This window comes from Roseibium sp. AWQ4_254 (genome assembly GCF_056161025.1).
The window spans coordinates 1-57,127 of record NZ_JBSWYH010000011.1 but is presented as its reverse complement, the minus strand read 5'-3'; the positions used below and the strand labels follow the sequence as shown (position 1 = coordinate 57,127).

Annotated in this window: 49 protein-coding genes and 1 riboswitch (1 of these 50 cut by a window edge); of the genes, 27 read left to right on the top strand and 22 right to left on the bottom strand. The window is 60.8% G+C overall.

The features are described from left to right. A protein-coding gene (locus ACXAIC_RS10350; protein WP_475177343.1) for a bifunctional aminoglycoside phosphotransferase/ATP-binding protein crosses the window boundary here: on the bottom strand, window positions 1-538 show its 5' end (the start). It extends 1,010 nt beyond the left edge of the window; only the first 538 of its 1,548 coding nucleotides appear in the window; its start codon is at window positions 536-538; the stop codon falls past the left edge of the window. 250 nt (window positions 539-788) lie between these two features. Here ACXAIC_RS10350 and ACXAIC_RS10345 point away from each other — a divergent pair, with 250 nt between their 5' ends. After that, complete coding sequence (locus ACXAIC_RS10345; protein WP_475177337.1) at window positions 789-1,172, top strand: hypothetical protein; 384 nt, start codon at window positions 789-791, stop codon at window positions 1,170-1,172. A gap of 245 nt (window positions 1,173-1,417) precedes the next feature. Continuing rightward, a complete protein-coding gene (locus tag ACXAIC_RS10340) occupies window positions 1,418-3,082 on the top strand; it encodes a thiamine pyrophosphate-binding protein (RefSeq protein ID WP_475177332.1) in 1,665 nt (554 codons plus the stop codon). Window positions 3,083-3,124: 42 nt separating this feature from the next. On the opposite strand, the gene ACXAIC_RS10335 is transcribed toward ACXAIC_RS10340, so the two are convergent. Continuing rightward, a complete protein-coding gene (locus ACXAIC_RS10335) occupies window positions 3,125-5,854 on the bottom strand; it encodes a bifunctional acetate--CoA ligase family protein/GNAT family N-acetyltransferase (RefSeq protein ID WP_475177327.1) in 2,730 nt (909 codons plus the stop codon). A gap of 297 nt (window positions 5,855-6,151) precedes the next feature. Next, window positions 6,152-6,985, bottom strand: coding sequence for a universal stress protein (locus ACXAIC_RS10330; protein ID WP_475177322.1), 834 nt, complete (start codon window positions 6,983-6,985; stop codon window positions 6,152-6,154). Window positions 6,986-7,164: 179 nt separating this feature from the next. Between ACXAIC_RS10330 and ACXAIC_RS10325 the strand changes: the two genes are divergently transcribed. The 5 genes from ACXAIC_RS10325 to ACXAIC_RS10305 all read left to right on the top strand — a co-directional run bounded on the left by ACXAIC_RS10325 (window position 7,165) and on the right by ACXAIC_RS10305 (window position 13,691). Beyond that, the gene (locus ACXAIC_RS10325; protein ID WP_475177317.1) at window positions 7,165-8,952 is read left to right on the top strand and encodes a sensor histidine kinase; all 1,788 of its coding nucleotides are present in this window, start codon (window positions 7,165-7,167) and stop codon (window positions 8,950-8,952) included. Next, window positions 8,949-10,337: a sigma-54-dependent transcriptional regulator gene (locus ACXAIC_RS10320; protein ID WP_475177313.1), complete on the top strand. Its 1,389-nt coding sequence runs from the start codon at window positions 8,949-8,951 to the stop codon at window positions 10,335-10,337. Before ACXAIC_RS10325 ends, ACXAIC_RS10320 begins: the two co-directional genes overlap by 4 nt. Before the next feature lie 180 nt (window positions 10,338-10,517). Then, window positions 10,518-11,576: a C4-dicarboxylate TRAP transporter substrate-binding protein gene (locus tag ACXAIC_RS10315; RefSeq protein ID WP_475177309.1), complete on the top strand. Its 1,059-nt coding sequence runs from the start codon at window positions 10,518-10,520 to the stop codon at window positions 11,574-11,576. An 82-nt stretch (window positions 11,577-11,658) separates the two neighbouring features. Further along, complete coding sequence (locus ACXAIC_RS10310) at window positions 11,659-12,303, top strand: TRAP transporter small permease subunit (RefSeq protein WP_475177308.1); 645 nt, start codon at window positions 11,659-11,661, stop codon at window positions 12,301-12,303. Next, entirely contained in the window at window positions 12,300-13,691 is a 1,392-nt protein-coding gene (locus ACXAIC_RS10305) for a TRAP transporter large permease (RefSeq protein WP_475177305.1), read from the top strand. The genes ACXAIC_RS10310 and ACXAIC_RS10305 overlap by 4 nt, the downstream gene beginning before the upstream one ends. A 125-nt stretch (window positions 13,692-13,816) precedes the next feature. Here the strand turns inward: ACXAIC_RS10305 and ACXAIC_RS10300 are convergent, their stop codons facing one another. The 3 genes from ACXAIC_RS10300 to ACXAIC_RS10290 all read right to left on the bottom strand — a co-directional run bounded on the left by ACXAIC_RS10300 (window position 13,817) and on the right by ACXAIC_RS10290 (window position 17,932). Then, the gene (locus ACXAIC_RS10300; RefSeq protein ID WP_475177300.1) at window positions 13,817-14,422 is read right to left on the bottom strand and encodes a DUF805 domain-containing protein; all 606 of its coding nucleotides are present in this window, start codon (window positions 14,420-14,422) and stop codon (window positions 13,817-13,819) included. A 177-nt stretch (window positions 14,423-14,599) separates the two neighbouring features. Beyond that, window positions 14,600-16,168: an exodeoxyribonuclease VII large subunit gene (xseA, locus tag ACXAIC_RS10295; RefSeq protein WP_475177298.1), complete on the bottom strand. Its 1,569-nt coding sequence runs from the start codon at window positions 16,166-16,168 to the stop codon at window positions 14,600-14,602. A gap of 51 nt (window positions 16,169-16,219) precedes the next feature. Beyond that, window positions 16,220-17,932, bottom strand: a complete 1,713-nt coding sequence (locus ACXAIC_RS10290; protein ID WP_475177294.1) for a SulP family inorganic anion transporter — start codon at window positions 17,930-17,932, stop codon at window positions 16,220-16,222. 212 nt (window positions 17,933-18,144) lie between these two features. Here ACXAIC_RS10290 and ACXAIC_RS10285 point away from each other — a divergent pair, with 212 nt between their 5' ends. The 4 genes from ACXAIC_RS10285 to ACXAIC_RS10270 all read left to right on the top strand — a co-directional run bounded on the left by ACXAIC_RS10285 (window position 18,145) and on the right by ACXAIC_RS10270 (window position 23,204). After that, window positions 18,145-18,903 carry a 16S rRNA (uracil(1498)-N(3))-methyltransferase gene (locus tag ACXAIC_RS10285; protein WP_475177729.1) on the top strand — a complete coding sequence of 253 codons (759 nt, stop codon included), beginning with the start codon at window positions 18,145-18,147 and terminating at the stop codon, window positions 18,901-18,903. A 216-nt stretch (window positions 18,904-19,119) separates the two neighbouring features. Further along, a complete protein-coding gene (locus ACXAIC_RS10280; protein ID WP_475177725.1) occupies window positions 19,120-20,757 on the top strand; it encodes an adenylate/guanylate cyclase domain-containing protein in 1,638 nt (545 codons plus the stop codon). Window positions 20,758-20,908: 151 nt separating this feature from the next. Next, the gene (locus ACXAIC_RS10275) at window positions 20,909-22,282 is read left to right on the top strand and encodes a glutamate--cysteine ligase (RefSeq protein ID WP_475177288.1); all 1,374 of its coding nucleotides are present in this window, start codon (window positions 20,909-20,911) and stop codon (window positions 22,280-22,282) included. A 139-nt stretch (window positions 22,283-22,421) separates the two neighbouring features. Further along, on the top strand, window positions 22,422-23,204 hold the full coding sequence (locus ACXAIC_RS10270; RefSeq protein WP_475177283.1) for a DUF937 domain-containing protein: 783 nt from the start codon (window positions 22,422-22,424) through the stop codon (window positions 23,202-23,204). 188 nt (window positions 23,205-23,392) lie between these two features. Here ACXAIC_RS10270 and ACXAIC_RS10265 read toward each other — a convergent pair whose 3' ends face one another. After that, window positions 23,393-23,713: a DUF1127 domain-containing protein gene (locus tag ACXAIC_RS10265; protein WP_475177279.1), complete on the bottom strand. Its 321-nt coding sequence runs from the start codon at window positions 23,711-23,713 to the stop codon at window positions 23,393-23,395. A 267-nt stretch (window positions 23,714-23,980) separates the two neighbouring features. Here ACXAIC_RS10265 and ACXAIC_RS10260 point away from each other — a divergent pair, with 267 nt between their 5' ends. Beyond that, window positions 23,981-24,856: a LysR substrate-binding domain-containing protein gene (locus ACXAIC_RS10260; RefSeq protein ID WP_475177275.1), complete on the top strand. Its 876-nt coding sequence runs from the start codon at window positions 23,981-23,983 to the stop codon at window positions 24,854-24,856. Window positions 24,857-25,023: 167 nt separating this feature from the next. Beyond that, window positions 25,024-25,914 carry a LysR substrate-binding domain-containing protein gene (locus ACXAIC_RS10255; RefSeq protein WP_475177269.1) on the top strand — a complete coding sequence of 297 codons (891 nt, stop codon included), beginning with the start codon at window positions 25,024-25,026 and terminating at the stop codon, window positions 25,912-25,914. A gap of 66 nt (window positions 25,915-25,980) precedes the next feature. On the opposite strand, the gene ACXAIC_RS10250 is transcribed toward ACXAIC_RS10255, so the two are convergent. After that, the gene (locus ACXAIC_RS10250) at window positions 25,981-26,898 is read right to left on the bottom strand and encodes a DMT family transporter (protein WP_475177263.1); all 918 of its coding nucleotides are present in this window, start codon (window positions 26,896-26,898) and stop codon (window positions 25,981-25,983) included. A gap of 243 nt (window positions 26,899-27,141) precedes the next feature. On the opposite strand from ACXAIC_RS10250, the gene ACXAIC_RS10245 reads away from it, so the two are divergent. Beyond that, on the top strand, window positions 27,142-27,876 hold the full coding sequence (locus tag ACXAIC_RS10245) for a type 1 glutamine amidotransferase (RefSeq protein ID WP_475177258.1): 735 nt from the start codon (window positions 27,142-27,144) through the stop codon (window positions 27,874-27,876). A 10-nt stretch (window positions 27,877-27,886) separates the two neighbouring features. Here ACXAIC_RS10245 and ACXAIC_RS10240 read toward each other — a convergent pair whose 3' ends face one another. Further along, complete coding sequence (locus ACXAIC_RS10240; RefSeq protein ID WP_475177253.1) at window positions 27,887-29,023, bottom strand: alpha-hydroxy acid oxidase; 1,137 nt, start codon at window positions 29,021-29,023, stop codon at window positions 27,887-27,889. Between the two features lie 20 nt (window positions 29,024-29,043). Continuing rightward, window positions 29,044-29,820 (bottom strand): FadR/GntR family transcriptional regulator, encoded by a 777-nt coding sequence (locus ACXAIC_RS10235; RefSeq protein ID WP_475177246.1) that lies wholly within the window; start codon window positions 29,818-29,820, stop codon window positions 29,044-29,046. A gap of 231 nt (window positions 29,821-30,051) precedes the next feature. Between ACXAIC_RS10235 and ACXAIC_RS10230 the strand changes: the two genes are divergently transcribed. Beyond that, complete coding sequence (locus ACXAIC_RS10230; protein WP_475177241.1) at window positions 30,052-31,305, top strand: DUF3422 family protein; 1,254 nt, start codon at window positions 30,052-30,054, stop codon at window positions 31,303-31,305. A 222-nt stretch (window positions 31,306-31,527) separates the two neighbouring features. Here the strand turns inward: ACXAIC_RS10230 and ACXAIC_RS10225 are convergent, their stop codons facing one another. Further along, on the bottom strand, window positions 31,528-31,923 hold the full coding sequence (locus ACXAIC_RS10225) for a c-type cytochrome (protein ID WP_475177238.1): 396 nt from the start codon (window positions 31,921-31,923) through the stop codon (window positions 31,528-31,530). A gap of 133 nt (window positions 31,924-32,056) precedes the next feature. Continuing rightward, on the bottom strand, window positions 32,057-33,016 hold the full coding sequence (locus tag ACXAIC_RS10220) for a LysR family transcriptional regulator (protein WP_475177234.1): 960 nt from the start codon (window positions 33,014-33,016) through the stop codon (window positions 32,057-32,059). A gap of 166 nt (window positions 33,017-33,182) precedes the next feature. Here ACXAIC_RS10220 and ACXAIC_RS10215 point away from each other — a divergent pair, with 166 nt between their 5' ends. The 3 genes from ACXAIC_RS10215 to glcF all read left to right on the top strand — a co-directional run bounded on the left by ACXAIC_RS10215 (window position 33,183) and on the right by glcF (window position 37,600). Next, entirely contained in the window at window positions 33,183-34,664 is a 1,482-nt protein-coding gene (locus tag ACXAIC_RS10215) for an FAD-linked oxidase C-terminal domain-containing protein (RefSeq protein ID WP_475177721.1), read from the top strand. Window positions 34,665-34,674: 10 nt separating this feature from the next. Then, entirely contained in the window at window positions 34,675-35,865 is a 1,191-nt protein-coding gene (gene glcE / locus ACXAIC_RS10210; protein ID WP_475177228.1) for a glycolate oxidase subunit GlcE, read from the top strand. Between the two features lie 400 nt (window positions 35,866-36,265). Then, window positions 36,266-37,600: a glycolate oxidase subunit GlcF gene (gene glcF, locus ACXAIC_RS10205; RefSeq protein WP_475177222.1), complete on the top strand. Its 1,335-nt coding sequence runs from the start codon at window positions 36,266-36,268 to the stop codon at window positions 37,598-37,600. A gap of 36 nt (window positions 37,601-37,636) precedes the next feature. Here glcF and clcA read toward each other — a convergent pair whose 3' ends face one another. The 3 genes from clcA to ACXAIC_RS10190 all read right to left on the bottom strand — a co-directional run bounded on the left by clcA (window position 37,637) and on the right by ACXAIC_RS10190 (window position 40,973). Next, window positions 37,637-38,995, bottom strand: a complete 1,359-nt coding sequence (gene clcA, locus ACXAIC_RS10200) for a H(+)/Cl(-) exchange transporter ClcA (RefSeq protein ID WP_475177216.1) — start codon at window positions 38,993-38,995, stop codon at window positions 37,637-37,639. Window positions 38,996-39,263: 268 nt separating this feature from the next. Further along, window positions 39,264-40,034, bottom strand: a complete 771-nt coding sequence (locus tag ACXAIC_RS10195) for a L,D-transpeptidase (protein ID WP_475177210.1) — start codon at window positions 40,032-40,034, stop codon at window positions 39,264-39,266. A 219-nt stretch (window positions 40,035-40,253) separates the two neighbouring features. Beyond that, window positions 40,254-40,973, bottom strand: coding sequence for a DUF2927 domain-containing protein (locus ACXAIC_RS10190; RefSeq protein WP_475177206.1), 720 nt, complete (start codon window positions 40,971-40,973; stop codon window positions 40,254-40,256). A 299-nt stretch (window positions 40,974-41,272) separates the two neighbouring features. On the opposite strand from ACXAIC_RS10190, the gene ACXAIC_RS10185 reads away from it, so the two are divergent. From ACXAIC_RS10185 to ACXAIC_RS10175, 3 genes are all read left to right on the top strand, one after another. Further along, window positions 41,273-41,989: a protein phosphatase CheZ gene (locus ACXAIC_RS10185; protein ID WP_475177202.1), complete on the top strand. Its 717-nt coding sequence runs from the start codon at window positions 41,273-41,275 to the stop codon at window positions 41,987-41,989. 136 nt (window positions 41,990-42,125) lie between these two features. Further along, window positions 42,126-42,806, top strand: coding sequence for a DNA-3-methyladenine glycosylase I (locus tag ACXAIC_RS10180; protein ID WP_475177197.1), 681 nt, complete (start codon window positions 42,126-42,128; stop codon window positions 42,804-42,806). Window positions 42,807-43,021: 215 nt separating this feature from the next. Then, window positions 43,022-43,546: a flavodoxin domain-containing protein gene (locus ACXAIC_RS10175; RefSeq protein WP_475177192.1), complete on the top strand. Its 525-nt coding sequence runs from the start codon at window positions 43,022-43,024 to the stop codon at window positions 43,544-43,546. Window positions 43,547-43,683: 137 nt separating this feature from the next. Here ACXAIC_RS10175 and hisG read toward each other — a convergent pair whose 3' ends face one another. Genes hisG through hisS form a run of 3 tightly spaced genes read right to left on the bottom strand, consistent with a single transcriptional unit; the run spans window position 43,684 to window position 47,298 of the window. Beyond that, window positions 43,684-44,652 (bottom strand): ATP phosphoribosyltransferase, encoded by a 969-nt coding sequence (hisG, locus tag ACXAIC_RS10170; protein WP_475177187.1) that lies wholly within the window; start codon window positions 44,650-44,652, stop codon window positions 43,684-43,686. A gap of 3 nt (window positions 44,653-44,655) precedes the next feature. Next, window positions 44,656-45,828 (bottom strand): ATP phosphoribosyltransferase regulatory subunit, encoded by a 1,173-nt coding sequence (locus tag ACXAIC_RS10165; protein WP_475177180.1) that lies wholly within the window; start codon window positions 45,826-45,828, stop codon window positions 44,656-44,658. A 3-nt stretch (window positions 45,829-45,831) separates the two neighbouring features. Then, a complete protein-coding gene (hisS, locus tag ACXAIC_RS10160) occupies window positions 45,832-47,298 on the bottom strand; it encodes a histidine--tRNA ligase (RefSeq protein WP_475177175.1) in 1,467 nt (488 codons plus the stop codon). Window positions 47,299-47,675: 377 nt separating this feature from the next. Here hisS and ACXAIC_RS10155 point away from each other — a divergent pair, with 377 nt between their 5' ends. The 5 genes from ACXAIC_RS10155 (at window position 47,676) to ACXAIC_RS10135 (ending at window position 52,777) form a co-directional block, all read left to right on the top strand. Then, window positions 47,676-48,836, top strand: a complete 1,161-nt coding sequence (locus ACXAIC_RS10155; protein WP_475177171.1) for a glycosyltransferase family 2 protein — start codon at window positions 47,676-47,678, stop codon at window positions 48,834-48,836. 45 nt (window positions 48,837-48,881) lie between these two features. Beyond that, on the top strand, window positions 48,882-50,375 hold the full coding sequence (locus tag ACXAIC_RS10150) for an ArnT family glycosyltransferase (protein WP_475177166.1): 1,494 nt from the start codon (window positions 48,882-48,884) through the stop codon (window positions 50,373-50,375). Window positions 50,376-50,486: 111 nt separating this feature from the next. Continuing rightward, window positions 50,487-51,284, top strand: a complete 798-nt coding sequence (locus ACXAIC_RS10145) for a ChbG/HpnK family deacetylase (RefSeq protein ID WP_475177160.1) — start codon at window positions 50,487-50,489, stop codon at window positions 51,282-51,284. 230 nt (window positions 51,285-51,514) lie between these two features. Next, window positions 51,515-52,204, top strand: coding sequence for a Crp/Fnr family transcriptional regulator (locus tag ACXAIC_RS10140; protein ID WP_475177155.1), 690 nt, complete (start codon window positions 51,515-51,517; stop codon window positions 52,202-52,204). A gap of 234 nt (window positions 52,205-52,438) precedes the next feature. Further along, entirely contained in the window at window positions 52,439-52,777 is a 339-nt protein-coding gene (locus ACXAIC_RS10135; protein WP_475177715.1) for an acyl-CoA thioesterase, read from the top strand. A gap of 56 nt (window positions 52,778-52,833) precedes the next feature. Here ACXAIC_RS10135 and ACXAIC_RS10130 read toward each other — a convergent pair whose 3' ends face one another. The 4 genes from ACXAIC_RS10130 to ACXAIC_RS10115 all read right to left on the bottom strand — a co-directional run bounded on the left by ACXAIC_RS10130 (window position 52,834) and on the right by ACXAIC_RS10115 (window position 55,596). Next, complete coding sequence (locus ACXAIC_RS10130) at window positions 52,834-53,124, bottom strand: hypothetical protein (RefSeq protein WP_475177149.1); 291 nt, start codon at window positions 53,122-53,124, stop codon at window positions 52,834-52,836. Window positions 53,125-53,164: 40 nt separating this feature from the next. Continuing rightward, window positions 53,165-53,285: riboswitch (SAM-I-IV-variant riboswitch) on the bottom strand. Window positions 53,286-53,362: 77 nt separating this feature from the next. Beyond that, complete coding sequence (locus ACXAIC_RS10125; RefSeq protein ID WP_475177142.1) at window positions 53,363-54,364, bottom strand: NADP-dependent oxidoreductase; 1,002 nt, start codon at window positions 54,362-54,364, stop codon at window positions 53,363-53,365. Window positions 54,365-54,395: 31 nt separating this feature from the next. Next, entirely contained in the window at window positions 54,396-54,608 is a 213-nt protein-coding gene (locus ACXAIC_RS10120; protein ID WP_475177136.1) for a SlyX family protein, read from the bottom strand. Between the two features lie 115 nt (window positions 54,609-54,723). Continuing rightward, on the bottom strand, window positions 54,724-55,596 hold the full coding sequence (locus tag ACXAIC_RS10115; protein WP_475177129.1) for an NUDIX hydrolase: 873 nt from the start codon (window positions 55,594-55,596) through the stop codon (window positions 54,724-54,726). Window positions 55,597-56,600: 1,004 nt separating this feature from the next. Here ACXAIC_RS10115 and ACXAIC_RS10110 point away from each other — a divergent pair. Further along, complete coding sequence (locus ACXAIC_RS10110) at window positions 56,601-57,011, top strand: hypothetical protein (protein WP_475177122.1); 411 nt, start codon at window positions 56,601-56,603, stop codon at window positions 57,009-57,011. Window positions 57,012-57,127: the final 116 nt, after the last annotated feature.

The following is a 57,127-nucleotide window of genomic DNA, read 5'->3' as shown; positions in this document are numbered from 1 at the left end:
CCTTGACTTCAGCGGCGGGAAACAGGTCCGGATGCGCATGAAACGCGGCGTCGTTCTGGTCCAGATAGCGGGCCAGCTCCGCATGAAAGGCGGCGCCGTCCCGCACCGGGGCCACCTCATGGGCGGCTGCCATCATGCGGGCCAGGGCATCCGACAGGCTGTCCGCCAGCGGGCCCTGATGCGCCAGCGCGTCCAGCTCGTTTTCCTGGTCAAACCGGGTCATCTCCACCACCCACTCGACCGGGTCTCCCGGACCGTTAAGCGCCAGCTGGCCATCGCCGCTGCGGGTGACAGGCAGAGCCTGACGGTAAATCTGTGGCGCGTTTGCCTTGTTGCAGCTGATCTCCGCCTTGCAGGCCGCTTCCCGAAGCGTCAGCGTCGAATAGTCCAGAAAAGGGAAGCTGACCGCACGTTTGACCTTGTAGGCACGGCTGTCCGTTAAAAAGATCACATTGGCGTGGGTGTCGATCCGCTGAACCGGAGAGCGGCTGTCCAGATGCTGAAGAAATGCAAACACCTCGTTCTGGGACTGGACCATCTCATTTCCCTGTCGTTGCGTGACACTCTGACTGACGTTTGGGCAGATACTCAACACCCTTTGGGACAAAAGGGATTTGACCCTGCTCAATGCTGATGGGCCGGGATGTGACACAAATAAGGGACTGTGTCATTAGAGCGCTTCGCGCTCCAATGGATTCAAACCGGTTTGTCGTTTGCGTTGGCATCTTTGATGTCAGGCAGCGGCAGGCAAACCCGAAGAATGGCGGCTTGCGTCAGAGGAGGACCCCATGAGCATCCACCCGGCCCTGAAGAAGGTCAGGTTGAACCTGGCCCGGACAAAAGACTTTCCCAACGGCTCGGCGCAGCATGGCTATGAATTTACTGCGCCGCTGGATGAGACCGGTCATATCGATGCCGGGCTTTGGAAAAAGGAACGGGACCATTGCCGCGTGCGCCGTTTTTGGGGCAGCGAAGAAGAGGAAGTCGGCCATCTGATTCACCGGCCGGGCGGTTCCTGGGCGTTCCACTATGATATTGACGGCGATGATGATGATGAGGCGGGCTACCGGTTCGGCGCCCATGCTTTCAATCCGGGGGAATATGTCTCCATCAAGGACGAAGACGGCGACATGCACACCTTTCAGGTGGTGACGGTTCAGCCGTTGCAATAGGCCGGGCTGCGGCCCCACCGCTCAAAGACGCTGCCACTGGCCGGTGGTGCCGCGATCTGTGCCTGGTCACGGGTGTTTGGGTATGGTCGCTTGCCTATGGGGATCTTCCGATAGGCATTGGGTGCAGGTTCAATCCATATCAGAATGATCTCATTGCGAATAAATCTGATTTTTGGCTCTGACGGGCGGGTCTTTCATACGCTATAGAATGACCTATCAGAGTGTTGGCAATCGGGAATGAGCATATGGACCAGAAAACCGGCGGCGAATTGTTGGTGGACGCGCTGGAGCGCCATGGGGCGGAACGGGTGTTCTGTGTGCCGGGCGAAAGCTATCTGGCCGTTCTCGATGCGCTCTATGATGCGTCCATTCCCGTGACCGTCTGCCGCCAGGAAGGCGGCGCAGCGATGATGGCCGACGCCTATGGCAAGCTTACCGGCAAGCCGGGCATCTGCATGGTCACTCGTGGTCCTGGCGCCACCAATGCCTCGGCCGGTGTGCATGTGGCAGCGCAGGATTCCACGCCGATGATCCTCTTCATCGGCCAGATCGAGCGCGGCATGCGCGAGCGTGAAGCGTTTCAGGAGGTCGATTACCGGCAGATGTTCGGTGGCATTGCCAAATGGGTCGCTGAAATCGACCATGCGGACCGGGTCCCCGAGTTTTTGTCTCGCGCCTATCATGTGGCCACCTCCGGCCGTCCGGGCCCGGTGGTGCTGGCTCTGCCGGAAGACATGCTGGTCGAAACGGCGGCCGTTTCCCAGCCGCCGGCCTGGAAGCAGGTGGAAACCCATCCGGGCCTGAGCCAGATGGCAGATCTGCAAAAGCGGCTCTGGGCGGCCGAGCGGCCCGTGGCGATCCTTGGCGGCAGCAGCTGGTCGGAAGAGGCGGTTGCCGCCTTCACCCGCTTTGCCGAGCGCTTCGATTTGCCCGTAGCCTGTTCTTTCCGCCGTCAGATGCTGTTCGACAATCTGCATCAAAATTATGCCGGGGACGTGGGCATTGGCATCAATCCCAAACTGGCCACGCGGATCAAGGCGTCCGATCTTGTCCTGCTTGTGGGCGGGCGCCTGTCGGAAATGCCCAGCCAGTCCTACACGCTGCTGGACATCCCGTCCTCCGGCCAGCAGCTGGTGCATGTCCATCCGGACCCGGAAGAACTCGGCCGGGTCTATCATGCGGATCTGGCCATCAATGCCAGCCCGACCGGGTTCTGCAAGGCGGTTGAAGGCCTGCAGCCGCCTGCGGAGCTGAAGGGGGCGGGAGAGGCGGCCGCTGCCCATCAGGACTATCTGGATTGGTCCGGAGCGCGGCCCGAAACGGCTGGCGCGCTGCAGATGGCAGGCGTCATGGACTGGCTTGAGGACAACCTGCCGGACGATGCGGTCTGCACCAACGGAGCAGGCAATTATGCCACCTGGCTGCACCGGTTCCACCGGTTCCGCCGCTTCGGCACCCAGGCCGCGCCCACATCCGGCTCCATGGGCTACGGTCTTCCGGGGGCCGTGGCCGCCAAGCTGGCCTTTCCGCAGCGCGAAGTGGTCTGTTTTGCCGGGGATGGCTGCCTGCAGATGACCTTGCAGGAATTTGGCACCGCCTGTCAGGAAGGTGCCAACATCATCGTGCTGGCCATCGACAACGGCATGTATGGCACGATCCGGATGCATCAGGAGCGCACCTATCCGGGCCGCCCGTCGGCCACCAAACTGGTCAACCCGGATTTTGCGGCGCTGGCGCGCACCTATGGGGCTTTTGGTGCCACGGTGGTGACGACGGAAGAGTTCGGCCCGGCCTTTGACCAGGCACGGGCTTCCGGCAAACCTGCCATCCTGCATCTGAAGCTGGATCCGGAAGCCATTACGCCCGCTGCGTCCCTGAGCCAGATCCGCGCGGCGGCCGAAGCAAAGTAACGCTGCCGATGGGCTGCTTTCCGACACCCGAACGGCCGGTGCTCAAGCCTCTTCCGGCACATCTGCAACGGGCAGGGTGACAAGGGCGATGCCGGGATCATCCGGCGACGTGCCGATGGCAAAGCCAAGGGCCTGGCACATGGAGATCATGGAGGTGTTTTCCTTCAGGACCTCCCCCTTGATCGTCTCGATGCCGTCGCTCTTGGCATAGCGGATCAACAGGCGCATCAGCGCCCAGCCGAGCCCGTGGCCTTTCAGGTCCGAGCGCACCATAACCGCATATTCCCCGGTCTGGTGATCGGGGTCCGCATGCAGCCGCACCACGCCGAGCAGGGTGCCGGTTTCCGGATCAAGCGCCGCAAAGGCTATGGCGCGAGCATAATCAAGCTGGGTCAGGCGGACCAGAAACCGGTGGCTGAAATCGCGCACCGGCGCAAAGAAGCGCAGGCGCAGATCTTCCGGCGTAACCGCCTCGAAAAAGGCCTTGAACAGATCTTCGTCCTCCGGCCGCACCGGGCGCACAAAGACCGATCGCCCGTCTTTGAGCGACAGCGTCTGTTCCCATTCTTCTGGATAGGGGGTGATGGCAAGGCGGGAGGCGCCGGTGCGCCCCGGCCGTGTTTCCGGATGGCACAGGGTCATGCGCGCATCCAGCCCGATCAGCCCGTCGGGCAGGGCCACCAGCGGATTGATGTCCAGTTCCAGGATTTCCGGCAGATCAATGGTGATCTGGGACAGTTTGACCAAAGCTTCGGCCAGCGCGGCCCGGTCCAGCGCGGGCCGGGCCGGGCCGCCGCCAAGCAGCCGTGCAATCCGCGTCCGGCCGATCTGTGCCTCTGCGAGGTTGAGATCCAGGGGGGGAAGCTCCAGCGCGATGTCCTCGCTTTCTTCAATGGAGGTGCCCCCTTGGCCGAACACCAGAACCGGGCCGAAATCCGGGGTCTCGGCAAGGCCTATATAAAGCTCCATCCCGTGCCGGTCTTCCTGCATCGGGTGAATGGACAGACCCGCAATGCGGGCCTCTGGATAGTCCCGTTTGGTATTGGCAATCAGCTCGGCCGCAGCCGCCGCAACCGCTTCGGGGCTCTCCAGCCCAAGACGCACGCCGTCTATGCGGGATTTGAAGGGAAGATCGGGCGAGACCAGTTTGGCAACACAGTGCCTTGAGGTTTGGAAAAACGGCTCCGACAGGGCGGCGGCCTCTTCGGGCGTGGTTGCCATGACGGTCGCGATCACCGGCAGGTCATAGGCGGCCAGAACCGCGCAGACCTCACTTGGGTCCAGCCAGCGGCGCCCCTGTTTCAAGGCGGCTTCCACGATGGCGCGCGCCTTTGCGGCCTCGGGGGTGAAGGTTGAGGGCAGGCTGGGCGGGGCCGCCATCAGGAACTCGCGTGACTGGGCGTCCCGCGCCAGATGCATCAGGCTGCGGGCGGCTTCCGCCGGGCTGGCATAGTTGGGGATCTTGGCGGCAGAGAGTTCCGCACGCACAGCGCCGTCGCTGCCGATAAGCCCGGCGACCAGCGCCTTTTTGCGGCCTGTCCGCCGCTTGTCGGCCGCCGCCGCATTGATGACTGCCTTGCCAATGGCAGGAAGCTTGTGAAACATGCTGGCGGCCTGCAGCACCACGGCCCCGTCCACGGCCGGATCTTTCAGGACCCTGGTGATCGCGGTGGTCAGGTCCTCCGGCGACACGCTTTCGCGCAAAATGACGGAGGCATCGGCCGCCGCCGTTTCATCCAGCAGGGACGGGGCGCGGCTGAGACCGGCCAGGTCACCGCGTGTTTCAGGGCTCAGGCTGGCAAAGGCGCCCCCCAGATCCTTCAGCCGGTCAACCGCAAGGCTGGCAAGGCTGCGGCCATTGGCAATCACCGCCAGCTTGTCCAGACGCGGCACCCGGATATGAGAGAGGGTTTCCAGCGCCTCGAACATTTCGTCCAGATCAAACACCCGCAAGAGCCCGGTCCGGCGGAAAACCGTTTCATAGACCTGATCCGTCCGCGCCAGGCGCCCGGCGTGGGTCCGGCCGGTGCCGCCCGTGTCCCGGCTCTTGCCGGAGCGGATCACGATTACCGGCTTGCTGCGGGCCGCCGCGCGGGCGGCGGAAATGAACTTCCGGGGAAAGGCGATCCCCTCCATATGCAACACAATCGAGCGGGTCCGGTAGTCCTGGGCGAAATAGTCGATCAGGTCGCTGAGATCCACATCGATGCGCGCTCCAAGGGAGACCACTGCCGAAAAGCCGGTATTGTGGGATTTGGCCCAGGACAGGGTCGCATTGAGCACTGCTCCGGAGCGGGAGAAAAAGGCGATATCACCAGGGGCCGGCGTCTCGGCACTCAACAGTGCGTTCAGGGTCTGAGCCGGCACGGCCAGCCCCAGGCTGCCGGGGCCGATCAGGCGCAGGTTGGTTTTGCGCGCCACATTCCGGCAACGCTGCATCAGCTCTTCCGGCCAGACTTCAAAGCCCGGGGAGGGAATCAGAACCGCACGGGTGCCGCCCGCACCGAGTTTTTCCAACGAGGCGGGCAAAGCCTCAGCTTCGGCCAGATACAGCACAAGATCGGGCATGGTTTGCAGATCGTCCAGACCCGCTGCGCGGGCCCCTTCAAAAGGAACCTCCCCATCAAAGCCGATCAGGGTCAACGGACGGTCTGCGGCCAAACCTTCCAGGCGCTCGATCAGCGCAGCCGTCAGAAGGCCGGCATGGCGGCAGGGTCCCACAAGACCGACCGAGGTGGGGTGAAAGAAGCCTTCAAGATTGCGAATGGTCACGGACCTGCATTCCTTCCTTGACGTCTACCGTCTGCCCGCTGCGGCGCTGCTGACGCAGACCGGGGTCCGGCCGCACCAGGTTGATCAGCGTCAGACTAGCTGAACCGGATTACAAAAGAAAAAATCCCGCAGACCGGACGAGCGGCGCTGCGGGATGGACGCTTGAAGGCTCTTGAACGGGATTGCGCACCCGGTAAAGAGTGTGCCGCGTTCAGTTGAGGTCGAACCGCTTGGTCTTTGCGTTGACATCTCTGAAAGTCAGACCATCAAAGGCAAATCCAATGAAACGCGATGTCTCTAGTGGGCCATGAGCACGGGAACGGTCATGGCTTTCAGAATTTCCCGCGTGGCACCGCCGAACAGGAATTCACGCATGCGGCTGTGGCCATAGCCCCCCATCACCACAAGATCGTTGCCCTTGTCGGACACCTGATTCAGCACCGTGTCGGCCACACCGGTTTGCGGATTGGTGATCACCTCGACCGTGACATCCATGTTGTGACGGGCCAGATAACTGGCGACCTCAGCGCCGGGCTGGCCCTTGGCCGGATTGGCCTTCTTCTCGATCACCAGAACCGTGATCTTGTCCGCCCGTTCCAGAACCGGAAGCGCTGCATGGATCGCACGTGTGGCCGTTGAACTGCCATCCCAGCCGATCAGCACGTTTTTCGGCTCAAAGGACTGGCTGCCGATATAGGGCACCAGCATGACCGGAACGCCGCTTTCGAACAGGATTGTCTCGATCAAGAGTTCGCGCATGGGCTCAGGCCGGTCCGGATTGGCCTGGCCAATCACGACAAGATCGGTTGGGCGGCAATGGACCAGAACGTTTTCAAGCGGCCCGCCGGTGAGAAGTTCCGCCAGACGGCTTTCATGTTTGGCCCCGGACAGGCGGGCCAGTTCCTCATAGTCCTTTTTGGCTTCATTGGCGGCAGCCATCGCCTGCTCATGGGCCGCCTGCATATAGTCGACGGGCATGGGCGCTGCGGCAAAGGCAGGTACAACCGGCTCAAACGACACCGCGAGGCCCGTGACGTGGGCATCGTGCGCCCGGCCGAATTCCAGGGCGTATTTTGCGGCTGGCTGGTCGCCCGCAAGATCCAGAACGGTCAGAACATCTTTGATAGGCATGAAATCCCTCCTTGGTCAGGGCCTTTCCCGGCCGCGCAAGCAATGCCGCACGACCAGCGGTCCTGCCACCCTAGCCACGGCGTCAGGCAGGCGTCCTTGACGCGCATCAATTCCCGGTGGCAGCGCGCGGCTGCAAGGCGGTTTCTGGCGCGGGCGGAAAAAATACGCCATAACGGGGCATGTCGAAACACTGGCTCATACTGGCCATTCCCCCTGTGCTGCTGCTGGCGGCTGCCTTTGTCCTGACCCGCCTGTTCGTGAGCATGGATCAGGACGGCATTGACCGCAAAGCGGCAGAACGCCTGACGCTCTACCGCCAGACCATTTTGGGCGAATACCAGAAGTTCCGCTATCTGCCCTATATGATCGCGCGCGATCCGCGCGCAACGGCAGCGCTCGGGCTGGGCTCTCCACAGGAAAGCGCCAACCGGTTTCTGGAGGAAATGGCGGAGAATTCCGGCGCTGATCTGCTTTACGTGATGAACGCGGCCGGCACAGCACTGGCGGCCAGCAACTGGCGCGAGGAGCTCTCCCTGGTCGGCCGGAATTATGGGTTCCGGCCCTATTTCAAGACGGCGATGGCGGGCCAGGAAGCGCATTTCTTTGCAATTGGAGCAACCTTGGGAGAACCGGGACTGTTTCTCGCCCGGCCGACGCCGGTCTCCGAGGCTCCAACCGGGGTGGCCGTGGTCAAGGTCGATCTGCGCCCGCTGGAGGAGGCCTGGGCGGAGGGCGGCGAGACCGTGTTTGCGTCTGACGAAAATGGCGTGATCTTTCTGTCCAGCCGGCCGGAATGGCGTTACCGGACCTTGCGCGAGCTGCCGCCCGGGGTTCGGCGCGACATCAATGCCACCCGGCAATATGCCGCCCACGCGCTGGAGCCGGTCAGCAAGCGGCCGGTCGCAGGCAAAGAGCTTGTCACTCTGGCGGGCGAGACCTTCCGCCACAATTCGGCTGATGTGGGGCTTCTGGGCTGGACCCTGCATTTTCTGGTGCCGGTGGAAGAGGCCCGCACAAGCGCCTTTCCCATCTGGGCGGGGGCGATCACCTTGAGCCTGCTTTATGTGGTGGTCGTGCTGGTTCTGCGCGGGCGCCGCCTGCGCGCAGCGTCGGTTGAGCTGCGCCGGGAATCGGCGGATCTGAAACGGCTCAACACGCGGCTGGTGGAGGAAATCAAAGAGCGCCGCCGCATCGAACGCGAACTTTTGGAGACTCAGCGCGGGCTGGCCCGCTCCAACCGGTTGGCCGCCGTTGGGGAAATGTCGGCTGCCGTAGTGCATGAATTGAGCCAGCCATTGGCGGCACTGCGCATGTTTGTCGCCGGAACGCGGAAATTTCTGGACAAGGGGGACACGGGAACGGCGGTTGAGAACCTCAAGGAAATTGATGCCATCCAGCTGCGCATGGCCCATCTGACCCAGGAACTCAAGCGCTTCGCCCGCCCGGGCCAAAGCCGGATCGAGAAGATCGATCTGCGCGAAAGCATCCAGACGGCGGAAAAGATTGTCCGCTCCCGGTTTGAGGAGACAGGTGTGCGTTTGGATCTGAACATGCCGGAAACCGCCTTGCAGCTTGAAACAGCGCCGCTGCGGGTGGAGCAGATTCTGGTCAATTTGCTGCGCAATGGCGCCGATGCAGCTGCCGGAGAGGCGGAGGGGCGTGTTTGTCTGACCACCCGCCAGAGGGAGGGAGAGGTTGTGGTTGAGGTCTGCGACAACGGTCCCGGCATTCCGGAAGATCAGCGCGAGCGGATTTTCGATCCCTTTTATTCCACCAAAACCGGTTCGGACGGAATGGGGCTGGGGCTCGCTATCTCGATCCGCCTGGCGGAGGATCTGGGCGGGCGCTTGTGCGTTCAGGAAAACGTCCCTAATGGTGCGCTGTTCGAGTTGGTACTGCCCGCATTCCAGCAAGGGGCAGGCAGCAGCAATCCGGATTCAGACCAGGAACATGAAGCGGCAGAATGAGCGAAACCGACATCTCCCAAAAGGTTCTGATCGTTGATGATGACCCGTCCATGCGGGCGGCTTTGCGGCAATGGATCCGTCTGGCCGGGTTTGAAACGCTGGAAGTGGTCTCCGCTCGCGCCGCCATGGCCGAGTTGTCACGGGCCTTTGGCGGATGCGTTGTCTCAGATGTCAAGCTTGGGGAGGAGGACGGGCTGTCCCTGCTGCGCCGGATCGGTGCGCTGGACAGTGATCTACCCGTCGTTCTCATCACCGGTCACGGCGATGTGCCCATGGCGGTCGAAGCCATGCGCGCGGGGGCGTATGACTTCATCGAAAAACCGTTTGACCCGGAACACATTGCTGAAGTGGTGCGCCGGGCAGCCGACAAGCGGGCGCTGGTTCTGGAAAACCGGGCCCTGAAACGGCAGATCGCAGAAGGAGCGGGGCTGGAGAGCCGGTTGATCGGCACCAGCCCGGCCATGGAGGCGGTGCGCAAGCAGGTTCTGCATTTTGCCCGTACGGACGCTGCGGTTCTGATCACCGGCGAAACCGGCACCGGCAAGGAGGTGATTGCCCAGGCGCTGCATGATTTCAGCCAGCGCAAGGACGGCCCGTTGGTGGCTGTCAACGCGGCAGCCTTGCCGGATACCATGGTGGAAGCCGAACTGTTCGGCCACGAGGCGGGGGCGTTTACCGGCGCGGACCGGCGCCATATCGGCCGGATCGAGGCGGCGGACAAAGGGGTTCTGTTCCTGGATGAAATTGTTTCCATGCCGCTGGCGCTGCAATCGAAACTGCTCAGAGTGCTGCAGGAAAACAAGGTGGACCGGGTGGGAGGTACCAAGCCGGTGGAGGTGGATATCCGGCTGGTCAGCGCCTCGAATCTGGACCCGGCTGAGGCGGTCGGGAGCGGGCGGCTGCGTGAGGATCTTCTGTTCCGGCTGAACACGATCGAGATCCATGTGCCGCCGCTGCGCGAGCGGGGCCGCGATGCGCTGCTTCTTTTTGAGACCTTCGTGAACCGTCTGGCGGTGCGCTATGGTGTAGCCGCGCCGGACCTGTCGGCCCGGGACGAGGCTTTCTTGCAGACCTATGCATGGCCGGGAAATGTGCGCGAATTGCGCAATGCCGCCGAGCGCTTCGTGCTCAATGCAGATGTGGCGCCGCAACCGCTGGAGGATCTGGTCACCCGGCAGAAGGGACATGCGGCGCGTGAGGCCGCAGGTGGGTTGAAGGAGCATATGGACCGCTATGAACGCGTGCTTATTGCCAGCGCCCTGCGCCGCCACAAAGGCCGGATTGCAGATGTCATGCAAGAGCTCAATCTGCCGCGCCGGACCTTGAACGAAAAGATGCAGCGCCACGAGCTCACACGGGTGCGGGCCGACGCAGTAGACGGTTAGGCGGAATCTTGCCGATCTGAAAAAGTTGTCGGCAAAAATTTGCCGATTTGTGGGGGACTAGCGCCACCGCTTGTCAAAAAAGACAAGCCAATCCGCAGATTTTTACCTTTACCGGGAGACTGGCACGCCCCATGCTTTGGGTCTTGCGGCTTGGACCGTCCCGTGGGGAAAACTTCAGGGATGAGTGTCCAGGAACATGAGCGCCTGATCTGGGAGGATTACATGCTCTCTTCTATGAAGTTTGCGACCGCATTGTCGGCGGCCGCGCTAACTGTTGTTTTTGCCACCGAAACCTTTGCTGCGGATGTGACCTGGAATGTGTCCTTGTGGGGCAAGCGCCGGGCGTTCACGGAACATATTGAAAAGCTCGCCGAAGAAGTGTCTGCAAGGACCGATGGCAAGTTTGAAATCAAGCTGCATTATGGCGGTGCACTGTCCAAATCCCGTGAAAACCTCGATGGAATTTCCTTCGGAGCCTTCGAGATGGCGCAGTTCTGTGCCTCCTACCATGCGGACAAGAACCCGACCCTGACCGTTCTGGAATTGCCGTTCCTGGGTGTGAGCGATCTGGAAACCGAAGTGAAGGTCTCCAAGGCGCTGTATGCCCACCCGGCTGTGCAGAAGGATCTGGCGCGCTGGAACGCAAAGCTGCTGATGCCGTCGCCGATGCCGCAGTATAATTTTGCCGGCAAGGGCGATGCACCGTCCTCCATCGCCGACTTCAACGGCATGCGCGTGCGCGCCCTTGGTGGTCTGGGCAAGCTCATGGACGCGGTTGGCGCGGTGCCGACCTCCGTAACAGCCTCTGAAACCTACCAGGCGATTGATTCCGGCACGGTTCAGGCCGCCGGGTTTGCCCCACACGCGCATCTGGCTTTCAAGGTGGTGGAAGTGGCCAACTGGTGGACCAAGAACCTCAACCCAGGCACGGTCCATTGCCCGGTGGTCGTCAATATCGACGCCTACAACGGACTGCCGGATGACTTTAAGGCAGCTCTTGAGAGTTCTGTTGATCCGGCGCTCGATCATTATCTGGCCACCTATGCCAAAGTGTATGACAAGTGGTGGCCGGAGCTGGAAAAGCGCGGCATCGTTCAGATCGAATTCTCTGACGAAGAACTGGCCGCCTTTGCCGAAAAGGCCGGTCCGATCCATGAAGCCTGGGTCGCCGAGCAGACACAAAACGGCCTTCCGGCACAGGAACTGCTCGACATGGTCCAAAAGACCATTGCCGAATAGCCCTTTCAAATTGGCTTGACCTTCAGCTTTCCGGCGCAAGGGGTGCCCATGCGCCGGAGAGCCCTTCCTGGGGCTGACACTCATGATGACAACCAATCCCGCCGGAGGCTCCGCTTCGGACCGTCCGGCCACCTATATCCGTTTTTCGGGCCTGCTGGGCCTCGTTGAAAACGGGTTCAATCTTATCGCTGCTTTCGCCATTCTGGCGCTCATTTTGCTGGCTGTGGCGCAGGTTCTTGGACGCATTGTCTTCAATTTGCCTGTCCCTGGCTTTATCGACATCACCGAGCAGGCGATGGCGATTTTTGCATTCGCGGGCGTTGCCTATTGCCAGCGTGTCGGCGGACATATCCGTATGGAGATCGTGCTGGGAAAACTTCAAGGCCGCACGCTCTACATTTGCGAGCTTTTGGGAGTGATTCTGATTGCTTTCACTGTCGCGCTGCTGATCTGGGGCTCCTGGTATCATTTTGACCGGTCCTATGTGATCGGGGACAGCACAATGGATATCCGCCTGCCGACCTGGCCTTCAAAGCTGGTCGTGCCTGTCGCACTTAGTCTTTTGTTCCTTCGGCTCCTGCTTCAGATCTATGGCTATGCCCGGCTCGTGGCTGATCCGCAGCGCGAGCCCGTTGAGGTGCCCATGATCGAGAATGTCGAGGACGTGGCCAAGCATGAAATCGAGGAAGCCTTTGGTGAAGAAGCAGAAGGGGAGACCTCGAAATGACACCGTTTGAAGTTGGTCTCCTGATGACCGGCGTCCTGCTGGTTCTCGTCTTTTTCGGCGTTCGTGTCGCCTTTGCTGCAGCATTCACCGGGCTTGTCGGTCTCATCATTCACTTCTCTCTTAAAATGGGCTTTGAGCGCGGCTTTTTCGTTGCTTTGAAAATGGCGGGAACAATCCCCCATTCCAAATCGGTGACCTATTCCCTTTCAGTGCTGCCGACTTTCATCCTGATCGGGTTTCTGGCCTTTTATGCCGGCTTTACCAAGCAGCTGTTTGAGGCGGCAAAGCGCTGGCTCGGCTGGTTGCCAGGCGGCATGGCGGTCGGCACGGTGTTCTCCACCGCCGGGTTCGCAGCCGTCTCCGGTGCGTCGGTCGCCACAGCAGCCGTCTTTGCCCGTGTTGCCATTCCCGAGATGCTGGCGGCAGGCTATTCCAAACGCCTGTCATCGGCTGTGGTGGCAGCCGGTGGAACCCTGGCATCCCTGATCCCCCCCTCTGCCATTCTGGTGATCTATGCGATCCTGGTGGAACAGTCGGTTGGTAAGTTGCTGATTGCAGGTTTTCTGCCCGGGATCTTCTCGGCATTCATCTATGTGGCCATCATCGTGGGCATTTCCGCCTGGCGGGGAGATGCGCCGCCGATCAAGGGGTTCTCGTGGGGGGAGCGGTTTTCGTCTCTGCCCGGAACTCTGCCGGTCGTCGGGGTCATTGTGATTGTCTTTGCCAGCCTCTACGGGGTGAGCATCGGGTCTTTTGAATTTTCCGCAACACCCACGGAAGCTGGCGCCATGGGGGCGTTTCTGGTGCTGATTGTCGCTTTCGCCAAGGGTATGAAAGTCAAGCAGCTTGGGCAGGCCCTGCATGAGACCGCGAAACTGACGGTGATGATCTTTACCCTGATCTGGGGGGTTCTGGTCTATGTGCGCTTCCTGGGCTTTGCCGGCCTGCCGGATGCGTTCAAGGAGTTCATTGTCGCGCTGGAATTCTCGCCCTGGATCGTGATGATCTGCATTCTTCTGGCCTATGCGGTGCTGGGCATGTTCATGGATGCCATTGGCATGCTGATTCTGACCTTGCCGGTTGTCTATCCGGCGGTGATTGCGCTGAATGGCGGGGAGGGGGTGTCGGCTGCGGACAGCGCGTTTGGCATGTCCGGTGAGGCCTGCGCGATCTGGTTCGGCATTCTTGTGGTCAAAATGGCGGAGCTCTGTCTGATTACGCCGCCGATCGGCCTGAACTGTTTTGTCGTCTCCGGGGTCCGTCCGGATATTCCGGTTCAGGAAGTCTTCCGGGGCTGCGTCCCGTTCTTCATTGCCGATGTTCTGACCATCGCCGGGCTGCTGGCCTTCCCCTCCATCATTACGCTGTTGCCATCGATGATGGGGTGACGAGCCGGGCGGCCAGGATCAGCCACCGTTCTGCAGAGATGAAAACAAACTGAGAAAGCGCTGCTGGTGTCCCCCCAGCGGCGCTTTTTTGTTTTGAAGAAGAGCGGCAGACTGGCTGACCGGGGTCAGTCGAAAACCTGCGCCTGGGACTGGGCTGTGTCGAAGCGGTTCGGGCCGGGTGTTCCGGCGAAGAAGCCGTTAGCGATAAAGATGTATATCCCATAGAGGCTGCCGATAATCGGAATGAGCAGGAGCAGCAGCAGAAGGCCTGACGCATCGCGGTCATGGCTGCGCCGGACTTCCAGCGACCATAGGCAAACCAAAGTGGCCAGAAGCAGCAAGACCATGAACAGGCCTTGCACCGTGCCGAAGGCAAAGGACAATATGGCGCGACCGGCCTCTTCTTCCGGCAATCCTTCGATCCGGGGCGACAGCGTCACGACAAACGCGGTCAAAATAGCGGCGAAAACAAAGAAGCGGATCGCTCCGATCATCCAGTAATGCAGTCTGCCTATGCGCCCTTGGAAGCTGAACAGCACACCTAGGCACATGGCGAGCGCCCTGCCAACGGAAAAGCTGTCATTGTCTTCAAAGGCGGCGAGGCCGGGGCCATCCTTGACAGCGCCGTAGGCCGGCAGAGGGGCAGCTGCGGCGTAGGCCGTCTGTCTGCCGCCAATTTGCGGAACAGCGCTTGCTGCTGCCCCGCGTTTCCCGAACTGTTTGCGTTGCATGTACCCACTTGCCCCGTTTGCGATCTGGATATTGTCAATCACGCTAGGGGAAGCGTTTTTAAGATAGCGAAAAGAAATCTGGTTAAATCATGTCTAAGTAAAAGTCGAAAAGCCAAGATGAAATGGCTCTTGTCTTTGTTTTTATTCTGTTTTTTGAGGGGAGGGGGGCAGGTTTCTCTAGAAAAGACTTCCCTGGTCACGGGCAGGTGCTTTGGATGGAGCTGTTTTCCGGGGCTTTGTTTTGCGCGAGGTCGGGGCGGCAGCGTCGGTCATCGCGACCACATCAACAGTGCCATCCACCAGTTCAACCGCAAGCGAGTCTCCGGATGTAACGGCTGAAGCGGAGCGCAGCGGCAGGCCGTTGTGATCGCGCACAACAGCATAGCCGCGCGCAAGCACATCCTTGTAGGAGAGCGACTTGAGCAGTTTCTGCAGTCCGTCGAGCTTGCTCTTGTCCTGTGTAAGGCGGGCCAGGAAAGCCCGGTCCAGCCGCTCGGCAAGGCCGGTCACCCGTTCCTGGCCAAGCTGTTGCTGCTGGGACAGGCGGCCAGGCGTCAGACGGGCGGCGACGGCTGCAAAAGCCTGCCGCTTCTGGGAAACGGCAACGGAGAGCGCGCGCTGCTGGCGCTCGCTCATCTGCCCCAGATCCTGCCGCGCCTTGGAACTGATCCGGTTCAGCAGATGGGGGCTGAGCCGTCCGGCCAGGTTCTGGAAACCCGTCCGGTGGCTGCGGGTGCTCACGAACAGAGACCGTTCGAGTCCATTGGCAAGCGTGTCGAATTTCTGGCGCGGCAAGGCCAGAAGGTCCTGGGGCGCGGGCAGGGCAGCACTTGCTGCCCTCAGCTCCGTGCGGCGCCCGGTGACGAACCGGACCAGGCCGGAATTCAGCCGCCGGGAGCGGTCATCGACCATGGCCATCAGTTCGGCTTTCACCGGCACCGCGATTTCAGCAGCGCCTGTCGGGGTCGGAGCGCGCAGGTCCGCAGCCAGATCAATCAGCGTCCAGTCGGTCTCATGGCCGACCGCTGAAATCAGCGGGATGTCGCTGCCGGCAGCCGCCCGAACTACAGCTTCTTCGTTGAACCCCCAAAGATCTTCGATACTGCCGCCGCCCCTGGCGACGATCAAAAGGTCAGGTCTGGGAATGGCTCCGCCGGGGGAAAGGGCGTTGAACCCGCGAATGCCGTTGGCAACCTCTGCACCGGATGTCTCGCCTTGTACCCGTACCGGCCAGACCAGCACATGAATCGGGAAGCGGTCCGCAACCCGGTGCAGAATGTCGCGGATGACGGCGCCGGTCGGAGACGTGACCACACCAATGACTTTGGGCAGGGGCGGCAGGGTCTTCTTGCGCTCTTCGGCAAAGAGGCCTTCGGCGGCAAGCTTTTTCTTGCGCTCTTCCAGAAGCGCCATCAGCGCTCCGGCTCCAGCGGGCTCCAACGCATCGATCACCATCTGGTATTTCGACTGGCCGGGGAAGGTGGTGATCTTGCCGGTGGCGATCACTTCCAGCCCCTGTTCCGGCTGGATCTTCAGTTTAGAGGCGACGCCCCGCCAGATGACACCGGACAGAACTGCCCGGTCGTCTTTCAGGTCCAGATAGATATGGCCTGATCCGGGCCGGGAGATCCGGCCGAGTTCTCCGCGTACCCGCACATAGCCAAAGGCGTCTTCCATCGTGCGTTTGATGGAAAAGGAGAGTTCCGAGACAGAAAATTCGGCAACGTTGGACTGGGATTCGCTCACGCAGATGATTCCTCTTCTTGCTCCCGAAAGTGGCCGTTTGCCGGAAGAGGGTCAAGGGGGGGCGGAAGGGGAGATGCCGGATCCTGGGGATGTGTCAACATGCCGGTGGAACTGCTCAAGGGTCCCGAAGATGGCATCTGCTCCGAAGCTGTCCCTCAACTGGCGGCGGCAGTGGGAGGCGGGGTCGTCAAGCACCTGCACAAAGAGACGGCGCGTGCCGTTTGCCTGCAGATCCGTTTCCAGCTGCTTCAGGGTTTCCAGTGCGGTGAAATCGATGTCGTCCACGCAGGAAAAGTCGATGCAGAAAATGGAAAGCGGCGCTTCAGCCCCTCCGGCCAGCTGCCGGACTTCCGCCGCCAGCCGGTCGGCATTGGCGTAGTACATGCTGTGGGTGAAGCGGTAAATCATCACGCCGGGCAAAGCCTGTTGCCCCGAGGCGAGCGGACGGGCTTTCCAGTCCGTTTGCCCGGCCTGGACCAGAAGAAGATTGACCGGGTGATAGCCATGGCGCGTGTGCAGGATCAGGGACAGGACGATGGCCAGGACGATACCGGGGCCAACGCCGGCAAGAACCACCACGAAAATGGTCGCAAGGCTGACCCAGAATTCCGGCCGCCGTTCCTGATAGATCTGTTTTAGCCCCTTCAGGTCGATCAGATCCAGGCCGATCTTGAAGACAAGCGCGGAAAGGGCAGCTTCGGGAAGGCCGGTCAGCAGCTCGGTGAAAAAAAGCAGCACCAGAACAACAACGGCGGCGGTCACCAGCATGGCAAGCTGGCTCCGGCCGCCGGCGCTGTCCACCATCTGGCTCTTTGTCGGGCTGCCGTTGACGACGAAGGTGCCTGTCAGGCCCGCCCCCAGATTCGCAAGGCCAAGGGCGCGCAGGTCGGCCCCGGCCTCAAGCTGGTCTCCATAGCGGCGGGCATAGGCTCGCGCTGTTGCAGTGCTCTGGGCCAGAATGACAACGAGCATCGCAAGGGCGGTGGGCCCCAGCTGAAACACCAGGCTGGGTGTCATCTCCACGGCGGGAAGCGTGAGGCCGGGCAATCCGCCCGGAACGGGGCCGACAACCGCGAGCCGGGAGCTCAACCCGAAGACCCAGCTCACGAAAACCGCCAGCCCGAGCGCCAGGATCGGGCCGGGGATTTTCGGGGACACCAGCCTGAGGACAAAGATGAGACCAAGGACACCGCAAGACAGGGCTGCAGCCGATCCATTCATTGCAAGGATGGCGGCTGGAAGCTGCATCACCGCCTCCAGGCCATTGGCCTTGGGCCAGGCAATCTCGCCCATGCCGAGAACGGCCTTTAGGGCAACTTGAATGCCGACACCGGTCAGAAACCCGTTGAGCACGGTGCGCGACAGGAAATCGGCCATAAAGCCGATGCGGGCGATGCTGGCGGCAATCAGGAGAGCGCCCACCATGAGGGCGAGGAAACCGGCGAGGGCGACGAAGTGATCTGATCCGGTGGCGGCCATCCCGGCGAGAGCGGTTGCGAGAATGGCCGCCGTTGCTGAATCTGCGCCCACCACAAGATGGCGTGAGGAGCAGAACAGGGAGAAGAGGACCATGGGCAGAAGCAGGGTATAGAGCCCTGTGATCACCGGCGTTCCGGCGATTTTTGTGTAGCCCATCACTTCCGGGATGGCGATGGCCGCAAGGGTCAGCCCGGCGAAGACCTCGGGCAGCAGGCGGGCTCTTTTGACCGGAAGGACACCGGCCAGGACCCTGTTGGAAAGGAAAGCTCTTGCGGGCGAAGGCATTTGCAGATGGTCCGGATGTTGAGCGAGAGCTTATCAGCAGACCGCTTCGGGTGAAACGGTCCGGAATAAGACGTAGGGTCATGTTAAGGCCGCAGGAGCTGGAAAAAGAATAGGCAGGGCACGCGACTCGGCCTATCGAAAGATGTGTGGCACCGGGAGGCGCCGGACAATACGCCTTGAAACACGCACATGCGAGCGCCTACGGTCGGACCATGGGAAAATACGAGTTTAATATGCAACGGCTGTTTCTGCGCCATGTTCTGGCCGAAGGTGCCCGGATTGAGGCCGACCGGAGTCAGGCCAACTATCTGTTGAATGTCCTGCGGATGAAGGATGGCGATTATCTGCTCGTCTTCAACGGCAGCGACGGCGAATGGCTCGCCAAGATCTCCAGTTCCGGCCGCAGAGACTGCGCGCTCATGGTCATGGAGCGCACCCGCGAGCAGACCGAGCGCAATGATCTGATCTATTTGTTTGCCCCCCTCAAACACGCCCGCCTGGACTACATGGTGCAAAAGGCGGTGGAAATGGGCGCGGGCAGCCTGCAGCCGGTCATGACGCAGCATACCCAGTCAAGCCGGGTCAATCTGGAACGCATGGAAGCCAATGTGATCGAGGCCGCTGAACAATGCGGAGTACTCTCTGTTCCTGAAGTGATTGGCCCGCAAACGCTGAAAGAGGTGCTGGCCGAATGGCCCAGCCTGCATCCGGACCGCAAGCTGCTTTTTTGCGATGAGGCGGAAGGCACCAATAATCCCTTGCTGACGCTCGCGCAGATGAAGGAGGCCGGACCGCAGCCGCTGGCCGTTCTGATCGGTCCGGAAGGCGGGTTTTCCGAGGATGAGCGGACCTTGCTCAAAAGCCTTGCGTTTGTGGTGGTCATCCCGCTTGGCCCGCGCATCCTGCGTGCCGACACTGCAGCCGTTGCCGCTCTTACGGTGATTCAGGCAACCCTGGGCGACTGGACCTAGCCCATGGGAGGGGGGGAGCGTTCTGAGCGCGGCAACACAGTTAGCCGGTCCGGGGTGGGGAAAGCGCTCGGTCCGGCTGGGAGCCCACCCAATCCGGCTTCAGAAACTGTTGCTCACTTCAAGCAAGAGCAACCGCTCCCGCCTGCCGGCCCGGCAGCTGCCGATTCGGGCCCAGGAGAAACACAGCACCGCTGGAAGAGCCGCATCCGGTTGCCGGTGGGGGTTGCGCTGGGGCTTGTCTTTTCAGTGCTTCTGGTCGCGGTTTGCGGAATTATTGTCGGATCTCTTGCCGCGGCCGACCGCCAGATCGCCATGCGCCTTTTGAGCCAGCAGGCTCTCTCCGTGCTCAAACACAACGAGACGGTGCTGAACGGGTTCTTCGCCCGTCAGGAACAGCTGTTCCGCTCTTTGGCTGCCCGGACCGCGCGTCCAGGCGTCTTCCTGAGTGACGCGGATCTCAAACCGGTTCTGGAATTGCTGCCCGAAGGAGTGCAGCTGGAACTTGGACGGACGGTGATGGAAGAGGTCCCGGGCGACATGCTGCCCCGTCCGGCCTGGTCTGGCTTTGAGTACCGCAAGGGGTTTCAAACGGCTGTCCGGGTTCTGGAAATAGATCTCGGCAATGGCCAGCGCCTGTCCGGCTATTACCCGCAACTCGTCTTTGCAAGGCTAGCGCAGGAAATGGCCTTGGATGGAGCCCAGTCGGCTTTTTTGCTCGAGGGCAAGAACAAGGCAATTGCCGTTGCCGCAGTTCCCTTAGGCCGGTTTGCCGCCACACCTGAAGCTGCGCTGCCCGATCTGACAGCCCTGACCGAAACGCCGCTGCATCTTCTGTGGCGGGACATGGGCGGGGCCCATCGCATGGAAGGGGTGGTGGACGGGCGGCTCTTTCCCGCAGATGGCCGCATGTATACCGCGATCTTCACGCAAATTGAGGCAGGGCCCGCCAAGGGCTGGATTGCCGGGGCGCTCTACAAAGCCAAGGATTTCGGGGCGGTTCTCGACCAGACCTGGTTCGTACTCTACGCGGCCCTGGCCACCCTTGTGGTCGGGGCGTTTCTGTCGTTCATGGTGGGCCGGCTGCTGGGGCGGCCGCTGACCCGCCTTGCGGAAGCTGCGGCGGGTCTGCGCCGGCTCGACTTTGACACCGCCGGGCATTTGCCTAGGTCCCGGCTTGCTGAATTGGACGACGTCAATCAGGCCTTCAACGGTTCCACCGGTGCCCTCAACGCCTTTGCCAGATATGTGCCCCGGCAGCTGGTTTCCCGGCTGATCGAAGAGGGGATGACCGACAGCCGGACGGTGGAACTGCGTGAAATGACCATTGTGTTCGCCGATCTGGCCGGCTTTACCGGCAAGGCCTCGCATTTAAGCGCGGAGGAAACCGCCACCTATCTCAACGGCTATTTTGAAACGGTTTCCAACGTCATTGCCGACGGCGAGGGCACCATTGACAAGTTTCTGGGGGACGGGGTCATGGCCTTTTGGGGCGCGCCCTCCGACCAGCCTGACCACGCGGCCATCGCCATCCGGGCTGTGAAGGAACTGGCGCAGCGGATCGGACAGTCCCGGCAAATCGATCTGCGGGTTCGCATCGGCGTTCACACAGGCAAGGTGGTTGTTGGAGATATCGGCACGGCGGCCCGCATGAACTACACCGTGATCGGGGATGCGGTGAATGTGGCCGCCCGGCTGCAGGAACATGGCAAGAGCGTTGACCCTGAGGCCAAGGTGATCGCGCTTGCCAGTGCTGAGACCATAGCGCAAATGCCGGAAGGCCTGGAGGCGGTCAGTCTTGGGCCCGTGCAGTTGCGGGGGCGGGAGGAGGCTCTTTCAATCTTCAGGATTGCGTGAGCTGTGCCCGGAGCCGTTTCCCTGCTTGCATTCTTCTTTCAAGGCTCCTAAATCACGCGGACCCGAAAGCGCTTTTTTTTCAAAACGCGCCGGAACACTGCGGCTGACCGCCTCCCTGCCCAAAGGCCGCGCAGACATTTAGGACGGTTTCATGGCCCGCGATACGGTCGACAGCACTCCGATTGACTCTGTTGCGGATCTGGCCGCGACGCTGGAAGCGGGCTGCAAGCCGGAAGAGCAGTTCCGGATCGGCACGGAACACGAGAAATTTGGCTTCTGTCTCAAAGAGCTGTCCCCCATTCCCTATGAGGGCGCAAACGGGGTCGAGGCCGTGCTGGACGGCATGGAGACGCTGCTTGGCTGGGAGCGGATCGAGGATGCTGGCAAGATCATCGGTCTTGCGGACCAAAATGGCGGTGGGGCGATTTCCATAGAGCCGGGCGGGCAGTTCGAATTGTCCGGTGCCCCGCTGGAAACACTTCATGAGACTTGCCGCGAGGCGAATCAGCATCTGGCCCATGTGCGCCAGATCGCAGAACCGATGGGCGTCGGCTTTCTGGGCATCGGAATGACGCCGACCTGGACGCGGGCCGATGTGCCGCGCATGCCCAAGTCCCGCTATGACATCATGACCAACTACATGCCGAAGGTCGGCGCACTCGGCCTCGACATGATGTACCGCACATCCACGATCCAGGTGAATCTGGATTTCTCCAGCGAAGCGGACATGATCCGCAAGATGCGGATCGGTCTCGCCCTTCAACCGGTTGCCACGGCAATCTTTGCCAATTCGCCCTTTACAGATGGCAAGCCGAACGGGTTCAAGTCTTTCCGCGCGCAGATCTGGACCGACACGGATGCGGATCGGACCGGCGACATACCCTTTGCCTTTGAGGACGGTTTCGGCTTTGAGCGCTATGTCGACTGGGCTCTGGATGTGCCGATGTATTTCGTCAAGCGTGGCGAGACCTATTTCGATGTGACCGGAACCTCCTTCCGGCAGTTCATGGCCGGGGCCCTTGACGGGAAGATCCCGGATGCGACCCCCAGCCTTGGCGATTGGAACAATCACCTGTCGACCCTCTTCCCGGATGTGCGGTTGAAGAAATATATCGAGATGCGTGGGGCCGACGGTGGTCCCTGGCGCCGTATATGCGCGCTTCCGGCCCTGTGGGTTGGCCTGCTCTATGATGCGGGCGTGCTGGATCAGGCGTGGGAACTGGTCAAGGACTGGACACAGGAAGAGCGCGCGGCTCTGCGCAGCGCCGTTCCGAAAACCGCTCTGCAGACACCGTTCCGCAGTGGTACGGTTCTGGATGTGGCCAAGGAGGTGCTGGCTCTTGCCCAGGAAGGCCTCAAACGCCGCAACCGCCTAAGTGACGGTGATCTGGATGAGCGGGTGCATTTGGCGCCGATCGAAGAGGGGCTGGCTGCGGGCATGTGTCCTGCCGACATTTTGCTGCAACGCTATGAGGGCTCCTGGAACGGAAATATTGCCCAGGTGTTCAAGGAATATGCCTATTAAGGCCGGGGTCCCGGTCTGAACGCCCCAGGTTTGTGTTCCCTGTGGGCCGCGCGATTTGACCTGAGCGCCGCAAAGGGTCACTCTGAGGACGGTTGGTCTTGTTTCTCAAGACCTTGCTGATAGTGACCGGAGCAGTGTGATGACTGGCAGCGATACGGGAGCGCCCCCCTTTGATGTGTTCTCCTTGGCGCAGGATGTCCGGGAACGGTTCGGCTGGTCGAATGAGGATCTGAACCGCGTCATGGAACAGTTGATGCCGGCGGCGTTCAACGGCTTCCGGCATTTCGGCAGCGCGGTTCCTGGCTTTTCGCAGTTTCCGGGCATGGCCACTCCCGTCGATGTGCTGTCTTCCACTGCCTTTGCCGGCACTCCCTTTGCCAGTTTTGTCCAGAACGCCTCTGAGGCCGCTCTGACCCCGTTTTTCGGGCCCGAAGCGGTCCAGAAGGCTCTTGCCAGCCAGATCTCCGGCCTGACGGGGCTTCAAAGCGATGCCATTCAGGAAGTGATGCCGGTGGCCGCAACACTGGCAATGGGACACGTGCTGCGCCCCTTTGTCCATGGGGAGGCGCGCAATCTGCTGGATGCCTATCTGCGCGGTTTCGCGCGCGGACGCCCCAAACCCCAGCCGACACCAGCCGACTATATGCAGGGCTATGCCAATGCCATGAACGCGTTCTGGAGCGCGTTTCTGCAGCCCGCCACGCTTGTCTCCCATCCCGATGCGGACGCCGGACCGCAGGACGCCGCGCCGGAGCAGGAGGAAGAGCCGTTGGCCGAAGAGGAGGAGGCTGGCCATGAGCCTTCCGAGTTTGAAGAGATGGTGTCCAGTTGGATGGCGGCCGGGCGGGATTTTCAATCCAGCCAGTTCAAAACCTTTGACAGCTTTTTTGAAAAAGCAGCCCGGGATCTGGACGGGGAGTGATGTGCTCAGGACTGGGCGGGGTCCTGTTTTTCTGCAGTCCTCTTAACAAGTCAAAAAAAGACCCGCCAGGCGGCGGGTCAGTTGATGTCAGCAAGGTTTTGCCGACAGGGGCTGCAAATTCAGCAATTTGGCAACGGGCGGGCCAAGGCCGCCGCCACGGGGGCGCGGCGGCCTGAAAGCTCCGGAAGCTAGGCGGCGAGTTGGTCTTTGCCCTTGCATCCGTCAATCACCTTGAAGGAAGGCGCTGCGGGCTGGCTGCAATTGGCTGCCAGATGGGACGGGGCAATCGCGCCGTGGACGGTTCTGGTCAGAATGGCGGTCGGGTCTTTGTAGAAGGGGGTGGCCAAAGCCCGTCGAACGTCGCTCCGGGTCAGCCCAATGTCCTTCAACTGCTCGTCGGTCCAGGTCTGAAGGTCAATCACCTGACGGCGGTGTTTAAACATACGCCATGCGCGAACAACCGTCTGCCCGAGAAGAGCGAGGAAAGGGATGCTGGAAGAAGGTGTCATGGCATAAGTCTCCTGTTGGCGGCCAAAGGGATTGTCGGCAGCCTGTTCCGCGCCAGAGGCGTTGATCCTTGTGATTGGAACATCCTTTAGATGCCCGTTCGCCAAACATTATTCCAACGAATGTTTTTGATGAAAAATATCAGAATGTGTGATGCTAATCTTGGGAGGTTCGTCGGCTCACAAGTGTGATGGGCTCGCGGATTTTTCATTTCTCTGAAGAATGTATGGCGTGGTACACATCGCATTCTGTCATGAATGGAGTTGGCTATGCTCGACCTTGATCAGCTTCGGACCTTTGTCGCGATTGCCGAAAGCGGCAGTTTCACAAAGGCTGCTGAGACGGTGAACAAAACCCAGTCGGCCGTGTCCATGCAGATGCGCCGGCTGGAAGAGCGAGTCGGCAAACCGCTCTTTGTGCGGGTCGGCCGCCAATCCCGCCTGACGGACAATGGGGAACGGCTGCTGCATTACGCCCGCCGACTGGTTCAGTTGAATGACGAGACCCTGTCCGCCTTTGACGATGGTGAATTGTCCGGCTTTGTCCGTCTGGGGACGCCGGATGACTACGCGGACCGGTTCCTGCCGGAGATTCTGGCCCGGTTTTCCCGATCCAACCCAAAGGCAGAGGTGAGTGTGGTCTGCGCGCCGACCCCCAATCTTAGGGATCTGATCTCCGAAGGGGAACTGGATGTGGCCATCATCACCCATGTGGAAAAGCGGGGCCGCAAGAATGTGCCCATCATCCGCCGGGAGCCCCTCTTGTGGGTCGCCTCCGCCCGCCACTCGACCGAAACGGTGTCCCCCTTGCCGCTGGCCCTGGGGCGGGCCACTTGCGAGTGGCGCAAGGCCGCCATTGCGGCGCTGGATGATCTGAAGTGGCCGCATCGGCTGCTCTATTCAAGCTGGAGTTCAACGGCGGTCGGTGCGGCCGTGCTGGCGGGGCTCGCCATTTCCGTGCTGCCGGAATCGGCCCTGCGCTCGGGCATGCGCGTTCTGACCGAGCAGGACGGGTTTCCCAGCCTGCCGGAATGCGACATCGGATTGATGCGTGCCTGGAATGACAGCTCCCGCGTGACGGACGCTTTGGTCGAGCATATCGTCTCTTCTTTGGGCAACTTGTCCGTGCCTCAGGCAGCCGAATAATCGGTTTCCTTGTATTTTGTTGTGATATCAGTCGCTTGTATTGCCTTACGGTTGTCGTGGCAGTTGAAAATTTGTTTGTAATGTAACAAGTTGTGATGTATCTTCGACGAATTAATTTGTTTCTCAAATCAACCGCTTGATATGTGGCTGAACCGCGGGCTGTTCTTATGAATCACGCGTTGGACATTGATCAACTCCGGACGTTTTTAGCGATTGCGGAGCTGGGCAGTTTCACGAAAGCCGGTGAAGCCGTGCACAAAACCCAATCGGCCGTCTCCATGCAGATGCGCCGGCTGGAAGAACGGGTCGGCCAGCCGATCTTTATCAAGGACGGCCGCCAGTCCCGGCTGACGGAAGACGGTCAGCGCCTGGTGGAATATGCCCGCCGCATGATCCTGTTGAACGACGAGACAATTTCAGCTTTCAATGGCCAGAAGGAAGTCGGTCATGTGAAGCTGGGGGTCCCCGACGACTATGCGGACCGCCTGTTGCCTCAGGTTCTGGCAGCGTTTAACCGGCTCAATCCGTCCATTGAAGTGCAAGTCGAATGTTCGGGCAGCTCCAAGCTGACCGAAGCCATCCGTGAAGGTGCTCTGGATGTGGCGATCACCACCTCTAGCGACACGATGGATCTGCGCGGCGAGATCATCCGCCGCGAGCCGCTCTACTGGGTGACGTCGACCCAGCATTCCGCGCATACTCAGGACGTGATCCGTCTGGCGCTGGGCCCGGCCACTTGTGGCTGGCGCCGCCTGTCCATGGATGCGCTGGACCGGGCGGCGCGGCGCTACCGTGTCTCCTACACCAGCTCCAGTGCTGCGGCTTTGGTTGGGGCGGTTCAGGCCGGACTGGCCGTGACCGTGTTCCCGGAAAGCGCTATCCGTGACGGTATGCGCATTCTGGACGAACGGGACGGATTTCCTGCGCTACCCTCCTGTGACATTGCCTTGCTGCGCTCCGACAACGCCCGGGAAGCCATGCATGACACCTTGTGCAACCACCTTGTGGCGGCCATCGGAAATGTGGGCAATGGCGGCGGACAGTTGGCCGCAGAGTAACAGCTCGGTCGTTTTGGAAGCATCCGTGATGTTGAGCGCAATCTCCGTCAGTGCGGGAACTGCTCTCTAGCGGGCGCGCAGCATCAGCAGGTTGCCGCCGAGCACGAAAACCAGGCCAGCCGCAGCAGTTCCCGTCCAGTGATAGTCTTCGAAAATCGTAGATACGGTGAGGGCGACCACCGGAAACACAACGGTGGCATAGCCAGCCCGTGCCGATCCGATCCGGCCCAGAAGCGTCAGGTAGGAGCCAAAGGCGATCACCGAGGCGACAACCGCCAGATAGACAAGCCCGCCGAGATAGGACAGGGTCCAGTCTACCGCAAAGCTGTGGCCACGCAGGGTTGAGAAGATACCGAGAAAGACGGTTCCATAGGTCATGCCCCAGGCGCTGGCCGGTACCACGCCGATGCCGCGCCGCTGGGTGTCGGCGGACAGCATGTTGCCGAGACAGAAGGACAAAGTGCCGCAAATACAGGTGACCAGTCCAAGTCCCGCGCCTGCGGACGCTGCGGCCCCTGCAAGGCTCGGCCAGAACATCAGCGCAATCCCGGCAAAGCCGAACAGTCCGGCCACAAGCGCCAGCAGGTTGGGGCGCTGGCCGAACAGGATCAGCGCCAGAAACAGGTTGAAGACCGAGGTGGTGGAAAACACCACTGCCAGAAGGCCGGAGGGCAGATAGCCCGCCCCGTAATAGAACAGGGTGAAATTGGTTGAAAAGATCAGGGCTCCCAGACCGGCAAAACGCACATGTTCGGCCAGCGGAAAAGCGAGGCTATGCCCGCGCCACCTGGCCCAGCCGATCATGAGCATGCTGGCCAGCACGAAGCGCCAGAACACGGAGACTTCCGGAGCAATGCCCACCACCTGGGTTTTCATGGCAATCCAGCTGAAGCCCCAGGCCAGCACGGTTGTTACATACAGCCCGTAATCGGTTGCGGAAAGGCCGGTGGGTCCGCTGCGTACAGCGGGGGACGCGAGGCTCATCGGGTCAATTCTCCTGGAAATATGCTCCCGACTTTGGCTGGAGTGCCCGTGCAGCGCAAATGATAGTTTTTGATATTCCCATCAGTGGCTCAGATGGATAGGGTCCTATTCTACCGCTTGGGCTTCAAACGGTCCGCCATCCCCCCAGTCTTCTGGAATGTGCCGTATTTGATCCGGAACGCGCCGTTGGCCGTTTGCAGAGAAGCGTGTTTTTCTTGAAGACAGATTTGATCAGGACACTTGATGACGCTGCTTGTAATTGAAAACTATCCCAAGGCCGGTCCGGCATCCCTTGGCCGGATCGCGGCGGCGGCGGGGTTTGATCTGACCACGGTGCACGCCTATGCGGGCGGGGTCTTGCCGGACAATATTGCCGGGTTCGGCGGGCTGATCGTGCTGGGCGGGGCGCAGGACGCGCTGGCCGATGAAGCCTATCCGCATTTGCGGGCGGTCTGTGGTCTGATCCGGCAGTTCCATGAGGCGGACCGTCCGGTGCTGGGCATTTGCCTGGGCTGCCAGCTGGTGGCGCGAGCCTTTGGCGGCGGCAATATTCTGGGCCGCCCGGTTGAATTCGGCTGGCACACGGTGACGCCCACCCGGGACGGGCAGGCCGATCCGGTTCTTTCAGCTCTGAAAGGGGGCGGCCCGATGTTTCATTGGCACACGGACACGGTGGCGCTTCCCGAAGGCGCCGTGCATCTGGCGCAGAGCGCCATGACCCCCAACCAGGCGTTCCGGCTGGGCCGGGCGACCTATGGAATTCAGTTCCACTTTGAAGCGGCTGAAGAAGATGTGCGTAGCTGGTCCCGGGATCTCATTGAGGATATCCGGCCGCACACCCCCGACTGGCCGCAGCGTCTTGACGGCGAGGCCGCACGCCACGCGCGCGAGGCGGACGCGTTCGGCGCGGCTCTGTCCGCCGCCTGGCTCGGGCTTGTCCGCCAGGGGGGTGTCCCCGGCGGACAGGGCGCGCGTTAGAGGGCTCGCGTCAAAGCACAAGATTGTGGCGGCCGACCTTGGTGATGTCGGTTTCGCCGCACAGGCCCATGGTCACGTCCAGTTCCTTGTGCATCATGGTCAGTACCTGAGCCACGCCGGCCTTGCCCATGGCGCCGAGGCCATAGATAAAAGCCCGGCCGATATAGGTGCTGTGCGCGCCGGCCGCGACCGCCTTGAACACATCCTGGCCAGAGCGGATGCCGCCGTCGAAATGGACCTCCACCCGGTCGCCAACCGCATCCACAATCTCAGCCAGAACGTCATAGGAGGCCAGCGCCCCGTCGAGCTGGCGCCCGCCATGGTTGGACACGACAATCGCGTCCGCCCCGATGTCGGCGGCGATTTTCGCATCCTCCACATCGTTGATGCCTTTCAGGATCAGCTTACGGTCCCAGTGGCTCTTCACCCATTCAACGGATGACCAGTCAAGGGTCGGGTCAAACTGGCTGTTGGTCCATTCGGCAAGTGACGTCATGTCCTCCACCCCGGACACATGGCCATGGATATTGCCGAATTCCCGGCGCTTGGTTTGCAACATGTTCCAGCACCAGCGGGGTTTGAATGCCAGGTCGATCAGCACCCCGGGCTTGGGCTTGGGCGGCGTGCTGAGGCCGTTCTTGATGTCCTGATGGCGCTGGCCCAGAACCTGAAGGTCCAGGGTCAGAACCAGCGCAGAGCAATCCGCCGCCTTGGCCCGCTGCATCAGGCTTTCCGAAAAACCCCGGTCCCGCATGACATAAAGCTGGAACCAGAACGGATTTTTGGTGTGTTCGGCTACGTCTTCGATGGAACAGACACTCATGGTGGACAGGGTGAAGGGAACCCCGAATTCCTCGGCTGCCTGGGCCGCCAGAATTTCCCCATCCGCATGCTGCATGCCGGTCAGACCGACAGGGGCAAGGGCCACCGGCATGGTGACCTCCTGACCGATCATTGTCGTCTTCAGGGAACGGTTGTCGATGTTGCGGGCAACCCGCTGGCGCAGCTTCTGGCGCTGCAGGGCAGCCTCATTGTCCCGGTAGGTGCTCTGCGTCCACGATCCGGTATCCGCATAGTCGTAGAACATTTTCGGAACCCGGCGTTTTGCGAGGGTCTGCATATCGGCAACGCTGGTGACGGTGGTCATGGTGATATCTCCCGGAACCTTCAGGTTTGATTGGCTTTTTTGATGGATTTAAGCGGGCGCAGCCCCGCAGTCTGTTCGCGCTGGTCCAGCAGCTCAACGTCAAACAGCGTGCCGCGCACATAGTCGATATGGGCTTCAGAGGCGCGGCGCGCCCCGGCGCTGTTGCCTGCAAGGATCGCTTCGGCAATCTCCCGGTGCTGCCGCAGCAACTCACTGCGTGCGTCCGGATGGTGATAAAGCCGGCCGCGATTGTAGAAGACGCCGTTTTCCAGAAGCCGGTAGCAGGCGCGCAGAGTGTGCAGCATCACCACATTGTGGGCGGCTTCGCCCACAGCATGGTGAAACTCCACGTCAAGCAGGGCTTCCGCTGTCAGGTCTTCGTCTTCATGGGCGGTCTGCATCTGCGCGATGATGTCTTGAAGCCGGGCCCGGTCGGACGGTGCCGCACGGTCCGCCGCGTGACCTGCGGCCTGGCTTTCTATGTCCCGCCGGAATTCGAAATAGTCGTTGATGGCAGCCGGATGCCGGGCGATCAGTTGGACCACCGCTTCGGAGAAAACCGGCCCGATCAGATCGCAAACAAAGGTACCGCCGCCCCGGCGCGCCTCGGTCAGGTTCCGCTCTTCCAGAACCTTGAGGGCATCACGCAACACCGGGCGGGACACTTTCAACTGCTCGGCCAGATCCCGCTCTGCCGGCAAACGCTCGCCAGAATGCAACACCCCTTTCAGGATCAGGGTCTCGATCTGCTCGACAACTGCATGGGCGGTTTTTTGATGATCAACGGGCTGAAACATGTCCGGCCAAGTCCTCCATGGCGCACCATAGGCGCTGATCCAAAATTGGTCAATTTTTTGATCCAATTTGAAAGTGCATGCACCTCTTCGGGAAAATGCGGGGCGCGCCGATTTTAGGCCTTGGTTTCAAACCGCTCTTGGGGGCACACTGAAACCACTGAGCAAAAATGCCGTGGGGCGCCTCCATTGGACAAGGGATCAGACAACGGTTCGTCATTGCCTTCCTTCCGAATGTCTCCTTTACGGGACTGGGTTCTGGGAGAGGTCCATGCGCGTCCCTTTCGCGCACTCTCCGGCCCGCGCACGGTGTTGCACTATGCTTTTTTGACCACGCCGGAAGAAGCGGCCCGGGACCAGACATGGCTGAGCGAATTCTGCCTGTCGCGCGGCACCCACGGCCCGGCACCGGGCACACGGCACCACACCCTGCCATTTGGCGGTGGAACCTTCAGCTGGGAACAGCATGCGGAATTCACCACCTATACCTGGGACGGACCTGCGCAGGCGGAACAGATTTTCGGCCAATTGCCAGCTACCCACCCTTTCGGAGCCGCCTTTCATGCGCCCGGAGACTTGCTGGTGGCCGTGCGTCTGGAGCTGCACGCGCCGATGGACCCTGGCATCTGGCGTGGCCAGTTTGATGAGAGCAGCTTGACGGTGTCCAATCTGGAAGACAGCGCGGCCATGGTGGCCACCGACTTCCGGCAGGACGGGGACGGCCTGACCCGGATGCTGGTCTTCAACCGGGATTTGAGCGACGTTCAGTCCGGCGCGGTGGTGCAGCGGCTTCTGGAAGTGGAAACCTACCGGACACTGGCGCTCTTGGGACTGTTTGAGGCCACCCGGCTTCAGCCCGACATCCGGCGGTTTGAGATTGAACTGGCGGATTTGACCGGCAAGATGAAAGACACATCCGCACTGGGGGCCAATCAGGAGCTTCTGGACAAGCTGTCCGCGCTGGCGGCTGCCCTGGAAGCGGGGGCGGCGGCCAGCACCTTCCGGTTTGGCGCCAGCCGGGCCTATGACCAGATCGTCAAGGCCCGCTTTAGCACCTTAAAGGAAGAGGCTGCGCCCGGAGAGCTGTCTATGGCCGCCTTTCTGGCCCGCCGCCTTGCTCCGGCCATGCGCACCTGCCAGGCAATTGAAGACCGGCAGGCCATGCTGTCGCGCAAGCTGGCCCGGGCCACAACCTTGCTGCGCACGCGGGTGGATGTGGAGCTGGAACAGCAGAACCGCAGCTTGTTGCAGTCCATGAACCGCAGGGCCCGGCTTCAGCTGCGCCTGCAGCAGACGGTTGAGGGCCTGTCCGTGGCCGCCGTCAGCTATTATGTCGTGGGTCTGATCTCCTATCTGGCCAAGGCGGCCAAAGGCGCGGGCCTGCCTGTGCCGGATGCCAATGTCACCACGGGGCTTGCGGTGCCGGTGGTCATCGCCCTCATCTGGTGGACCATGCACCGCCTCCGCAAGAAAAACGGTGATCCCTAGGCAGGGGCAAACTCACAGCGAAGAAGCGGCTCTTTTCAGACCGGCCTGACGCAGCCGGGGTTTCGTTCAGATCGTGTTTTATCGGATGTGCCTTGTGCGGTCTGAACGCTTGGATGTGAACGCAAAAGACAAAACGGTTTGAAGACGCATGAACGCCGCACGCTCGCAAAAAAGGCCGGTCTCCCGGCCTTTTCCATCTCGTCGCGTCCGAAGCAGGGCCCGCTAGTTTGTGGTGCCGTCCGCGTTGAACTGGGCCAGATAAGCGATCACATTGGCACGGTCTTCTTCCTTCCGCAGCCCGGCAAATGCCATCTTGCCTTTCGGAATGAGCTTTTTCGGCTTGGTCAGGTAGACGTCCAGCGTGGCCACATCCCACACCTTGCCATCCTTCATCTCCAGCAAAGCCTTGGAATATTTGTAGCCTTCGATTGCGCCCCACGGGCGGTCCACAACGCCGTTCAACACGGGGCCAACCTTGTTCTTGGCTTTTTCGCCGACTGCATGGCAGGCAGCGCATTTTTTGAAAACCTTCTCACCCTTGACCGCGTCGCCATCGGCGCTCGCGTGAGCGGTCAGCGCCAGAAACAGGGTCCCGGCGATCATCAGCATACGCTGCATAAATCTCTCCCTCGAGTTGCGTGCATTCGTATGAGCGCACAAGATCAAGAACCCGGCCCATATGCAAGTGTCGAGCCGTCGCATCCGCAGATCTACGGATACTCACAATGGCTGCTTTCCGGACCAGCTGACATCAGCTTGCCTGCACCGATCCAAGCGGTGTTGTGACCGGCAGCCGCAGCCACTCATCCAGCCCCTCGTCCCAATAGGGCGAAGAGCCATAAAGGCCGGCCAGGAAGTCAATAAAGACCCGGACCTTGGCCGGAAGAAACTGGCGGCTGGGATAAACCGCATAGAGCCCGACATCCTTCGAGGCCCGGTATTGCGGCAGAAGGATCTGCAATTTTCCTTCTCTCAGATCCGGACCGATGTCCCAGGTGGATCTCAGCGCAATGCCGACGCCCGACAGCAGGCATTCGCGCACCACTTCGTTGGAATTGGTCTTGACCGGAGACTGGGTGCGGACGGTCTCAAGCCCGTCCGGCCCGGCAAGGCGCCAGGGATCCTGATTGGTCGCTGCAAGCGTCACATGGTTGCTGGCCAGATCTTCGATGGTCTCTGGAACGCCATATGTCTCAAGATAGGAGGGACTGGCGCACAAGATCCGGTGGACCGGGGCAAGGCGCCTGGCAACGAGGCTGGAATCGGACAGTTCGGCGATCCGGATCGCCAGATCGTAACCGTCGCCGACAATGTCGACAAAATCATCCGACAGGTCGAGATTGATGGACAGATCCGGGTTTTCCGACAGGAACCGGCCCAGATGCGGCGCAATATGCAGACGTCCGAACGAGGTCGGCACGGCCACGCGCAGACTGCCCCGCGCTTTGGCGGAGCCACGGCAGACGAAGGATTCAGCTTCTTCCACCGAAGCCAGGATCGCGACCACCCGTTCATAGAACCCCTGTCCGGCTTCCGTCATGGCGATCTGGCGTGTGGTGCGCTGGAGCAGGCGGGTGCCGAGTTTTTCCTCCAGTCTGCGGATCCGTTTGGAAACAACTGCCGGGGACAGGCTCATTTCGCGCCCCGCCGCCGACATGCTGCCCGCGCTGACCACCCGGGCGAAAATCTCCATGTCCGTCAGATTGCTCATTTTCAATCTCTCAGAAAGACAATTTATGGTCTTTGGCCCCTAGCAAATGCGGTCAAGCTTGCCACAATTGATCAAAGCCGATGAACTACCAGCTCTTGTTACGATAGGACAAGCCGTCTAGATCATGGCAAGACCATGGAAGGAGAGCCCCGTGACCGCAATCGCAATGCCAGCCCCGGACGAAGATGTCCTGGCCCGCCGTCAGGAGATTGTGAAAGCACTGCAGGCCATTGTGCCGGGCGAAGGGGTGATCCATGAAGAACGTGAAATGCGGGCCTATGAGACCGACGCCCTGACGGCCTACCGGCAATTGCCGCTGATCGTGGTGTTACCGGAAACGGTCGGGCAAGTCTCCAAGGTCCTGAAATATTGCCACGACAACGATGTGAAAGTGGTGCCGCGCGGGGCTGGAACCTCCCTGTCCGGGGGCGCGCTGCCGGTGGCGGATGGCGTTTTGCTGTCGATGATGAAATTCAACCAGGTGTTGGACATCGACTTCGAGAACCGGGCCGTTGTGGTGCAGCCCGGGGTGACCAATCTGGGCATCACCAGGGCCGTGGAACATGAGGGCTTTTATTATGCACCCGACCCGTCCTCCCAGATCGCCTGTTCGATCGGCGGCAATATCGCGGAGAATTCCGGCGGTGTGCACTGCCTGAAATACGGCCTGACCACCAACAATGTGCTGGGTTTGGAGATGGTTCTGATCACCGGCGAGGTGATCCGGCTCGGCGGCAAACATCTGGACAGTGAAGGCTATGATCTTCTTGCCCTGATGACCGGATCGGAAGGACTGCTGGGGGTGGTGACCGAAGTGACGGTGCGCATCCTGCAAAAGCCGGAAACGGCCCGGGCACTGCTGATCGGCTTCCCGGCCAGCGAGGATGGTGGGCGCTGTGTTGCCGAAGTCATCGCCGCCGGGATCATTCCGGGCGGTATGGAGATGATGGACAAACCGGCCATCCACGCGGCGGAGGATTTCGTTCATGCGGGGTATCCGCGCGACGTTGAAGCCCTTTTGATTGTCGAACTGGACGGCCCGGAACGGGAAGTTGATTTCCTGATCGGCCGGGTCGAAGAGATTGCCAAGGCCAATGGGGCCAGCCATTTGCGCATCTCCGAGAGCGAAGAGGAGCGCATGACCTTCTGGGCCGGGCGCAAGGCGGCCTTTCCCGCTGTGGGCCGGATCTCGCCCGATTATCTATGCATGGACGGCACCATACCGCGCCGGGAATTGCCGAAGGTTCTGGCGCGCATGCGCGAACTGGCGGAGGCGCACGGGCTTGGCGTGGCCAATGTGTTCCATGCCGGGGATGGCAACCTGCATCCGCTGATCCTTTACGACGCGAACAAGCCGGGCGATCTGGACGCAGCTGAGGCGTTCGGCGCTGATATTCTGCGCTTGTGTGTCGAGGTTGGCGGCGTCTTGACCGGAGAACATGGGGTCGGCATCGAAAAGCGCGACCTGATGACGGACATGTTCACCGAAGAGGACTTGAAGCAGCAGCAAAGGGTGAAATGCGCCTTTGATGCCAAACAGCTGCTCAATCCCGGCAAGGTGTTTCCGGTTCTGCACCGCTGTGCGGAACTTGGCAGGATGCACGTGCACAAGGGGCAGCTGCCGTTCCCGGATATTCCGCGCTTCTAAGGACTGAGTGATGGACGCGATAATAAAGCCCCGCAGCGCGGGCGAGGTTGAACAGGCCGTCAAATGGGCAGCCGCCGAAGAACAGCCGCTCGAATTGATCGGCCATGGTTCCAAACGGGCTCTTGGACGGCCTGTGCAGGCGGCCCATATGCTGGATCTGTCGGAGCTGACCGGCGTGGACACCTATGAGCCGGAAGAATTGGTCCTGACCGTGCGGGCCGGCACACCCATGGCCGAGATTGAAAAGCTGGTCGATGACCATGGCCAGGAACTGTCCTTTGAGCCGCTGGACTATGGCCCGCTTCTGGGCTCCGAGCCGGGAAAAGGCACCATTGGCGGGGTGCTGGCGGCCAATCTGTCTGGCCCGCGCCGGATCAAGGCAGGGGCCGCGCGCGACCATATTCTGGGCATGGAGGCGGTCTCCGGACGGGGGGAGATTTTCAATTCCGGTGGCAAAGTGGTGAAGAACGTCACCGGTTATGACCTGCCGCGGGCGCTGTGCGGGTCTTTCGGCACTCTGGCCGTGGCCGCAACCGTGAGCCTGAAGGTCAATCCGAAGCCGGAAACCTCAGCGTCTTTGGTGCTGACCGGCTTGGGCGACGAAACCGCTGTCAAAGCCCTGTGCAGGGCCATGGGATCGTCAGCGGAAGTGTCGGGCGCGGCGCATCTTCCTGCTGGCATTGAGGGCGGCGTCAGCCGCACCATACTGCGCCTGGAAGGGTTTGAAACCTCGGTCGACTACCGCTTCAAATCTCTTGAGACGCTGCTGGCGGACTGCGGACCGGCGGAGCGCCTGGAGGAGGCGGCGTCCGTGTCCCTTTGGACCCGCATCCGCAATGTTATGCCGTTTGCGGGAAGGGATGCGCCGGTCTGGCGCGTGTCCGTTGCTCCGTCCTCAGGGCCCGAGCTGGTGGCAGCGCTCCGTAATACCTGCGAGATAAAGGCTTTTTATGATTGGAGCGGCGGCCTTATATGGGTGAGTCTTCAAGATGGCCTGGCCCATGAAAAAGACGTGCGCGCTGAAGTGACCCGGGCTGGCGGCGGCCATGCAACCTTGGTGCGGGCCGGGTCTTCGGTCCGTTCCAGTATCCCGGTCTTTCAGCCCCAGGCCCGGCCGCTGGCGGCCTTGTCCCGGCGGCTGAAAGAGCAATTTGATCCGAAGGGCATCCTGAATCCCGGCCGGATGGTGCCGGGGCACTAGTCACCTGAAGCCGAAGTTCGTCACATTTCCCCGGCATGCGCCGAACGAACTTCAGATTAAAGAAGGGAACTAGAAAGTTGATGTTTCTGGAGCATCGTGCAGACTTGTCCCCCGGTGCTCTACTGTGGTTTTCGAACTTGAAATACGCTCCGGCGGTTACGGCCAAAATGAGGCGTGTTTCAGATTTGCCACACCAGGCTTTGGACCGCTTCCGAGAGGGGTGGATGTGTTCGGGCCGGGCGGCCGGGAAGTCCCGTCAGCTGCAGTCCGCAAAGGGCTGTCAGGAAAGTCACCATGTTCTTTTCTGCAAAACCCTTTTACCGGAAACGACCATTGTAGTGGGCGCGGGCGGACCCTACGATCCGCCCCGTTCGGGAGACGAGAAGGGTAACAGGGCACCATGCAGACGAATTTTACCGCAGACCAGCTGAAGGACAGTCACGTTGCGGAGTCTGAAAAAATTCTGCGCAAATGCGTGCATTGCGGCTTTTGCACAGCCACCTGTCCGACCTTCACGCTTCTGGGCGATGAACTCGACAGCCCGCGCGGCCGGATCTATCTGATCAAGGATATGCTGGAAAATGACCGGCCTGCGGATGACAAGATCGTCAAGCATGTTGACCGGTGCCTGTCCTGCCTTGCCTGCATGACGACCTGCCCGTCGGGAGTGAACTACATGCATCTGGTCGACCATGCCCGCATTCACATTGAAAAGACCTATAAGCGGCCCTTGGCCGACCGGCTGATGCGTGCCGTTCTGGCCTTTGTGCTGCCCTATCCGAACCGTTTCCGGCTGGCTTTGACCGGTGCATTTTTTGCCCGCCCCTTTGCCGGGGCGTTCAAGGCGCTGGGCGGTCCGCTGGCGCGAATGGGCGCGATGCTGGAGCTGGCGCCGCGCCACGCACCCGGACGGGGCGAGAAGGAAGGGCCGGGAACCTTTGCAGCCGAAGGGGCGGGCCGCAAGGGCCGGGTCGCGCTGTTGAGCGGCTGCGCGCAGCCGGTTTTGAACCCGGCAATCAATGATGCAACGATCCGGCTGTTGCAACGCAAGGGGTATGAGATCGTTCTGCCCAGAGGCGAGGTCTGCTGCGGCGCACTGGTGCACCATATGGGCAAGGAAGAGGCGTCCCTTGAAAATGCCCGCCGCAACGTGGATGTCTGGCTGGGCGAGGCAGACGGGGAGGGGCTGGACGCGATCCTGATAACGGCGTCCGGATGCGGCACCACGATCAAGGATTACGGCTTCATGCTGAAGGACGACCCGGCCTATGCCGAAAAGGCCGCGAAAGTATCGGCCCTTGCGAAAGACATCACTGAATTCCTGACCGGGATTGATTTGGGAACGCCTGCGCTGCAGCCCGGACTGACGGTGGCCTATCATTCGGCCTGTTCCATGCAGCACGGCCAGAAGATCACCCGCCAGCCGAAGGATCTCTTGAAGTCGGCCGGGTTTGAGGTCAAGGATGTGCCGGAAGGGCATTTGTGTTGCGGCTCGGCCGGCACCTACAACATTCTCCAGCCGGAACTCGCCCGCAAGCTCCGGGACCGGAAAGTGGCCAATATCGAAAAGACCCGCCCTGATGTGATTGCCACCGGCAATATCGGTTGCATGACCCAGATCGGCCTTGGCACGGATATTCCGGTTCTGCACACGGCTGAGCTTCTGGACTGGGTCTATGGGGGGCGGGAGCCGGAGGCGGTCAGCGCGCTGAAAGCCGAAAGCGCGGCGCACTAGGCCTTTCAGGGCGTTCTCCTTGGGCCGGAAAGCAGATCACAGATCCCGGGTGCCGAGTTGCACCGGGGTCTTGTCCGGATCATGCGCGGCCGGCTGGCCCGCAAGCCGCAAGGTCCGCTCCAGCAATTGCTCGTAGATCGGACGTCCGCCCAGATGATGGGCCGTAAGGGACGCGGTGGTGCAGGTGACCAGCACCGGCATGATCAGGGAATAGGCGCCGGTCAGCTCCATCACCAGAACCACCCCGACCATCGGTGCACGCACGGAGGCGGCAAAGAAGCCCCCCATCGCGGCGACCGCGCAGGCGGCTCGGAAATGGTCCTCCAGCGGGAGGAAGCTGGCGGTCAGAATCCCGAAGGCCAGCCCGGCGCAGGTCGCAATGGACAGCATGGGCGCAAAAATGCCCCCTGGCACGCCGGAGGCGTAGGAAAAGAGGACGCCTCCGAACCTGAGAACGGTCAGCAGCAGCAGGGCAACGACGCCATAGTCACTTACGATCAGGTCGGTCACCAGGTCCTCACCGCCGCCGGTGGCGGGGGGAAACGCATTCAAAAGCAGGCCCGTGACCGCGCCGATGACCAGTGCGGGCAGCCACCGGCGCCCCTTCGGGATCCGGTGGAACAGATCCATCACCAGGATCAGTGCGCTGTTGAAGAACACCCCGAGCAGGCCCAGAATAATGCCTAAAATCCCAAGGAAGACATAGCTCCAAACCGGGATGTAATCCACTTGGACCATTAGAAACGGACCGATCTGGGTCAGTTCCTCGGTGATGGCCGCGCTCAGGATCGAGGCGATGATGACGGCCATATAGGTGCGGTAGGAAAAAGGGAACTGGCGACGCGTCTCCTCAACAATGAACAGGATCGCGGCCAGGGGCGCGTTGAAGGCGGCGGCGAGACCCGCCGCAGCCCCGGCCGCCAGCAGGCCTTTGTGATCGGACGGGGAAACATAGTGATAGGACCGGGACAGGGCCTCGGCGGTCATGGCTCCCATGTGAATGGTTGGCCCCTCGCGTCCCAGAACCAAGCCGGACCCAAGGGCAAGCACGCCGCCAACAAATTTGGCGATCAGAACCTGCGGCCAGCGGATCGGCCGCTTGTCTTCCATCGCTCCTTCAATTTCCTGAATGCCGCTGCCGGCCGCTTCCGGCGCGACCCGCTGGATCAGGAGAAAGGCAGTGACGACGCAAGCCGCCGAAATGACGGCGGATACGGCATAGGGCAAGGCCCCTTGGCCGAGCATGAGGCGCAGGGCAGCATATTGGTGATGCAGGAATTCAAGACCGGCATGGAACCCGGTCGCCAGACCGCCGACGAGAATCCCGACAAGGGCCGCTTTGACAAAATAGGCCGCGTCAGCGCGGGACAGGTAGCTTTTGCGGCGCACGCTCATGGCCTAACGTCGTTTCGAAAGAGACGGCAGGAGGAGAGAGCTTTCCCCCCCATTCGCTGGTCAAAGTGCAGAGAAACGGCGGCTGGCGCAAGCTCTGCCTTGGTATTTGTGCCAGATATGGGAGGTCAGCGGGGCACTCTGGGCACAGCCCGGCCGCCGCTGCCGGCAGCTCTGGACGACGAGCCAATCTGGAAAAGCGGGGGGCAGGGGCAGCTGTCGCGCGGCGCCGTCACACGTTTCCAGACGCACGTCCCAGCCCCGACCGATGCTAGATCACATGCACCTTGGTACCGACGCCAACCCGTTCATAAAGGTCCTTGACGTCCTGATTGCGCATACGGATGCAGCCGGAGGAAACCGCATGGCCAATGGTCCAGGGCTGGTTGGAGCCATGTATGCGGTAAAGGGTCGAGCCGAGATAAAGCGCCCGGGCGCCGAGCGGGTTCTGGGGGCCGCCGGGCATGAAGGCTGGAAGGTCGGGACGGCGCTTGCGCATGGCGGCGGGCGGGCGCCAGTCCGGCCACTCGGCCTTGCGGGTGATCCGGTGGGTTCCCGCCCATTCAAAGCCGGGTTTGCCGACCCCGACACCATAGCGGCGGGCGGTGCCGCCTTTCTGGACGAGGTAGAGATAGCGTGAGGTTGTGTCGATAACGATGGTGCCCGGCTTATAGGGGCCACCATAATCGACGACAGCGGGCAGGAATTGCGGTGCCACCTGCCGGGTCTGCTGGCGCGTCTTTGGCTGGCGGGCCGGTTCCAGTTTGCGCGACCACCAGTTGGCCCGGCGCAGTTTCGGCTGCTGCATCTGCCGTTGTTGTATCTGACGCTGATATACCGGTGCGGCAACCCGCCGTGCGGCCTGGGGCTGAAGCTGCAGCATCCAGGGTTCGGTCAGGTTCGGGCTCAGGACCAGCGGCGGCGGGGCCACCTGCCCGGCAGAGGCGGGGCTGGCGGTCAGCGCGGCGCCGAGAATGGCAGCGCCTGCGAAAGACAGCAGCGTTTCGGGGATCTTCTTCACACAAAACATGGTGGTACTCATGACTCGTCAACAACCATATTTACCGGCAATTTGAGGCCGCCGGTTAACACACTGGCAATGATGATACGAAGAGGGCTTCAGCCAAAAGTGAATCGAACCATTAGTATTTCAATAAACGTTTCTTATGGTTACCCGAAGCTTGAGAAACACCGTGAATAAAAGGTTACCGGTCGGTGGAGCCAGTGAGATGTTAACGGGAGACGCGGCCGGAAAGAGGCTTCAGCGCACCCGCCGCCGGGCGTCGCGGGCCACAAGCGGCAGCAGTGGTTTGGTCTGTTTCATCGACATGCCCGGCCGGATCCTGGGATCATACAGCATGTTCAAAATGATCTGGTCGAACACCGTGAACCGGCTGTGCCGCGAGGTGTCATTGAAAACCGAGTGCGTGAGAGCCTTGTCATCATTCATCGGGCCAAGCCCTTGCAGGATCTCTTCCACAAGGCAGCGTTTGAATAGGAATTCGCCCTCGTCGGAGACGATGACGGCGGAGGAGCGCTTGATGCCATCGCGGCCGGAGACCACCCGCACAAGGCAGCGGCCCGGCACTTTGGCACGGTCGTTCTTATAGATATCCTTTTTCACCACGGGCACATATTGGGCCCGGTCCACCACATAGACGTCAAAATTTGCTTTGGCCGGATCGTTGGTGATTCTGGTTTGCAAACCGCCAATGCGCTTGTCGATGTCGCGGATGAACCGGTGAACCATGCGGGTCCGGTTCTGTTTGGACAGGTTATGGACGTAGAAGGTCACCGGCCGGGTGAATTTTTTCACCAGATAGGGCCGCCAGCTCCAACTGCGGTATTCGAGCCCGAAAACGGTTTTTTCAAACCCGCGCAAAAGTTCTTCGGTGGAAAAGGAGTCGCTGGCCGCCCGTGACGGGGAGGCGGTCAGGACGGCCACAAGAGCCAGAAGAAGTGGCAGATGAACAAAGCGCATACCAGTCATATACCCCTGAATGGATTGGCAGACCATTAGCATTTTCGCAGGTCGCAGCACCGGAAAGGCTGACTGCGCGCGGTCTGAGGGCGAAAGGGCAATCAGACAAGTCACGGCTGTAAAAGGGGGCTGCTGGCCGTTAAAGTTTAGCCCATATTGTAACTTTCTGCAGAAACGGAAAAACATTTCCTTAAACTTCCGCTGCTATTCATAGGCCAATCAGTTTTGGAATGCGCCTGCAGGGGCAAGGGACGGGAGTAGGCATGGCCGCGGTGAAAAGATCCTTTCGAGCGGAAAGCTTGATACGCATTAATTCCGAGGCAGAGCTTGATCCTGCTTTCAAAGAAGAACGCAGGCACCAGGAAGTTCTTGCCGAAATTTCAAGTCTGAAAGCCCTGATCAACAGCGGTACAGCCGGGCAGTCTGCCCCCCTTGATGCGCAGGCCATGAGCGAACAGTTCATGAGCGAATTCCGCAAGGAATTGTCGGAAGCCGCCAAGCTGAAGGTTGAGCTGGACGCCATCTATGAGGCGATTGCCCAGACGAAAAAGGAAATCGCGACCCTGCACCAGACCACGGGTGCGGAGGGCGATGAAATGGCCCGCGTGACCAACGAACTGGACGCGGTCGTCATCGGCACGGAAGGGGCCACCGAAACAATCCTGTCCTCCGCCGAATTCATCGATGACACCGCCAATACCCTGTCCGCCCGTGTAACGGGCGAAGATGCCGAAATGGCAAATGACATCCGCGACAAGGTCATCCAGATTTTCGAAGCCTGTAATTTCCAGGACCTGACCGGCCAGCGTATTACCAAGGTGGTCGGCACGCTCCGGTTTGTGGAAGACCGGATCATCCAGATGATGGATATCTGGGGTGGCATTGATACCTTCAAGGACATCGAGGTCGAAGATCGCGATGTGAAGGAGGGCGATGCGGCTCTTCTCAACGGCCCGGCGCTGGAAAGCGACACGGATGTTGCGACCCAGGACGACATCGACGCCCTGTTCGCCTGACCGGCCCGCAAGTTCGCGCAAAAGCCCGGCCCTGTGCCGGGCTTTTGCCGTTTTCAGGTAGGTGTTCTTTTGTCTTGCCGGGGGCGTGGTTAACAGATAGACATATCATGAACAAAACAGGAATAAGGGGCTGGATATGGCCGGTCAATCATCCGGAATTGGGGCAAAGCCTGAGCGGGATCCGGTCACCGGCCTGATGAAAGGGCCCGACGGCAAGAACCGCTGCTGGTGGTATGGGGGATTGGAGGATTATCAGCGCTACCACGATACGGAATGGGGCTGGCCGGTGGCCGATGACCGCCGCCTGTTTGAAAAGATCTGCCTGGAGGGTTTCCAGTCAGGCCTGTCCTGGTTGACGATCCTCAGGAAGCGTGAGGCATTCCGGGCCGCTTTCGCCAATTTCGAGTTTGAGGACGTGGCCACATTCACCGGCCAGGATGTGGAGCGCTGCCTTCAGGACAGCGGTATCGTGCGCCACCGCAAGAAGATTGAATCCACCATCAACAATGCCAGGCGCGCTCTGGAGCTGCGCCAGGAATTCGGCTCGCTGGCCGCCTATTTCTGGTCTTTTGAACCGGCCCCGGAGAACCGCCCGGCCCGGCTGGATTTTGAGACCGCAAAGACTCTCGGCAAGACGGCGGAAAGCACCACCCTGTCCAAGGACCTGAAAAAACGCGGCTGGAGCTTTGTCGGACCTACCACCGTCTATGCCTTCATGCAGTCCATGGGCATGGTCAATGACCATCTGGAAGGCTGTTTTTGCCGGGAGCTGGTGGAAGAGGCGCGAAACGCTTTTGTCCGGCCGGTGCCGGCTTGAAATACTTCGCGGCAAGATGACCGGCCGCACCTGATAGAAACGGCCCTAACCGGTTTTGGAGCCCCTTCGGGGCAAGCATCGTTGGGTCTTCAACTGCCGCCGGATCAGACACTTTGCCGCGTTTTTTGGTCCGAAAACACGTGATGATACGGAGGGACAGCACCAGCGGCAGGCGTTAGCGTGGTCAGGTCGACCGAAAGCTGATGGGTGCTGTCATGAGATATCTGATTGCCTATGCCTCCACCGAAGGCCAAGCCGAGAAGATTGCCAGATACATGGACGCTGCGTTGTCTGCGTCAGGGCACACGGTTCTCCTGCACAATGTCAGTGGTCTTTCAGGCGGGCTGTCCGTCTCTGATTTCGACAAGGTCATCATCGCCGGGTCCGTGCATTCCGCCAAACATCAGTCAGACCTGGAACTCTTTGTTTTTGCCAACAGGGACCGGCTGAATGCGCTGCCAGGCCTTTTTGTATCTGTCAGCCTGGCCGCAGCGTTTCCCGATACCAGACAGGACGCTGCAGCTTATGCCGAGACCTTTTTGAAAGCGGCCCAATGGACTCCAACACAGACCGTCCTGGTCGCTGGCGCCGTGAAGCCGGGCAATTACGACTGGTTTGACACGTCCGTGCTGCTGGAGGGGGACCTGTCCAGCCATTTTAACGAGGACCTGCAGGAAACACGTGACTTTACCGACTGGGACGCTCTGACAAAACAGGTGTCGGATTTTTCAACGCAGTGAGACGTACAAAACTGGCCGGGGCTGCAATCCTGCCCGGAGCCCGGTTTGCTCTCAATTTGCCTTTGCCATTGTAAGCCCCGGCCGGGCTGGGGCTTTTAGTGCGGATGTGATGCTGCGGCGCCGGATCAGGACCGGTTTCAGCCGCAGACCTTGTCTTTCAGCGGTGCAAAGAGCGGGTTCTCCTTTGAGAACACATAATCCAGCGTCTCCACCGTCACCGTATCTGCCCCTTCCTCTATAAGGATCTGAGCGCAATCGGCGACCGCGTCCTTGGGGCACAGCACGTTGACCCGGTGCGGATCACTGCTCTCGGCAAAGCGCTGCAGGGCACCGACCTTACTCACGGCCCGCAGTGCCTGGGTGCGGTCATCAACAACCGCCTTGACCAGTTTGACCTTGCGCGCCGCCTCTTCAGCGGCAATCCGGTCCAGAATCGCGCGGGTCGCCGTAAGAGCGGTCGCGGACCAGCTGGCGTTCAAGGATGCCACCAGATGGGCCTGGCTTTCAAGGATCACGCCGTCGCGCAGGATCTTCAGATTGTTTGCATGAAGGGTCGAGCCCGTGGTGGTGATGTCGACGATCAGCTCAGCGGAGCCAGCCGCCGGAGCCCCTTCCGTTGCCCCGGCGCTTTCGACGATCCGGTAGTCGGCAATGCCATGTTTGGCAAAATAGGACCGGGTCAGGTTCACATATTTGGTGGCCACCCGCAGGCGGTGGCCGTTGCTGCTTCTGAAATCGGAAGCCACATCGCCGAGATCCGCCATGGTCTCCACATCAATCCAGGCCTTGGGCACGGCCACGACCACATCGGCCGGGCCGAAGCCAAGCGGGGTTACGATATGGACCGTGGCGGCCGGGTCGGAGATGTTCTCTTCCACCAGATCGAGACCCGTGACCCCGAAATGCGCGGTGCCGTCCGAAAGCGCGCGGGCGATTTCGGAGGCGGACAGGAATGCGATTTCCACGTCGGGCAGGCCCTTGATGGCGCCCCGGTAATTGCGGGCGCCGCCCGGTTGCAGGACTTTCAGCCCGGCCCGGCCGAAAAAGCCGTGGGTGTTTTCCTGAAGGCGGCCCTTGGAGGGGATGGCGATGATCAGCTTGCTCATGGGTCAGCCTTCAATGCTGGCGGCGATCCGGTCCAGCCACATGGAAAAGCCGATTGCCGGCACATTGTCGCCGCCACCCAGAAGGGTCAGCAGCTTGTCATACCGTCCGCCGCCCACAAGCGGGCCGCCCACAGCCGTTGACGTGGAATGGATCTCAAACACGAAGCCGGAATAATAATCGAGGCGCCGGCCGAACTCGGCGGCAAAGCTCAGGCTGGCCGGGTCGATGCCCTTGGCACTCAGCGCGTCCAGGCGCTGTCCGAATGCGGCGAGAGGAGCTGCCAGATCCAGACCATGGGCCGAGCTGAAATTCGTCAGGGCTGCGACGGCGGAGGTGCCATCGGCCTTGAGCGCCAGATAGGCGCGCAAGGTGCGGGCCGCTTTTTCATGGGCGCCGGAGCCACTGGCAAGGGCGGCCTGTTCCAGAAACCGCTCGGCGATTTCCGCCGGGCTGCGCCCGCCTACGGCAGAGATGCCAGCAATGGACAGGAGATCCTCCACCACCGCATGAGCGGCGGCCGGGTCGGCCCCTTCCAGAGCGGACAGGAAACCAAGGCGGACATCCCGGCTGTCGTCTTCCGAAGGGGCTCCATCCGTGCCAGCGCCGGCCCCGGCCATGCGGTCAATGGCGGCCGACAATTTGTCGGTTTCACCGAAGAGATCCCGCAGGCGCCGCTGCCAGACTTTGGGGAGGTCCAGTCCGGTCAGCACGGCGGCAAACAGGGTCTCGTCACCAATGCGCACATCTGTGCTGCGCACCCCAAAGGTGGCGACGGCCTTGATCGACAGGGCCAGAAGATCCGCATCTGCGGCGGCAATATCCGTCCGTCCGAGGCTTTCCGCCCCCAGCTGGGGGATTTCGCCCAGCCCGTCGGGCCGCTGACGGAAGACCGGTCCAGAATAACAATAGGCCGCTGGCAGCGTGGCCTTTTTGCGGGCCACATGATACCGGCACACGGGAATGGTGAAATCCGGCCTTAGGCAGAGGTCGGCGCCGTCGGTGCCTTGGGTCAGGTAGAGACGGCGGCGGATGTCCTCGCCGGTCAGGTCCAGAAACACATCTGCGGGCTGCAGGATCGGCGGTGCCACACAGTCATGGCCAGCCTCCTGAAAGAGCTGTAGCACTGCGTCGATTGTTGCCGGGTTCAGCCCGGTTGATCCAGCCGCCGGTTGCATGCCTCAGCCCTCGTTTTGCCGTCTGCGGTCTTCGGCCTGGCCGTCCAGCAGGCCCCGCACGGTGGCCACCAGATCCGCTTCGGAAACGGTGACCTGTGCCGGGCGGCTTTCCCGCCAGGTGATGTTGTCGGTGATTTCCTCCGACAAGCGTTTGCCTTCGATCAGGTCCTTGATCTGCAGTTCTCCAGCGGCCCGTTCGTCCGAGCCCTGAATGATGGCAACCGGGCAGCCGCGCCGGTCCGCATATTTCAGCTGGTTGCCGAATTTCTTCCAGTTGCCCTGATACATTTCCGCCCGGATGCCGGCCGCACGCAGGTCCTGAACCATCTTCTGATAGCGGCCGAGGGTCTCAACATCGCCGTCCATCACGGTCACAAGAACCGGGGCCACCGTGCCGGAGGCGGACAGTTTGCCCAGGTTCTTCAGCGCCGTCATCAGGCGGGACACGCCGATGGAAAAGCCGGTGGCCGGAACATCGCGGCCGGTGAAGCGCTTGACCAGCCCGTCATAACGGCCGCCGCCACCAACGGAGCCGAACTGGACGACTTCACCCTTTTCATTGGTCACATCGAAGAGCAGCTCGGCTTCATAAACAGGGCCGGTGTAATATTCCAGGCCGCGGACCACAGACGGGTCGATCTTGATCCGGTCCCCGCCATAGCCGCAGGCGGCAAAGATGGCGGCCATGGTGTCCAGCTCCCGTACGCCGTCATTGTCAAGCGTGCCGACACCGGAAACGAAATCCGCGATCGTATCGATGGCATGGGCGTCCAGACCAGCGCCCTTGGTGAAGTCGCCGCTGTCATCCTTGCGCCCTTCGCCGAGCAGCAGGCGGACGCCTTCAATGCCGAACTTGTCGAGCTTGTCGATCGCGCGCAGAACGGTGAGGCGGCGCTCGTCGTTTTCCTCACCGCCTAGGCCGACGCTTTCCAGAACCCCGTCGAGAACCTTGCGGTTGTTGACCCGGATGACATATTGGCCGCGCGGGATGCCCAGGGCTTCCATAGTATCGGCCATCATCATGCACATTTCCGCATCGGCCTGAACGCCGGATGCGCCCACCGTGTCGGCATCGAACTGCATAAATTGGCGGAACCGGCCTGGACCGGGCTTTTCATTACGGAACACCCAGCCCGCCCGGTAGCTGCGGTAGGGCAGCTGGATCTCGTTGATATGTTCCGACACATGTCGGGCCAGCGGCGCGGTCAGGTCGTAGCGCAGGCTCATCCACTGCTCGTCCTCGTCCTGCACGGAAAATACGCCGGCATTCGGCCGGTCAGTATCGGGCAGGAATTTACCGAGACAGTCGGTAAATTCAAAGGCAGGGGTTTCGACAGGGTCGAAGCCGTAGCGCTCATAGACCGCGCGGATCTTGCTGATCATGTCATCCGTGGCGCGGATGTCCTCAGCGGGGCGGTCGGCAAAACCCCGTGGCAGGCGTGCCTTCAATTTGTTCGGTTTTTTGGCCATGAAGTCGTCAGATCCCGGCGAGTTCTCCACCGGCCGCCACCATGGATCTGCGGCAACCGGCGCTAAGTCAATTGCGGTTGTCCTAGACGAAACGGCAGATGAGGGCAAGGTTGGCAAGCCGGGCAGGCAAGGGCAAGGGAGCAGGCCCGCGCAGCTTGCCCGGCAAAAAGGGCGGACACTGCCTTGTTTGCATCACACTTGCCCGTCAAAGGGCGTCGGGCAGGGAAAGACAAACCGGCGCTGCATAGGCGCGATGTCTTTGCTTGTATTTAACGTCAGGCAGGCTATGGTCCGGCCGAATTCAGTCATGTGGAGACAAACCGGCGCAAGGCCGGTGCCCGGCTGCGGCTGCGGATTGGGCGGACAAGGTTTTGAGAATGGACAGCGCAGCGAGCATCGCACATGGGACGCAAGACGAAGGCTTGCCCTCTTCCCCGGCCCCTTCCGCTCCACATGCCGCCGAATTGAGCGTGGTCCTGCCGAGCTTCAATGAAGCTGCAAATATTCCGGTTCTGATCGGCCTTCTGGACAAGGCGCTGGCCGGGATCGCCTGGGAAGCGATTGTCGTTGACGACAATTCCCCGGACGGGACGACCGAAGTGGCCCGGGCGATTGCGCTCAAGGACCGGCGTGTGCGGGTGATCCGGCGCATTGGCCGGCGCGGTCTGTCTGGGGCGTGCGTGGAGGGCATTCTGTCTTCGTCGGCGCCCTATGTGGCAGTCATGGACGCGGATCTCCAACATGACGAAACGCTGCTGCCGCACATGCTGGCGGCCATCCGGGAAGAGGGCACGGATCTGGTGGTCGCGAGCCGCAAGGTGGAGGGCGGCACGGTGGGCGAGGGTCTGTCGGCGGTCCGCGCCTGGGGGTCCAACATTGCCAACAGCCTGGCGCAGAAGCTGCTCCATGTCACGTTAAGCGATCCGATGAGCGGCTTTTTCATGGTCCGGCGGGCCAAGGCGGAAGAGCTGGCTCCCAAACTCTCACCCCAGGGGTTCAAGATCCTGCTGGATCTGGTCTCAAGTGCCGGTGGTGCACTGACCATCAAGGAACTGCCCTTCACCTTCCGCGAGCGCCAGCACGGCGAAAGCAAGCTGGATACGCTGGTGACGCTGGATTATTTCGGGTTGCTGTTGTCGAAATATTTCGGGGATGTGGTCTCCGTTCGCTTCCTGATGTTCGGCCTTGTCGGCGCAAGTGGCCTCTTTGTGCATTTGCTGGCGCTGCGGCTGTTCCTGCTCGGCGGCCTGGAGTTCAATCTGGCGCAGACCGCAGCGTCTTTCGTTGCCATGACCTCGAACTTCTTTCTCAACAACCAGCTGACCTACCGCGACCGGCGTCTGCACGGGGTGAAGGCTCTCTTCGGTCTTCTGACCTTCTATGCGGTCTGCTCGGTCGGGGTTCTGGCCAATGTGGGGGTTGCCAATCTGGTTTATATGGACCCGGATTACTGGTGGGTGGCCGGGACAGCCGGTGCCGTGATGGGAGCCGTTTGGAACTATGCGGCCAGCTCGGCGCTGACCTGGCGCAAGTCCTGAGCCTGAACCTGTGAGAGCCCCAAGGTTTCTGGAAGAGTGACGCGCGTGCCACGGACCATCGACAATCTGCCGTTTTTCCTGCGGCCGGCGGGGCTTTTTTGGATCATCGGACTGATCACGGCCCTGAAGGGGTTTGCGGCCGCAAATGCCTGGTTTGTGGAAGATGAAGCCTATTACCGTCTGTGGGGGCTCTTTCCGGCGCTGAGCTATTTTGACCACCCGCCCATGATCGGCTGGTGGATCGCGCTGGGGCAGGCCGTCTTCGGTGATACGGTCTTTGCCGTGCGGGCCATGGTGATTGTCTCCGGCCTGATCGGGTCGCTCGCGCTCTGGCGCACGGTGGTGATCCTTTATGATGCGCGCTGTGCCGGTTGGGCGGTGCTGTTTCTCAACACCAGCCTTCTGGTGGGCATTGGCGGGATTCTCGCCACTCCGGATGCCCCGTCTGTTCTGTTCTGGGGGCTGACCTTCTGGACCCTGGCCGAACTGGTCAGATCACGCAATGCGTCCTGGTTGCTGTTGACCGGCCTGATGGCCGGGGGCGGTTTGCTTTCAAAATATTCCGTCCTGTTTCTGGGGGCCGGTATTGTCCTGTGGCTTGTGTGGGTGCCACAGGAGCGGCGCTGGTGGCGCACTTGGCAGCTCTGGGCCGGCGGGCTGATTGCGCTCTTGTGCTTTGCGCCAGTCCTTTACTGGAACCATCTCCACGACTGGGCAAGCTTTTACAAGCAATTCGGCCGGGCCGGCAGCGGCGGCTTCACGACCAGATACATCTTGGAATTTCTCGGGGCCTTTCTGGGTTTGCTCAATCCCTTGACCGCCCTTCTGGCTCTTGCGGGCGTGGGCCTTTTCGTCAGGGGACTGCGCGAACGGCAGAGCGCTCCTTCTCTGGTGCTGCTGACATGCCTGCCGTTTCTGGCCTATCTGTGTTTTCATTCTCTCCATGCCCGGGTTCAGGCCAACTGGCCGGCCCCGCTCTTTCCTGCCTTGGCCATTCTGGCGGCGGTGTTCGTCACGCATGGGCAGGCAGGGAAGGCTCTCTGGCGCCGGATCGGTGTCGGTGCCGTTGTGCTGGGGCTCGCCGTGGCCGGGCTGGTTCAGGTTCATGCGGTCTGGCCCCTGACCGGAGCGCTGGCGCGCAAGGACCCGACCTTCCAGCTGCGCGGCTGGCCGGAAATCGGTTTGGAGTTGAAAGGACTGGCGCAGCAGGCCGATGCATCTTTCGTGCTGACCACCAGCTACGGCCTGAACGCGCAGCTTGATTTTCTGTTTAAGAAAGACCTGCCGGTTTTCCAGACAAGTGAACCGCTGCGCTACGTGATGCGTCCGGCGCCTGACGCTGGTCTCTTCGACAGACCGGGACTTTATGTGACCGAAAAAAGGCGCGACCGCGCAGATCAATTGAGCAACAGCTTTGGAAATATCGAGAAAATTGCTGTTTTGAACCGGGAAGTCAAAGGCGTTCGACTGGAAAAACTGGTGGTTTATCGCGTAAGTGGCCTGAAGGGTCCTGTCTTTGAGCCGATTGTTGCAAGATAAGCGCGCTTTGCTTTCAAAATCAGCCCAGGGGCCGAGCCAAGACTTGCAATAGCTTGTGGAATGCCGCAGGGAGGGGGCGTTCCCTTTCACCCGGCCTGCCTGTCAGATTTTATGAAACGAATTACTCTAGGTGCCTTGGATTACGGTCTTGCCTTTGGCGTGGACCGGGCGCTGCGTGACCTCGCGGAGCGCGGCCGTCTGAGCGCGGTTGGCGCGCTGGTGGCATCCGAGCTCTGGCCCCGGGAGTTCCGGCCCTTGCAGGAAACGGCGGAAAAGGTTGGCAGCAGCGTCCTGTTCGGCCTCACGCTTGCCTTCAGCGGCGACCGGGTGTCTCCTGTCAGCACACGCATGAAAGAGACCTATGGCCCGCGCATGTTCACCCGCGAGAAACTGGGCAGGCGGGCTTTCTTCAAGTTGCTGCCAGACGAAATCCTGCTGGAAGAAGCGATGGCGCAGCTGACGCGCTACAGCGTGCTGATGGAGCGGGCTCCGGATTTTGTGGCGGTGCGTGATGGCCTTCTGGCCAGAACGGCACTGGCCCGGCTCGTGTTCCGGGCCGTGGAGCGGGCAGGCTATGACACGCCGCCGCTGATTATTTCGCCGCTGCAGCCCGGTCTGAAGACCTTGCGGCTCTCCCGTCTGGCAAAGCCGCACAATCTCAAGCTTTTGCCCAGGGCCGAGCCGCTGCCGCCAACGGCCGATGTAGAAGAATTGCACCGGCTTTTGCTCAATCACTTTGACGGGATGGGCGACCGCAGTTTCGTGGCCTGCATTCCGGGCCGCTCAGATGACCGGCTTATGCGGGATGAGCCGCGCCGCAAAATCGGCATTCGCGAATGCCAGTATGAAGTTCTGTCCAGTGAAAGGTTCTTTCATACTCTGGAGCGCAAGGACGTTTTTTTAAATTGATGGTCCTGGGGCTGGATACGGCCGGTTGGCTGGCGTTTTGGCTGGCTGGAACGAAAAAACGGTCCTGCGGGGAACAGGACCGTTTTTCGTGGAGGTCAGGAAGGGGGAGGGGCGGCCCCGCTTCCATGCCTATTGATATAGGGATTTTTTTCTTGAACGCACGTGACGGACATCACAGGATTGCGCGTGGCCTGAACTTTGTGTCGTGAATTCCTTGGCAGGGGGTAAATGTGGCAGAAATCAAAGACTTCTTAAAGAACAGCTTTTCTCTGGAAGGCCTGGAGCCGGACCTGGCTGTTGGCCTGTCCCGTCTGGCCCGGCCAATGAAACTCGCATCCGGCACAATTCTGTTTGAAAATGGCGATCCGGGAAATGGCTGTTATGCGGTTCTGGAAGGTTCGCTCAAAGTGTCGCTCCTGTCCGTCGACGGTGACGAGCAGCTGCTTGCGGTTCTGGGGCCGGGCGATCTGGTGGGTGAACTGGCGCTGCTGGACGGGCGTCCCCGCTCGGCGACGGTGAGTGCCCTGAAGGAGGCCCAGTTGGCCTTTATCGAAAAGGCAGCTTTCCAGCGCTTTTCCGACGAGCACCCGGCCGTCTACCGGCATATGCTGTCCATTGTCGGCAAGCGCCTGCGCCACGCCAATGACGTTCTGGCCGCCCGCTCGTTCTTACCCTTGCCCGGACGGGTGGCGCAAACCTTGCTGCAATTGTCGGAGACCTTCGGCAAGACACTGGATGATGGCCGGACCTTGATCCACTACAAGCTTAGCCAGGCTGACATCGCCAATATGGCCGGGGCGGCGCGCGAAAATGTCAGCCGGGTGCTGAATGACTGGAAACGTTCGGGCACCATCAGCCGGATTTCGGGATATTATTGCCTGGAAGACCGCGCGTTTCTGGAGCAGGCGGCAACGCTGTAAATCCTGGCCAAAGGGGCCTTTTCTCAAGCACCCGGCGGCAGCTCACGCTGCCGCTTTTCTCGTGCGAGTGATCAAAAAAACCGCTGAAGAACAGCGTTTCCCGTTCATATTAACGCTTTTAGTGGTGCAACAGGGCCGCCAAACCTTCTAGTCTCTTTCAAAGTTTGACAGGAAGAGGGGCCTGACGTGAGCGACGAACAGGAAAAGCCGCGCGGCGAATTGACATTGCGGACCATGGCCATGCCGGCTGACACCAATGCGGCCGGGGACATTTTCGGTGGCTGGGTGCTGTCGCAAATGGACCTTGCAGGTGGTATCGCGGGGGGGCAGCGGGCAGAGGGCCGGGTGGTGACCATCGCCGTGGACAAGATGAAATTCATCCGCCCTGTTCATGTGGGCGATGTCCTTTGCGTCTATACCGATATTGTGCGGGTTGGCACGTCCTCCATGGAAATCCGGCTGGAATCCTGGGCCCTGCGCCATCGCTACGGCCACCGGGAAAAAGTCACTGAAGCCCACTTTACCTTTGTCTCGGTGGACGATGACGGCCGGCCTCGTCCGGTGCCGAAATAGGCAAGGCCGCAAGCTCTCATTGTCCTGCGGCGGTGCAGACACACAGAGCGGATGTGTCAGCGGCTCGGCCTGTTAAGCAGGTCCGCAAAGAGATCCTCATCAATCGCACAGGTGCACCCTGCCGCCCATAGCCGCAGGAGGTCCTTCAGGCGGCGATCCCGCTGGTCGGCGGACAGCGGTGTCTTGTGCTTCGGCAAGCCGCCCAGAAGGCGCAGGCTCTTCAGATGCAAAAGCACGCAGTCCTCCGCCGCTTCCAGCCACACGGTCCGGTCGGCGCAGGCGGCCGGTCCGTCGGGACAGTCTTCGATCAGAACGGCTGCACGTCCTGCGAGGGGGTCTTGAAACAAAAAATCCTCCATCGGTTGCCCGAGGAGGACTGGCGCATGCAATCAACCGCTTTGTTGCCGGGATCTTCTGTTCAGAAGCCCCAGCCGCATCCCTGGTGCGGAAACCACCTTGCCCGGTTGGCAGGTTGGCGAGGGCGCCAGCCCTTCTCTTGATGATGGCGGGGCTTATGCCATGTCCAGCCAGCCTTGGCAACCCGGCCCACAGAGCCGTGAAAAGCCTTGAAAAATCTGGCGCATCTTATGGATCGGACACCTTGACCACCAGTTTGCCGGTATTGGTGCCGTCAAACAGTTTGTTGATCACGGCCGGAGCATTCTCCAGACCCGCTTCAATGTCCAGCCTGTAGGTCAGTTTGCCATCAGCAAGCAGTTTGCCGAGCGCCTCGAAATACTCCGGATAGCGCGCATAGTGGTCCGGCATGGTGAAGCCCTTGAGGGTGAGGCGCTTGCGGACGATTGCGGTCATATCCGGAGCGGGGGCGATGCCTTCACCATTATACACGGAGATGAACCCGCACATGATCATCCGCCCGTGGGCCCTCATGTTTTGCAGCGCCGCGTTGAAGGGGGCGCCGCCGACATTTTCAAAATGAAGGTCGATCCCGTCCGGGGCCACAGCCTTCAGGCCATTGTCCAGATCGTCGGTCCGGTAGTTTAGAACCGCGTCGAAGCCAAGCTCATTGACAAGCCAGTCGCATTTTTCCTGCGTGCCGGCAATGCCGATGACCCTCAGTCCCAGGGCCTTACCGATCTGGCCAACAAGGGAGCCGACGGATCCTGCAGCACCGGTAACGCAAAGGGTCTGGCCTTCCTTGGGTTCACCTTCCACGACAAGACCGTGATAGGCGGTGATCCCGGGCAGACCAAGCAAGCCGCAATAATCTTCGATCTGCGCGGTTTTCGGCACAACACTCAGCTGACCAGGGGCGACGTCCAGATATTCGGTCCAGCCGGTCATGCCGCTGACCCAGTCGCCTTTTTGATAAGCATCCGAGCGGCTGTCTTCCACGATGCCGACGCCCAGGGAGCGCATGGTCTCACCCAGTTCGACCGGGGGAATGTAGCTGTCCGTTGCAGGTGACACCCAGCCGCGCATGGCCGGATCCAAAGACACATAGACAATCCGCACCCGCGCCTTGCCGTCTTCAAGCAGAGGGAGGGGCTCGTCAACCGTCTTGAAATGCTCCGGGCCAAGACGTCCGTCAGGACGGGCAACCAGGGTCAGGCGGGTATTTTTCATGGGACACATCCGTTTTTGAACTGCACCGGGATCAGTAATGGGGCGGTTTTTCCACCGGGGGCTGGGGCAGGACATTGTCCATCAGCTCTTCCACCTGATCGGTCATCTGGCTGAGCGCCCGGGTAAGCCGGTCGATCTGTTTGCCCTGGGCAATGACCACACCGTTGAGATCGTCAATGGTGTTCTGGGCATGGGCAAGGTCGACTTCAAGCTTCTCCAGCCGTGTCTCCTGATCTGTGCTCACAGGGGGCTCTCCATGGTGGGGGTCTTTGACAGGGGATACATCCGGCGCATCGCTGGGCAAGATATAGGTCAGCCGGGCTGCAAGAACAAATAGGATTTGCCTGCGCGGCTTTCCTCTAAAGACGTTTGATCATGTCCTGATAAGCCGGCTCGTGCAGACGCTGGCCGGCGTCTTGTGCACGGACCCATTGGCGGGTCCGGTGGCTTTCCGCCCAAAGGGAGGCGTCCAGCACCGTTTCGATCTCCATGGCAAAGACAGTGACCTCGCAAGGGGCGCCCCATTTCTCATAGGAAAAGCTGCCCAGCGGTTTGCGTGCGACGCGCCCTTCAACCCCTGCTTCCTCGCGGGCCTCCTTTTGCGCGGAGGCGGCGGGGGAAAGGCCGGGCTCGACAATGCCTTTGGGCACCACCCAGTTACGGCCGCTGCTGGAGCGGATGATCAGGATTTGCAGGCCTTCGCCGGTCCGCCGGTAGGGGAGCACGGCGGATTGCCGGTAATAATAGGCGGGCCGCGCGCGTCTTTCCGGGCCATCCGGGGCCGGGTAGGGGAACCCTCCTGGCAGGTCCCGGGCGTCGATCCCGGCCACCACCCGGGGTGCTTCCAGCGTCCCGCACAGATGAAAGAGCATGCCGGAGCGGGTTTTGATCTCAAGCCCCAGCCGGTCCGCCAGTGACGCGCAGGCTTCCGGCGGCAGACACACAAGCTGACGCTGCCTGTCCTTGGACAGAGTAGGGAGCAAGGCGAGGGGATCGGAGACGGTTTCGATCCGGCGCGCCGTCCAACCTGCAGCCTTCACGGCCTTTTCCGCAGACACCCGTGACCTCTCGTCCGGGCTTGTGAGCACCCGGTCGGGACGCAGGTCCTTCCGGCCGAGAGCCGCCCCGATTTTCTGGGCCTGGCGTTTGCCCTTGGTGCGCAAAGGCCGTTCCGCCTCCGGCCCCGGCCAGGCTTTGTCGGCGGCCCCGGCACATAACAGCAGAATGTCCATGATCGCGTCCTGTACTTTCAAGCGTGACACCCTTCATGTCGCAGCGGGATCGGCTGCCCTAAAGTGTCTGACGATGCTTAATCAAGCGGTTAGTCTACTCCGCTTGCTCCTTGGGATGAAAGTGGTGGGGACGTTGGGGACTGACCACGCACAGATCTGAAACCATGGTTGTGTCTCAGCCTCATGATCCAGCAACAGAGCAGCCGTCGCTTTAAGACCATGTCTGCCATCGTTTATAGTCTGAGGTGTTCATTATTCTACCGGGTTCACCCGGAAGGATCTGGACAGCCGGATCAGTGAGCATCAGCATGGACGCTAGGATGGCTATTCGGCCCGCCACCGGCCGGTCACACTCAGCCTTATCCTGAGGAGGGCTGAAAGCCCGTATCCAAGGAGCGGCTGCAAAGTCAACAAGAGCCCCAAATGCAAACAGGGCAGTTCGGAAACGTGCCCCGAACTTAAGCGTGATCGCAAGTCAATCGTCTCTCGCGCCCTTCAATAGAGCGAGAGCATTGTTCCGGGGCCGTTATTTGTTGCCATGCAGGTTCAGGCTACGGCATTTGGCGAAACAGCCATTCGCGCCCGGCAGGCTCGTAGTCGCTTCCGGCCCGGAGCGGTCGTTCGTCCGACTGCATGTCGCTGCGGCGCAGCCGCTCATACCGGCCATTCGTTACGGCTGCGTTGTCTGCGCCCTTGCCAAGGGGCATTGTGCGGGCAAGGCTGCCGTTTAGAGAAAAGACGTGAGATGTATTGCCGAAGCAGTCAGTTCTACAATCTGCAATTTCCGAGTATCTTGCCTTTGCAGGGTGGCATTGGGTGAGTGAATGCGCTGGAAAGCCGAAGGATATGACCGGGGTCTGGTTCCTCCGCTCTCATTCGGAACCGGGAAATCTGCAGGGAAAGATGCGTGGCAAGACCCAGCTGCTTGAAGTAACAAGCGACAACGTTGTGTTGCAGGTCGGAGAAAACCCTTTCCTGACAGCGTGGGAAGTGAAGGATTGAGTATGTTGATGAGAGCAGCACTTGGATTTGCAGTGCTCATTTTTTTTGAGAGTGGCGCAACGGCCCAGTCTGTCTCTAAAGATCGCCTCAATGATTGGGAGTTTCGTTTTTATGCCTGCAAGAACGTTGTCATGAACGCAGTGATAGTCGCCCGGCTCATGGCAAAGCACAAGATCACTGACCAGAGTGGCATAGAAGAGCTTCATTCCCAACTCGGCCCCACGATGGCAGAGGCGGTGAAAAAGCATGAAAAAGAATATCAGTTTATAGATGGCGAAGCTCAGTTCGTGAGCGACCTGACGTTCTCCGTGGTCACAGGCATGGTCCAGGGTGGCTTCGAACTTTCAGAGACGCAATTGATCAATTCAGGCAGTAATATCTGCATCCACACGATCGAGTCCGTGGCTCAATGAGTGGCGGTTGTCCTGGAAGGGCAATGCGCTTGGTTGTCTAATTCCGGCCTCACAGTCAAGTCCCAAGCCCTGTTGCCTCCTCACCAGGTCCACGGTTGTCTTCGAAGTCGCTGCCA

Bases quoted from the DNA above. Each gene is read 5' to 3' on its own strand.
- ACXAIC_RS10305 (WP_475177305.1), top strand. From the start codon at position 12,300: ATGACACCGTTTGAAGTTGGTCTCCTGATGACCGGCGTCCTGCTGGTT.
- ACXAIC_RS10240 (WP_475177253.1), bottom strand. From the start codon at position 29,023: ATGACCACCGTCACCAGCGTTGCCGATATGCAGACCCTCGCAAAACGC.
- ACXAIC_RS10145 (WP_475177160.1), top strand. From the start codon at position 50,487: ATGAAACGAATTACTCTAGGTGCCTTGGATTACGGTCTTGCCTTTGGC.
- ACXAIC_RS10315 (WP_475177309.1), top strand. From the start codon at position 10,518: ATGAGTGTCCAGGAACATGAGCGCCTGATCTGGGAGGATTACATGCTC.
- ACXAIC_RS10115 (WP_475177129.1), bottom strand. From the start codon at position 55,596: ATGGACATTCTGCTGTTATGTGCCGGGGCCGCCGACAAAGCCTGGCCG.
- ACXAIC_RS10225 (WP_475177238.1), bottom strand. From the start codon at position 31,923: ATGCAGCGTATGCTGATGATCGCCGGGACCCTGTTTCTGGCGCTGACC.
- ACXAIC_RS10230 (WP_475177241.1), top strand. From the start codon at position 30,052: ATGTCTCCTTTACGGGACTGGGTTCTGGGAGAGGTCCATGCGCGTCCC.
- ACXAIC_RS10245 (WP_475177258.1), top strand. From the start codon at position 27,142: ATGACGCTGCTTGTAATTGAAAACTATCCCAAGGCCGGTCCGGCATCC.
- ACXAIC_RS10250 (WP_475177263.1), bottom strand. From the start codon at position 26,898: ATGAGCCTCGCGTCCCCCGCTGTACGCAGCGGACCCACCGGCCTTTCC.
- ACXAIC_RS10300 (WP_475177300.1), bottom strand. From the start codon at position 14,422: ATGCAACGCAAACAGTTCGGGAAACGCGGGGCAGCAGCAAGCGCTGTT.
- ACXAIC_RS10325 (WP_475177317.1), top strand. From the start codon at position 7,165: ATGTCGAAACACTGGCTCATACTGGCCATTCCCCCTGTGCTGCTGCTG.
- ACXAIC_RS10220 (WP_475177234.1), bottom strand. From the start codon at position 33,016: ATGAGCAATCTGACGGACATGGAGATTTTCGCCCGGGTGGTCAGCGCG.
- ACXAIC_RS10155 (WP_475177171.1), top strand. From the start codon at position 47,676: ATGGACAGCGCAGCGAGCATCGCACATGGGACGCAAGACGAAGGCTTG.
- ACXAIC_RS10330 (WP_475177322.1), bottom strand. From the start codon at position 6,985: ATGCCTATCAAAGATGTTCTGACCGTTCTGGATCTTGCGGGCGACCAG.
- ACXAIC_RS10310 (WP_475177308.1), top strand. From the start codon at position 11,659: ATGATGACAACCAATCCCGCCGGAGGCTCCGCTTCGGACCGTCCGGCC.
- ACXAIC_RS10190 (WP_475177206.1), bottom strand. From the start codon at position 40,973: ATGCGCTTTGTTCATCTGCCACTTCTTCTGGCTCTTGTGGCCGTCCTG.
- ACXAIC_RS10255 (WP_475177269.1), top strand. From the start codon at position 25,024: ATGAATCACGCGTTGGACATTGATCAACTCCGGACGTTTTTAGCGATT.
- ACXAIC_RS10275 (WP_475177288.1), top strand. From the start codon at position 20,909: ATGGCCCGCGATACGGTCGACAGCACTCCGATTGACTCTGTTGCGGAT.
- hisG (WP_475177187.1), bottom strand. From the start codon at position 44,652: ATGAGCAAGCTGATCATCGCCATCCCCTCCAAGGGCCGCCTTCAGGAA.
- ACXAIC_RS10175 (WP_475177192.1), top strand. From the start codon at position 43,022: ATGAGATATCTGATTGCCTATGCCTCCACCGAAGGCCAAGCCGAGAAG.
- ACXAIC_RS10195 (WP_475177210.1), bottom strand. From the start codon at position 40,034: ATGAGTACCACCATGTTTTGTGTGAAGAAGATCCCCGAAACGCTGCTG.
- ACXAIC_RS10235 (WP_475177246.1), bottom strand. From the start codon at position 29,820: ATGTTTCAGCCCGTTGATCATCAAAAAACCGCCCATGCAGTTGTCGAG.
- ACXAIC_RS10135 (WP_475177715.1), top strand. From the start codon at position 52,439: ATGGCCATGCCGGCTGACACCAATGCGGCCGGGGACATTTTCGGTGGC.
- ACXAIC_RS10285 (WP_475177729.1), top strand. From the start codon at position 18,145: ATGGGAAAATACGAGTTTAATATGCAACGGCTGTTTCTGCGCCATGTT.
- glcE (WP_475177228.1), top strand. From the start codon at position 34,675: ATGGACGCGATAATAAAGCCCCGCAGCGCGGGCGAGGTTGAACAGGCC.
- ACXAIC_RS10290 (WP_475177294.1), bottom strand. From the start codon at position 17,932: ATGCCTTCGCCCGCAAGAGCTTTCCTTTCCAACAGGGTCCTGGCCGGT.
- ACXAIC_RS10265 (WP_475177279.1), bottom strand. From the start codon at position 23,713: ATGACACCTTCTTCCAGCATCCCTTTCCTCGCTCTTCTCGGGCAGACG.
- ACXAIC_RS10215 (WP_475177721.1), top strand. From the start codon at position 33,183: ATGCCAGCCCCGGACGAAGATGTCCTGGCCCGCCGTCAGGAGATTGTG.
- ACXAIC_RS10180 (WP_475177197.1), top strand. From the start codon at position 42,126: ATGGCCGGTCAATCATCCGGAATTGGGGCAAAGCCTGAGCGGGATCCG.
- ACXAIC_RS10320 (WP_475177313.1), top strand. From the start codon at position 8,949: ATGAGCGAAACCGACATCTCCCAAAAGGTTCTGATCGTTGATGATGAC.
- hisS (WP_475177175.1), bottom strand. From the start codon at position 47,298: ATGGCCAAAAAACCGAACAAATTGAAGGCACGCCTGCCACGGGGTTTT.
- glcF (WP_475177222.1), top strand. From the start codon at position 36,266: ATGCAGACGAATTTTACCGCAGACCAGCTGAAGGACAGTCACGTTGCG.
- ACXAIC_RS10110 (WP_475177122.1), top strand. From the start codon at position 56,601: ATGTTGATGAGAGCAGCACTTGGATTTGCAGTGCTCATTTTTTTTGAG.
- ACXAIC_RS10260 (WP_475177275.1), top strand. From the start codon at position 23,981: ATGCTCGACCTTGATCAGCTTCGGACCTTTGTCGCGATTGCCGAAAGC.
- ACXAIC_RS10125 (WP_475177142.1), bottom strand. From the start codon at position 54,364: ATGAAAAATACCCGCCTGACCCTGGTTGCCCGTCCTGACGGACGTCTT.
- ACXAIC_RS10270 (WP_475177283.1), top strand. From the start codon at position 22,422: ATGACTGGCAGCGATACGGGAGCGCCCCCCTTTGATGTGTTCTCCTTG.
- ACXAIC_RS10345 (WP_475177337.1), top strand. From the start codon at position 789: ATGAGCATCCACCCGGCCCTGAAGAAGGTCAGGTTGAACCTGGCCCGG.
- clcA (WP_475177216.1), bottom strand. From the start codon at position 38,995: ATGAGCGTGCGCCGCAAAAGCTACCTGTCCCGCGCTGACGCGGCCTAT.
- ACXAIC_RS10340 (WP_475177332.1), top strand. From the start codon at position 1,418: ATGGACCAGAAAACCGGCGGCGAATTGTTGGTGGACGCGCTGGAGCGC.
- ACXAIC_RS10165 (WP_475177180.1), bottom strand. From the start codon at position 45,828: ATGCAACCGGCGGCTGGATCAACCGGGCTGAACCCGGCAACAATCGAC.